Source organism: Mariniphaga anaerophila, assembly GCF_900129025.1.
GTDB lineage: Bacteria > Bacteroidota > Bacteroidia > Bacteroidales > Prolixibacteraceae > Mariniphaga > Mariniphaga anaerophila.
In genome coordinates this window covers 288,357-346,027 of the sequence record NZ_FQUM01000001.1, presented here as the reverse complement: position 1 = coordinate 346,027, position 57,671 = coordinate 288,357, and the positions used below count along the sequence as shown (strand labels likewise).

The 57,671-nt window shown below is 39.4% G+C and carries 46 protein-coding genes (2 of these 46 cut by a window edge); 37 read left to right on the top strand and 9 right to left on the bottom strand.

Annotation, left to right across the window (positions count from 1 at the left end; all coding sequences use genetic code 11):
- The 14 genes from BUB08_RS01295 to BUB08_RS01225 form a co-directional block, all read left to right on the top strand.
- On the top strand, positions 1-209 hold the 3' portion of the coding sequence (locus BUB08_RS01295) for an RNA polymerase sigma factor (RefSeq protein WP_072998202.1). Its footprint begins 370 nt before the window's first position; only the last 209 of its 579 coding nucleotides appear in the window; its start codon lies off the left edge, out of view; the stop codon is at positions 207-209.
- A 254-nt stretch (positions 210-463) separates the two neighbouring features.
- Positions 464-1,696 carry a FecR family protein gene (locus tag BUB08_RS01290; protein WP_072998201.1) on the top strand — a complete coding sequence of 411 codons (1,233 nt, stop codon included), beginning with the start codon at positions 464-466 and terminating at the stop codon, positions 1,694-1,696.
- 85 nt (positions 1,697-1,781) lie between these two features.
- Positions 1,782-5,222: a TonB-dependent receptor gene (locus BUB08_RS01285; protein WP_083570509.1), complete on the top strand. Its 3,441-nt coding sequence runs from the start codon at positions 1,782-1,784 to the stop codon at positions 5,220-5,222.
- 11 nt (positions 5,223-5,233) lie between these two features.
- A complete protein-coding gene (locus tag BUB08_RS01280; protein ID WP_072998198.1) occupies positions 5,234-7,207 on the top strand; it encodes a RagB/SusD family nutrient uptake outer membrane protein in 1,974 nt (657 codons plus the stop codon).
- Between the two features lie 20 nt (positions 7,208-7,227).
- Positions 7,228-8,121, top strand: coding sequence for a DUF5000 domain-containing lipoprotein (locus BUB08_RS01275; RefSeq protein WP_139249578.1), 894 nt, complete (start codon positions 7,228-7,230; stop codon positions 8,119-8,121).
- A gap of 249 nt (positions 8,122-8,370) precedes the next feature.
- Positions 8,371-9,525 carry a DUF4855 domain-containing protein gene (locus tag BUB08_RS01270; protein ID WP_083570552.1) on the top strand — a complete coding sequence of 385 codons (1,155 nt, stop codon included), beginning with the start codon at positions 8,371-8,373 and terminating at the stop codon, positions 9,523-9,525.
- A 45-nt stretch (positions 9,526-9,570) separates the two neighbouring features.
- Entirely contained in the window at positions 9,571-10,656 is a 1,086-nt protein-coding gene (locus BUB08_RS01265) for a DUF4855 domain-containing protein (protein ID WP_072998194.1), read from the top strand.
- 678 nt (positions 10,657-11,334) lie between these two features.
- The gene (locus BUB08_RS01260; protein WP_072998192.1) at positions 11,335-12,042 is read left to right on the top strand and encodes an RluA family pseudouridine synthase; all 708 of its coding nucleotides are present in this window, start codon (positions 11,335-11,337) and stop codon (positions 12,040-12,042) included.
- A gap of 34 nt (positions 12,043-12,076) precedes the next feature.
- Positions 12,077-13,912, top strand: a complete 1,836-nt coding sequence (locus BUB08_RS01255) for a peptidase U32 family protein (RefSeq protein WP_072998191.1) — start codon at positions 12,077-12,079, stop codon at positions 13,910-13,912.
- Between the two features lie 472 nt (positions 13,913-14,384).
- Positions 14,385-16,265: a mucoidy inhibitor MuiA family protein gene (locus BUB08_RS01250; RefSeq protein WP_072998189.1), complete on the top strand. Its 1,881-nt coding sequence runs from the start codon at positions 14,385-14,387 to the stop codon at positions 16,263-16,265.
- A gap of 873 nt (positions 16,266-17,138) precedes the next feature.
- Positions 17,139-18,332: an SPFH domain-containing protein gene (locus BUB08_RS01240; protein ID WP_072998186.1), complete on the top strand. Its 1,194-nt coding sequence runs from the start codon at positions 17,139-17,141 to the stop codon at positions 18,330-18,332.
- Positions 18,333-18,343: 11 nt separating this feature from the next.
- Positions 18,344-19,078, top strand: a complete 735-nt coding sequence (locus BUB08_RS01235) for a hypothetical protein (RefSeq protein ID WP_072998185.1) — start codon at positions 18,344-18,346, stop codon at positions 19,076-19,078.
- A 6-nt stretch (positions 19,079-19,084) separates the two neighbouring features.
- Positions 19,085-19,690 carry a tetratricopeptide repeat protein gene (locus BUB08_RS01230; protein WP_072998184.1) on the top strand — a complete coding sequence of 202 codons (606 nt, stop codon included), beginning with the start codon at positions 19,085-19,087 and terminating at the stop codon, positions 19,688-19,690.
- Between the two features lie 32 nt (positions 19,691-19,722).
- A complete protein-coding gene (locus BUB08_RS01225; RefSeq protein WP_072998183.1) occupies positions 19,723-20,475 on the top strand; it encodes an SdpI family protein in 753 nt (250 codons plus the stop codon).
- A gap of 175 nt (positions 20,476-20,650) precedes the next feature.
- On the opposite strand, the gene BUB08_RS01220 is transcribed toward BUB08_RS01225, so the two are convergent.
- On the bottom strand, positions 20,651-22,537 hold the full coding sequence (locus BUB08_RS01220) for an ABC-F family ATP-binding cassette domain-containing protein (RefSeq protein WP_072998181.1): 1,887 nt from the start codon (positions 22,535-22,537) through the stop codon (positions 20,651-20,653).
- A 211-nt stretch (positions 22,538-22,748) separates the two neighbouring features.
- Here BUB08_RS01220 and nth point away from each other — a divergent pair, with 211 nt between their 5' ends.
- The gene (gene nth / locus BUB08_RS01215; protein WP_072998180.1) at positions 22,749-23,396 is read left to right on the top strand and encodes an endonuclease III; all 648 of its coding nucleotides are present in this window, start codon (positions 22,749-22,751) and stop codon (positions 23,394-23,396) included.
- On the opposite strand, the gene zupT is transcribed toward nth, so the two are convergent.
- Positions 23,379-24,203 (bottom strand): zinc transporter ZupT, encoded by an 825-nt coding sequence (zupT, locus tag BUB08_RS01210; RefSeq protein WP_072998179.1) that lies wholly within the window; start codon positions 24,201-24,203, stop codon positions 23,379-23,381. The genes nth and zupT overlap by 18 nt on opposite strands.
- Before the next feature lie 197 nt (positions 24,204-24,400).
- Here zupT and BUB08_RS01205 point away from each other — a divergent pair, with 197 nt between their 5' ends.
- Positions 24,401-24,571 carry a 4Fe-4S binding protein gene (locus tag BUB08_RS01205; protein WP_072998177.1) on the top strand — a complete coding sequence of 57 codons (171 nt, stop codon included), beginning with the start codon at positions 24,401-24,403 and terminating at the stop codon, positions 24,569-24,571.
- Positions 24,572-24,630: 59 nt separating this feature from the next.
- Here BUB08_RS01205 and BUB08_RS01200 read toward each other — a convergent pair whose 3' ends face one another.
- Complete coding sequence (locus BUB08_RS01200; protein ID WP_217651525.1) at positions 24,631-26,226, bottom strand: YfcC family protein; 1,596 nt, start codon at positions 26,224-26,226, stop codon at positions 24,631-24,633.
- 152 nt (positions 26,227-26,378) lie between these two features.
- Here BUB08_RS01200 and hutI point away from each other — a divergent pair, with 152 nt between their 5' ends.
- A complete protein-coding gene (gene hutI, locus BUB08_RS01195; protein WP_072998176.1) occupies positions 26,379-27,632 on the top strand; it encodes an imidazolonepropionase in 1,254 nt (417 codons plus the stop codon).
- Between the two features lie 105 nt (positions 27,633-27,737).
- On the top strand, positions 27,738-29,429 hold the full coding sequence (ftcD, locus tag BUB08_RS01190; protein WP_072998175.1) for a glutamate formimidoyltransferase: 1,692 nt from the start codon (positions 27,738-27,740) through the stop codon (positions 29,427-29,429).
- Positions 29,430-29,562: 133 nt separating this feature from the next.
- Here ftcD and BUB08_RS01185 read toward each other — a convergent pair whose 3' ends face one another.
- Complete coding sequence (locus tag BUB08_RS01185; protein ID WP_072998173.1) at positions 29,563-29,982, bottom strand: nucleoside-diphosphate kinase; 420 nt, start codon at positions 29,980-29,982, stop codon at positions 29,563-29,565.
- A 112-nt stretch (positions 29,983-30,094) separates the two neighbouring features.
- Here BUB08_RS01185 and BUB08_RS01180 point away from each other — a divergent pair, with 112 nt between their 5' ends.
- The 4 genes from BUB08_RS01180 to BUB08_RS20480 are packed head-to-tail and all read left to right on the top strand — an operon-like array spanning position 30,095 to position 33,323.
- Positions 30,095-31,129, top strand: coding sequence for a DHH family phosphoesterase (locus BUB08_RS01180; RefSeq protein ID WP_175549915.1), 1,035 nt, complete (start codon positions 30,095-30,097; stop codon positions 31,127-31,129).
- Positions 31,130-31,141: 12 nt separating this feature from the next.
- Positions 31,142-31,654: an FKBP-type peptidyl-prolyl cis-trans isomerase gene (locus tag BUB08_RS01175; RefSeq protein ID WP_175549913.1), complete on the top strand. Its 513-nt coding sequence runs from the start codon at positions 31,142-31,144 to the stop codon at positions 31,652-31,654.
- A gap of 26 nt (positions 31,655-31,680) precedes the next feature.
- Positions 31,681-32,235, top strand: a complete 555-nt coding sequence (locus BUB08_RS01170) for an FKBP-type peptidyl-prolyl cis-trans isomerase (RefSeq protein ID WP_072998170.1) — start codon at positions 31,681-31,683, stop codon at positions 32,233-32,235.
- 20 nt (positions 32,236-32,255) lie between these two features.
- Entirely contained in the window at positions 32,256-33,323 is a 1,068-nt protein-coding gene (locus BUB08_RS20480) for an NUDIX domain-containing protein (RefSeq protein WP_072998168.1), read from the top strand.
- A 19-nt stretch (positions 33,324-33,342) separates the two neighbouring features.
- Here the strand turns inward: BUB08_RS20480 and BUB08_RS01160 are convergent, their stop codons facing one another.
- The gene (locus BUB08_RS01160; RefSeq protein WP_072998167.1) at positions 33,343-34,044 is read right to left on the bottom strand and encodes an SAM-dependent methyltransferase; all 702 of its coding nucleotides are present in this window, start codon (positions 34,042-34,044) and stop codon (positions 33,343-33,345) included.
- A gap of 66 nt (positions 34,045-34,110) precedes the next feature.
- On the opposite strand from BUB08_RS01160, the gene BUB08_RS01155 reads away from it, so the two are divergent.
- Positions 34,111-34,902: an MBL fold metallo-hydrolase gene (locus BUB08_RS01155; RefSeq protein WP_245820155.1), complete on the top strand. Its 792-nt coding sequence runs from the start codon at positions 34,111-34,113 to the stop codon at positions 34,900-34,902.
- Positions 34,903-35,032: 130 nt separating this feature from the next.
- Positions 35,033-36,265 carry a nucleoside recognition domain-containing protein gene (locus BUB08_RS01150; RefSeq protein WP_072998165.1) on the top strand — a complete coding sequence of 411 codons (1,233 nt, stop codon included), beginning with the start codon at positions 35,033-35,035 and terminating at the stop codon, positions 36,263-36,265.
- On the opposite strand, the gene BUB08_RS01145 is transcribed toward BUB08_RS01150, so the two are convergent.
- Together BUB08_RS01145 and kdsA are read right to left on the bottom strand one after the other, a co-directional pair.
- The gene (locus BUB08_RS01145) at positions 36,259-36,672 is read right to left on the bottom strand and encodes a Dabb family protein (RefSeq protein WP_072998164.1); all 414 of its coding nucleotides are present in this window, start codon (positions 36,670-36,672) and stop codon (positions 36,259-36,261) included. The two genes, BUB08_RS01150 and BUB08_RS01145, sit on opposite strands and share 7 nt — an antisense overlap.
- A gap of 1 nt (position 36,673) precedes the next feature.
- Positions 36,674-37,492: a 3-deoxy-8-phosphooctulonate synthase gene (gene kdsA / locus BUB08_RS01140; protein ID WP_072998853.1), complete on the bottom strand. Its 819-nt coding sequence runs from the start codon at positions 37,490-37,492 to the stop codon at positions 36,674-36,676.
- Positions 37,493-38,068: 576 nt separating this feature from the next.
- Here kdsA and BUB08_RS01135 point away from each other — a divergent pair.
- From BUB08_RS01135 to BUB08_RS01125, 3 genes are all read left to right on the top strand, one after another.
- Entirely contained in the window at positions 38,069-38,464 is a 396-nt protein-coding gene (locus tag BUB08_RS01135) for a BlaI/MecI/CopY family transcriptional regulator (RefSeq protein WP_072998162.1), read from the top strand.
- Positions 38,448-39,863, top strand: a complete 1,416-nt coding sequence (locus BUB08_RS01130) for a M56 family metallopeptidase (protein ID WP_072998160.1) — start codon at positions 38,448-38,450, stop codon at positions 39,861-39,863. Before BUB08_RS01135 ends, BUB08_RS01130 begins: the two co-directional genes overlap by 17 nt.
- A gap of 83 nt (positions 39,864-39,946) precedes the next feature.
- Positions 39,947-41,191, top strand: coding sequence for a tetratricopeptide repeat protein (locus BUB08_RS01125; RefSeq protein ID WP_072998158.1), 1,245 nt, complete (start codon positions 39,947-39,949; stop codon positions 41,189-41,191).
- A gap of 12 nt (positions 41,192-41,203) precedes the next feature.
- Here the strand turns inward: BUB08_RS01125 and BUB08_RS01120 are convergent, their stop codons facing one another.
- Complete coding sequence (locus tag BUB08_RS01120; protein ID WP_072998156.1) at positions 41,204-42,157, bottom strand: response regulator transcription factor; 954 nt, start codon at positions 42,155-42,157, stop codon at positions 41,204-41,206.
- A gap of 246 nt (positions 42,158-42,403) precedes the next feature.
- On the opposite strand from BUB08_RS01120, the gene BUB08_RS01115 reads away from it, so the two are divergent.
- The gene (locus tag BUB08_RS01115; protein ID WP_072998851.1) at positions 42,404-43,105 is read left to right on the top strand and encodes a DUF7847 domain-containing protein; all 702 of its coding nucleotides are present in this window, start codon (positions 42,404-42,406) and stop codon (positions 43,103-43,105) included.
- A 107-nt stretch (positions 43,106-43,212) separates the two neighbouring features.
- Positions 43,213-46,104, top strand: coding sequence for a TolB family protein (locus tag BUB08_RS01110; RefSeq protein ID WP_072998154.1), 2,892 nt, complete (start codon positions 43,213-43,215; stop codon positions 46,102-46,104).
- Here the strand turns inward: BUB08_RS01110 and BUB08_RS01105 are convergent.
- Complete coding sequence (locus tag BUB08_RS01105) at positions 46,081-47,277, bottom strand: metallophosphoesterase (RefSeq protein WP_072998153.1); 1,197 nt, start codon at positions 47,275-47,277, stop codon at positions 46,081-46,083. The genes BUB08_RS01110 and BUB08_RS01105 overlap by 24 nt on opposite strands.
- A gap of 793 nt (positions 47,278-48,070) precedes the next feature.
- Here BUB08_RS01105 and BUB08_RS01100 point away from each other — a divergent pair.
- The 8 genes from BUB08_RS01100 to yidC form a co-directional block, all read left to right on the top strand.
- Positions 48,071-48,475: a helix-turn-helix domain-containing protein gene (locus BUB08_RS01100; protein WP_072998152.1), complete on the top strand. Its 405-nt coding sequence runs from the start codon at positions 48,071-48,073 to the stop codon at positions 48,473-48,475.
- 270 nt (positions 48,476-48,745) lie between these two features.
- On the top strand, positions 48,746-49,528 hold the full coding sequence (locus BUB08_RS01095) for a dihydroorotate dehydrogenase electron transfer subunit (protein ID WP_072998849.1): 783 nt from the start codon (positions 48,746-48,748) through the stop codon (positions 49,526-49,528).
- Positions 49,516-50,427 carry a dihydroorotate dehydrogenase gene (locus BUB08_RS01090; protein WP_072998150.1) on the top strand — a complete coding sequence of 304 codons (912 nt, stop codon included), beginning with the start codon at positions 49,516-49,518 and terminating at the stop codon, positions 50,425-50,427. The genes BUB08_RS01095 and BUB08_RS01090 overlap by 13 nt, the downstream gene beginning before the upstream one ends.
- A gap of 206 nt (positions 50,428-50,633) precedes the next feature.
- Positions 50,634-51,920 carry a dihydrolipoamide acetyltransferase family protein gene (locus BUB08_RS01085; RefSeq protein WP_072998148.1) on the top strand — a complete coding sequence of 429 codons (1,287 nt, stop codon included), beginning with the start codon at positions 50,634-50,636 and terminating at the stop codon, positions 51,918-51,920.
- 98 nt (positions 51,921-52,018) lie between these two features.
- Entirely contained in the window at positions 52,019-54,067 is a 2,049-nt protein-coding gene (locus tag BUB08_RS01080; RefSeq protein WP_072998147.1) for an alpha-ketoacid dehydrogenase subunit alpha/beta, read from the top strand.
- Positions 54,068-54,079: 12 nt separating this feature from the next.
- On the top strand, positions 54,080-54,589 hold the full coding sequence (locus BUB08_RS01075) for a flavodoxin (RefSeq protein WP_072998145.1): 510 nt from the start codon (positions 54,080-54,082) through the stop codon (positions 54,587-54,589).
- Between the two features lie 543 nt (positions 54,590-55,132).
- Entirely contained in the window at positions 55,133-56,749 is a 1,617-nt protein-coding gene (locus BUB08_RS01070; protein ID WP_072998144.1) for a CTP synthase, read from the top strand.
- Positions 56,742-57,671, top strand: the 5' portion of a protein-coding gene (yidC, locus tag BUB08_RS01065) for a membrane protein insertase YidC (protein ID WP_072998142.1). 996 nt of this gene lie beyond the right edge of the window; the window shows 930 of its 1,926 coding nt (coding positions 1-930); it begins with the start codon at positions 56,742-56,744; its stop codon lies beyond the right edge, outside the window. Before BUB08_RS01070 ends, yidC begins: the two co-directional genes overlap by 8 nt.

Genomic DNA, 57,671 nt, shown 5'->3' with positions numbered 1-57,671 from the left:
AAAATGCATTGTTGAAACTTACTCCTAAACAGCGAGAAGTATTGTTTTACAAGTTTACCTGTAATTTCGATTACGAGCAAATTTGCGAAATTATGGAGCTGCAGTACAATTCGGCCCGGAAGCAGGTCTCGAGGGCGCTGAAAGCGTTGAAAGAGGTTCTTCCCCCATCTGAGCTTTTTTTGTTTTTTACTGGCTTTACCCAAAAATGATTCTTCTCAGAAAGCTTTTCCTGTATAAGCTTATTTAGTCATATTTACCTGTCTGACGTGAGTATATGACTCATAAGACGCGTTGTGTAAATTGTGTTTTTTATTGAAATATTTATTGATTGTCGAGTTCTGTTTAAAGAATATCGAAAATTGATTAAGAAAAAATTAAAAAGTTTTTAATTTTTGATGAGTAATTCTGTCCACAAAAATAACGGAGATGTCTTTCTGTTAATATAAAACTGTTAGAAAATTGAATGAAACAAAATTTTTTAGAATATAGCCAAGAACAGCTTATTGAGGAAAAATCTTTTAGATCATGGGCTCTGCGAGGGGAAAACAAGAGTGAATGGGAAAGGTTTTTTGCTTCGAATTCTGACTTTTATTCACGGGCACTGAAAGCAAAAGAAATAGTTCTTTTGTTACAGGATGAATATGATTCACTCGGAGACGAATCAGTTTTGGAAATTTGGAGAAGTATCGATAAATATGAGCAAGGGTACAAACAAAAAGTGCGGAAGCTGAAAAATAGAAGACGACTCAGCTGGGCTGCTTCTGTATTGATTATTGTTTCGTTGGGGACTTTTAGTTTTTTTTATTTGTCTGATAAAGATAAAAAGTACGAGTTCGTTTCATCTTCTGAATACTCAAAGAATGAAGCTCGGATGATTTTTCCTTCCGGTGAAAAAGTTTTTTTAAAAAGGAATAACTCCATTATTGCGTTTAATGACATTAATGCTCGTATTTTAGTAAATGATAGCATTATTCAAATGGATGAAACTTCAAATGTAAAAGCCAGGACAATAAAGATGAACGAGGTAGTCATTCCCTTTGGCAAAAAGTCTGAGCTTCTGCTGGCTGATGGTACTAAAGTATGGCTTAACGCAGGAAGCCGGCTGGCTTTTCCGTCGAGGTTTACCAAAAAAAACAGGGAGGTTTATCTCGAAGGTGAAGCATGTTTTCAGGTGTCGAAAAATGAAGAACATCCCTTTATTGTGAAAACGGGTGATGTTGATATCCGAGTTTTGGGAACTCATTTTAACGTTTCTGCGTACCCGGGTGATGCGAAAATTGAGACTGTTTTGTTGGAAGGAAGTGTGGTATTAAATAAGCCTAACGCTTTTGGAATTGAAAAAAATGGAATTGTATTGAAGCCCAACCAAAAAGCAAGTTTTGAAAAGGGGCAAAATGAATTTATTGTGACTGATGAACCTGACGTGGATTTATACGTTTCCTGGATCTATGGATGGCTGCAATACCGTAGGGAAAGTCTTATCTCTGTATTAAAGAAGGTGGAAAGATATTATAATGTTCAAATACAATATCCTGCCAGTTACCCTGTTGATGATAAAATTTCAGGAAAACTTGATTTGAAAAATTCTCTGGATATAGTGATGAGAGCTTTGGCTGACGCTGCAGATTTTAATTTTAGAATAGTTGAAAATAGAATTATAATAGAAAAAAAGATGGAGAAAATGCACCGGCGTTGAAGTAAAAGAAAGTAAGACCAGCAGGCCTGCCCGCCCACCGGTCTTTTGCATAAATTAAAAATTTTAATCTAAACTGTACAAAAGTATGAAGAAAAAGCAAAAATTACGCTGCTTTCCAAGGGGAAGTTTGTCTAAAATTGTGTTAAAAATGAAGCTATTAACAATCCTAATGTTTTCTGTGCTGATTGTTTCTTCAGCTGAAAGTTATTCGCAGGCTGCCAAATTTAATCTGAAATTGAAAGATGTAAAAATTCAGGAGGTATTTGAGTATATCGAAGCGAATAGCGAATTTATTCTGCTGTATAACGAAAAATGGGTTGACATAGATCGTCGGGTAAGCGTAAATGTAAAAGATGAAACCGTTGAAAAAGTTCTTGATCAGACTTTTAGAAATACCGGTAATCTCTACCATATTTACGATCGGCAGATAGTTGTTTTGGGAGAAGGAGAGAGAGGAAATAAAGGGATTGATGGTCGCGCAACAAATGGTATTCAGTTCCAGCAGGACGGTTCGTTACAGATTAGAGGTAAAGTAACGGATGTAAATGGGCAGCCCGTTCCCGGAGTTAACGTCACGGTTGAAGGAACCTTAAAAGGAACAATTACGGATTTTGACGGCTACTATATTATTCAAGCAAAAAAAGGAGATGTTTTAGTTTACTCCTTTATTGGGTTTGAAAAACAAACCGTAGAAGTAACAGAAAAATTAGCGATTGATATAATTTTGAAAGAAGCAGTTACATTGCTGGAAGAGGCCGTTGTCGTAGGGATGGGGTCTCAAAGAAAGGCCAGTGTTATTGGTTCAATCTCGTCTATAAAAACGGAAGAACTAGCAATCCCTCAGCGGTCACTTGTTTCAACACTTTCAGGTAGAATTGCAGGTGCAACTATTGTTCAAAGATCCGGGGAACCCGGTTATGACAATGCATCGTTTTGGGTTCGTGGTATTGCAACGCTGGGATCAAATAAAAGTCCATTGGTTTTGGTGGACGGAGTTGAAAGAGATATGACCAACATCTCGGTTGAAGAGGTTGAATCTATCTCTATATTAAAGGATGCTTCTGCAACAGCTGTTTATGGAGTTCGGGCAGCCAACGGCGTTGTATTGGTAACAACACGAAAAGGAGTTGCACAAAAACCGGTCGTTGAGTTTAAGTTAGAATCAGGGATTTCAGACCTGCCTAATATGCCAAAATTTGTGGGGGGAGCCGATTATGCCAGACTTTACAACGAAGCTTTTGGCCAGGAAAACTATTCTAAAGAATATATAAACTATCTTGAAAAAGATGTAAATCGTTTTTTATATCCCAATGTCAATTGGTTTGATCAGATTTTTAAAAAATGGTCTAACAATACCAATGCAAACATTACAATCAGAGGTGGTGGAGAAAGAGCTCGTTATTTTATAAGTGGTGGTTTTATGGAAGATAACGGGAATTTTAAAGATTATGACTTGAATGATTATAACACAAATATTAATCTAAAGCGATATAACTTCCGTTCAAATGTTGATATTACGATAACGAAATCTACAATAGTTAATCTGGAACTGGGCGCTAACCTTATAGATATTCATGAACCGGGAGTAGGTAACAGATCGCTTTATGGTAGGTGGTTTGGTAGTCCTTCCGACGAATTGTTTTATTGGGCGTATCTGTCAACACCTTTGTCAAGCCCTGTCCGTCTTCCTGTAGGTAAAAATTCTGATGGTTCTGTAGAGTGGGGATGGGGAGCGCCCAGTCAGGTAGGCGAATTGAACCCTGCGGAACGTTTACATGGTTCTGGTTATAACACCCGATTTAATACCCAAATAACGAGTCAGGTGGTACTGAATCAGGATTTGTCGATGTTGTTGGATGGGTTGAACTTTAAAGGATTTTTCTCTTTCGACTCCAACAACAATACCATACAGCGCAGGAATAAGCTTTCTTCATCTTATTCTGTTGATGGCATAGATGATGAAACAGGTGATTTGATTGTAAAAGAAGTGAATGTAGGGCAAGAATTTCTCGGATACTCAAGTAGTGCTGGTTCAGATAGAGCTATCGAAGCAAAAGCCCAATTGAATTACGATAAGTCGTTTGGCACGAATCACCGGGTTGGTGGAATGTTTATGTATTATCAGCGAGATTACATTAACGGATCCGCAGGTAGTTCAATTATGGCGTTGCCCTACAGAAAGCAAGGAGTAGCTTTTAGAGGAACATATTCATTTAAAGATACCTATTTCGGAGAATTTAATTTGGGATACAACGGATCTGAAAACTTTCCCAAAGAAAATCGTTTCGGCCTTTTCCCCGCAGGTGCCGTAGGATATCTTATTTCAAATGAATCGTTTTGGAATCCAGAAGTGATTAATCTATTGAAAATTAGAGCCTCTCTAGGTTTAGTGGGATCAGATGCATTGCCAAATAACTACCGTTACGGTTATTTATCCACTTGGGGCAGTGGTCTAGGTAGTTACGCCTTTGGCTTTAATCCTACTGTAGTTTCCGGTATTGGAGAAGATCAAATTGGAGTATCGAACCTTACGTGGGAAAAAGGATTAAAGAAGAATGTAGGTTTTGAACTTGGATTGTTTGAGAATGCGTTTAATATGGATGTAGACCTTTTTCATGAAAGAAGATCTGATATTTTAATTCAACGTGGTTCTATGCCTGCTATTGCAGGTCTAAATCAGACTCCGTATGCCAATATGGGGATTATGGAGAATAGAGGTGTAGAAACAACATTGGAGTTAAGCAAAACTATCAATAAGTTTTCTTATCGTTTTTATGGTAACTTTTCCTTCACTCGCAATAAGATTATAGAAATGGATGAACCTCAGATGGAGTATGAATATCGTATGAGGACAGGGCATCCGCTGGGGCAACAATTTGGTCTTATTGCAGAAGGATTATTTAAAGATCAAAAAGAAATAGACGATAGTCCTGAGCAGAAATTTGGAGTTGTTCGTCCGGGGGATGTAAAATATAAAGATATCAACAAGGACGGCGTTATTGACGCTGATGATGAAACGGCCATCGGTTACACCAATATTCCTGAAATTATTTATGGTTTTGGTACACAGCTTATGTGGAACGGAGTTGACTTCGGTATCTTTTTCCGCGGTCAGGCAAGAGTTTCATATGGATTGGGAGGAAGCACTTTCGTTCCATTCAGTGAAGGTGTGGGGAAAGGTAATGTATTCGAAAAAGCTCTGGACAGATGGACAGAGGATAATCCAGATCCGAATGCGTTTTATCCGCGACATTCTGATGGGAGATCAAGTAACAACTGGCAGCCTTCTACCCGCAATATTTATGATGGAAGTTTACTTCGATTGGCTGACGTGGAGTTAGGCTACTCATTCAATAATAAATTAGTTTCTCGTGTTGGTCTTCGGTCTGTTAGGGTGCATGTGTTAGCCAGTAATGTTGCCGTGTTTGCACCTTGGGACATGTGGGATCCTGAAACCGCATCATCAAATGGGAGCAGGTACCCAATTCCAAGAAAAATAAATTTCGGTATTAGAACAACATTTTAAGCAAAAAGAAAATGAAAAAAATTATTATAAGTTTGTTTTTAGCTCAACTGTTATTCTTTTCGGGTTGCTCAGATTTTTTAGATAAACTTCCCGATGATATGAAAACAGATGACATGGTGTGGAGTTCCAGAGTAGAAGTTGAAAAATACCTTGCTAATGTCTATGCTACCATTCCTATAGAGAGGCTAGAGCAGGAGGCACCATGGATAGGATTAGCTGATGAAATTGATTTAAGCTGGACAGTATATTCTACATACGGACTTAATTTGGGAAACTGGTCGCCCTCTTTAAATTATTATCATTCCTACTACAGACAGTTGTATCGAGCAATCCGATCTTCTTTCGTATTTGAAAGTAATGTTGATCAGTGTGGTGAATTAAGTGAAGACTTGAAGATTCAATATAAGGCTGAATCGAAGTTTCTTCGTGGGTATTACTATTGGTTACTTCTTCGTCAATGGGGACCTTTTGTCCTGATGAAAGAGCTGCAACCAAACGACGCCGACTTTGCTAATATGGGCCGAGCTCCATTTGACGAATGTGTTGACTACATTTTGGAAATGATGGATGAGGCAGAGAAAGATCTACCGCTTCACTGGCAAAACAATACCACATGGATGGGGAAACCTAATAAGATCGTTTGTAAATCGGTTAAATCAACTGTTCTGACATTTGCTGCCAGTCCGCAATGGAACGGAAATGCAGAGTATGCAAATTTTAAAAACCCTGATGGCACATTGCTGGTCAATACAACCTACGATGAATCAAAATGGAGAAGAGCAGCTGAAGCTAGCCGGGCGGTCATCAATATCTCGGAAAACAATCCGGAAGCCAACCTTCGTTTATACAAGAACAGCGAGAACGGAGATGGTGCATTTAACCCGTATAAATCATGTGTGGATGTTCACTTGAAAAAGTGGAATAGTGAGGTTATTTGGGGAAAATATGGGATAGGAAATACAGAGGCTTGGATGATACATACTACTCCCGGTCCGAAAACACTTGGCGGAGTTGGCCCAACACAGCGTCTTGTTGATGCTTTCTTAATGGAAAATGGAAAAACCATTGAGGATCCAACATCGGGGTATGTGGAAAGTGGTTTCGCAACATCGCCTAACTCTCATTGGAATCCGAATAACAGGGCTGTTGGTACCGAAGAAGGGCGTAAACAAATGATTGCAGATATTCGGGAATGTGACGCGTGGGGACATTGGGAAGGAGATTGGAACATGTATGCGAACCGCGAACCTCGTTTCTACGCATCAATACTTTACAATAAGCGCATTATCCCCCAGATTCCGGATGATATTGCTAAACGAAATTTTTACAACAGCACTGGTCAGCAGGATGGTTATGCTCGCGCAGAACTGTATTATGGGGGAGTATCGCGTCAGTCCGGATCTTATACCTTCTTTTCAAGAACAGGCTACTTAGCCCAGAAGAGAGTGGATCCGATGGCTAATTTATACGACCGCACCTATCCGCAACAGTATATGGATGTATTTATACGGTATGCTCAGATTTTGTTGGATTATGTAGAGGCACTGAATGAATATGATCCGGGCAATGCTGACATACGCAAATATTGGGATATGATTCGGGAAAGAGCAGGTGTGCCAAGTGTTTTTGAAACAAATCCTGAAATTGCTGGAAGTAAAGAGCTTCAACGCGAATTTATTTTAAGAGAGAGGCAAATTGAGTTGTGCATGGAAGGCGATCGTTACATGACCTCACGCAGAAGGTGGCTCGCTCATACGCCTGATGAGGGTTCAGAAACCGACACCCGTAAGTGGGGCGACGGCGGACGTATGTGGGGCATGGCCATCAGCGCAGGCGATGCGGCAGCAAATAGTTTTTCTTTTACTGGTTTTTACGAAAGGGTACCTTTTGAAACCCGTGTTTTCAAAAAAGAATTTTATTTGTTCCCGATACCTGAAGATGAAATAAACAAGAGTTATAAACTGGTTCAAAATCCTTGGTGGTAATAAAAAAAAAGCGAATAAATATGAAAAAGCTATTTCTATATTGGAGTATTATTCTTTGCAGTGGAATTGTTTTATTTTCATCCTGTAGTGATGATAAACTGGACGAGTCGATTCCGTTGAACCCTGTTCTGACACCTTTTAAAGCCGTCACAGCAGAAGATGGATCTGAATTTGTGAATGCAGAAATATCAGATAAGAACAAAACAATTGTTTTGGAATTATTCAATTTAAAAAGCCTGAAGGAAGTAAAAGTTAAGCTAAATGTTTCAAAAAGAGCAAAACTAATTGCCCCTACAGATACGATTCTGACACTTGATTTGACCAAGCCCTACGAGATTACTGTAAACAATCTTTATGGCGATGTAACTTATACAATAACGGCATCAATACCTGAGTTTATTTTTATCGATAAATCAAAATTTATGGCTTATAATCTGAATAATGATTCACCACAGGGAGGTGATCCTATGAGCGTATTGTGGGATGGTGGCTATATGTCTAAACCGGAAGATTATGCCTCGATTGGTTATAGAAACTATTGGACTACAAGTTCATTTACTTTTGATATTGGTACGCGTTATGATGGAAGTTATTATGACTTAAAGCAATTCAAAGTTCATTTATATTGGGCTTATACACACACGTGTCCTAAAGAGTATGAGTTGTGGGGCTATATGTTACCGGGTGAGCCGCCAGCAAGCGGTGACTGGTCGGATTGGACAAAATTGGCTGATATTGATAACTCTTCATCAACCATAACCGATTTCGCAGAAGGGGATAATGTCCATTTTGAAAAGGATGATAGCCCAAGTGTTAGGTATCTTCGTATTATTAACAGACAAAACTGGAGGACTTCTCCTCCGTTGACCAACATTTCAATTTGCGAATTGTCTTTATGGGCATGGAATAAATAAACTCTATGTTTAGCTTTTTTCAAGTAACATAAAAACATTAGTTTTTATGTTACTTGAATTTTTTTATAAAGGCATAAGAGTAGAAATTAATTTCTTCTATTTTGGTTATATATGGCTTATTTGCAGTATGTTGTTGGTCGTATCGCTTCCGCTAATCGGTTATAAGTACGAAAGGAGAATATGTCATTAAAATAAATATTCGTTTCAGAAAACATTTGATCGTTATCTAATTTTTATCTAATGCAAAAAATGAGAACTCATTCTCTGTTTTTATTTGTTATATTTTCTATGTTCGCTGCATGTTCGGAGAATGCTCCAAGTTATGTTCCTTCTCCAGAAGAAGAAAAGGAAGATAATTCATTATATGAATGGGAGAAAAACAGGACTGAACTTTTAGAGAACAAAGACATGGTTCTTCTGTATGCCGGCGGATCACACCGGGGCCATGAATGGAACGAAGAATATGTGGAACCATACGTTACCAATGTCGATGAATCGGGCAATGAACACTGGATGTTTGATTCATTCTTATTTTTGGAGATCCACAATGGCGAGGGTAAAACATTTGCCTCAGGATATACTCCTGTTCCGGCCAATCAATACGACTGGAAAAAACTGCTTGATTACTATTTTCAGTCGCGGTACTGCCTGGGGGCTTTAAACAGGTCAGTTGAGAGTGCCAAAGAGCGCTTGGGTAAACCTACAGAAAAACGAAAAGTAGTAATCGGAATTCCGGAACCTATAAAAACACAAAAAGATTGGGGAAGCGTTAGTAATGGTGCCCTATTGGATTTTTCAAAACCAGACGATCGGATAAGTGCCTGTCAGTGGTACATCGATTATGCAAGAAAGAAGTTTAAAGAGATGAACTATGAAAACATTGATTTGGCCGGTTTTTATTGGATTGCGGAAGAAGCTACCAATTCAAGGGGTATTTTGGCCGATCTATCAGCTTATCTAAATAATTTGAAATATGGTTTTGTATGGATTCCTTATCATGGTTCTGATGGCGCTTTCGACTGGGAAAGACTCACCTTTAATTATGCCTATTATCAACCCAACTATTTTTTCAATGACAGCAGGCCTGTTTCATTTCTCAACAAAGCTTGCGAAGACGCGAAAGCCAACGGAATGGATATGGAAATAGAGTTTGACGATAGAGTCATGATTGATCGTGGAAATTGGGGGTACAGGCTCGAAAATTACATGAAAGCTTTCAAAGAGTACGGAATATGGGAATCAAAAAGATTAGCATACTACCAGGGAAACAGAACCTTGTATGAGCTTTTTAAGTCGAATGAAGAGGAAGATCAACAGCTTTATCACAAGTTTTGCAAATTTGTAACAGAAAGGCAAATTAAAAACAATAATATCAGAATCGATCCCGAAGAATATCAGATGTGAACTTCTAAAATCATTACAATAATCATATAAACATAATATATCGATATGTTAAAATTTAAAATTACGTATAAACTCTTCCTGTCTTTTTTCTTACTTATGGCAGGGGCTTCTTTTTATTCATGCACTCCAAAACAAGATCAGGCTATACGCGATATGGTTCTGATATACGACGGGGGAGCACACCGAAGTATAAAATGGAACAAAGACCATTTTGCGCCATATGTTTCTCTTGAGAATGAAGATGGAAGTGTAGACTGGTTATTCGATGGATTTTTGTTTCTAGAGATTCATGATGGAAAGGGTAGAGGATTTGCATCGTATTATCAAGACTCGGCAGCAAGAAAAGTAGAATGGAAAGGATTGATAGATAATTACTTTCTTGAAGATAATGCAGTTATGGCTTTAGATAAGCAGATTTCGGAAGTTTTAGAGAGTTCTGCTGCAAAGATGCCCTTTAAACGTAAAATAGTGCTTACTGTTCCCGAACCAATTCCAAATCAAACTGATTGGGGTGAAATAAAAGGTGAACCCATGAATTTTTCGAAGAAGGAAGACCGCTTAGAAGCATGTAAATGGGTCATCGATTATGCCATTGCATCATTTAAAAAAGCAGACCCTGAAAATCTTGAGTTAGCAGGGTTCTATTGGGTTGCCGAAGAGGCTACCAACAGCCGGGATTTGGTGAAGCACGTTGCCGAATACACAAATGAACGTGGTTATAAGTTGTACTGGATACCTTATTTCAATTCAGATGGATATAACGAATGGCAAGAACTTGGCTTCGATCAGGCCTTTTATCAGCCGAATTACTTTTTTAAAGAAGACAGACCTATTTCTCAAATAGAAGAAGCATGTGAAAATGCTATGAAATATGGTATGAGCATGGAGATGGAATTTGATGATCGAGCTTTAGCTAAACATGGTTGGGGGTATCGTATGAAAGACTATATCCGTGTGTTTGACCAATACGATGTTTGGGATAAAATGGAAGTGGCCTATTACCAAGGAGGAGATTCATTTTTCAAACTGCATCACTCCAACGATCCGGAAGACAATGAGCTTTACCTTCAGTTGGCAAAAATAATTGCAAAAAGGCAAAAGATGGATTTTGCAAATACCCGGGCTGAGTAGTACTGTCACGTATTTGAAACCAATAGTGTTTTCTCATGTGTGTAAACTATTACATAGTGAGACTTTGATGTAAATGGACAAATAAAATTGGAAAAAAGCTGAAGTACTAGTTTTGTAATATGTATAAAGAAAAGGCCGTCTCATAACAAGTTTGTGAGGCGGTTTTTTTAGCACTATGTCATAAACTGCCGGAATTTTTCCGGCATTTTTTGTTATGGCTGTGTCATGTTTTTAAAAGAAAAGGGTCCAGCTAAAAATAATCCGATATAAGTGGGTAGATTACAAATCTGTAAATAATATTAAACAACTAATGCAATCATCTGGTAAATTGCATTGCGGAATTCGGGGCAGGGTGCCACCTCTGATTCCCGCAACGACAACTTGCAATTTTCCACTGGAAACCATTCTCGTAGAAACTCTTTTTATTTTTTAAGCTAGCGAAAGAAACTAAGACGATAAAATAACCGTTAATCATAATTTAAAATAATTGGTAGAATTATAAATTAGATACTAATACGAAAGATTAAGTATTTGATTGGCAGAAGTGTAATTGGTTGGCCGAACTTGGTGCTAATACTGATTTATTAGTACTAAGAGACGCTTGCTTTATAAATTATTTTCTTGAAAAAGAAAAATGTTGAAAACAGTTTATTTTTGTACAAAAATCGGTAACATTAGATGCACGAAAAAAAAACATCTTACCCCAATAAAACTGTAAAACACCAGCCAAGGGGAATGACCATTCTTTATGAAGATAAGGATATTATTGTTGTTGACAAAGCCGCTGGTTTATTAACCATGGGAACAGGCCGTGAGAAAGAGAACACCGCTTATTTCATGCTGAATGATTATGTGAGAAAAGGAAATCCCCGATCGAGAGAACGGATTTTTATAGTTCACAGACTTGACAGAGATACCTCGGGATTGTTGGTTTTTGCAAAAAACGAAAAAGCAAAACGTTATTTACAGGATAATTGGGCGAATTTCAATAAAAAATATTTCGCCGTTGTGCATGGTATTCTTCAGGAAAAGAATGGTACCATTACTTCCTATTTAGCCGAGAACAGCAGTTTTAGAATGTATTCTGTCACTAACCCGGAAATGGGAAAGTTATCAAAAACCGGCTATAAGGTCCTTAAAGAATCGGAAAAATACAGTCTGCTGGAAATAACCTTATTTACAGGACGAAAAAACCAAATTCGTGTTCATTTTTCGGAAATTGGACATCCTGTTGTGGGCGATAAAATCTATGGAGAAAAAGATAAATCGGCAAAAAGATTAGCATTGCATTCTGCATCGCTTAAAATTTTACATCCCTATACCCATAAAGAGATGATTTTTAAAGCAGAGATTCCTTCATACATTAAAACGTTGGTTAATGAATAGGGATGTAGTAAAGAATAACTCAAAAAAATTCTGATTGAAAAACAGAACAGAAATAGAACTTTTAGCTCCGGCACGGAACCTTGAATTGGGAAAGGCTGCAATAAACTATGGAGCCGATGCAGTATATATTGGAGCCAGTCGTTTTGGAGCGAGAGCAGCAGCTTCAAATTCTTTAGCTGATATTGAGTCCTTGGTTCAGTTTGCACATAAGTACAAGGCGAAAGTTTATGTTACATTAAATACTATCCTTTATAACAACGAATTAGAAGAGGCAGAGAAACTAATTCATCAGATTTACAACGCAGGAGCCGATGCCTTAATTATTCAGGATATGGGCATTTTAAAAATGAATATTCCTCCCATTCCTCTTCATGCCAGCACACAAACCAATAATTTTTCAACTGAACGCATCTGCTTTTTCGATCAGCTTGGTTTTGACCGGATAGTTCTGGCGCGTGAGTTATCACTCGCGGAGTTGCAAAAGATTAGAGCTGCGACAAAAATCGATCTGGAATATTTTGTTCATGGGGCATTATGCGTTAGCCTCAGTGGCCAGTGTTACTTTAGTGAGGTAACAACCGGAAGAAGTGCAAACAGAGGAATGTGTACTCAGGCTTGCAGACATTCATACAATTTAGTTGATGGTAATGGAAAAAGAATAATCCTTAATAGCCATCTGCTTTCGCTGAAAGACCTAAACCTAAGCAGTAATTTATCAGAATTGATTCATGCCGGGATAACAAGCCTGAAAATTGAGGGAAGGTTAAAAGATATCAACTATATCAAGAATGTGGTAAGTTATTACAGAAAAAAACTTAATGATATTTTTAAATCCGAACCGCAATATGTTAGATCATCTTCAGGAAACACGGAGATAAATTTTGAACCCGATCCTGAAAGGAGCTTCAACAGGCAAAGCACAAATTATTTTTTGTTTGGACGATCAAAAAATCTGATAAACACTTATTCACCTAAATCGATAGGCAAAAAGATTGGAACGGTTGACACAGTCGGTTCAGGTTACATTACATTGAATGCTAATGATAAAGTAAACAATGGCGATGGAATGTGTTTTATTTTGAACAATGAGCTAATTGGATTTAGAATTGAAAAAGTTGTTGATAACAAGGTTTTTATAGCCGACACTTCAAATTTTTCCTCCGGAACAGTTCTTTATCGCAATTATGATCATGACTTCATTAAATTGCTGGAATCAGATAAATCTATTCGCAAAGTAACTGCCAGCATCCGTGTGTCGGAAAAGGATAACAACCTGCACTTTGAATTAACCGATGAAGATAAACTAACTTCGAGTTACATTGTTGAGCAATTGCCTGAAACGGCCAAAGACCCTGAATTAGCTGAGAGAAATCTAATTTCACAGCTTTCTAAATCGGGTAGTTCGATGTTTAACGTCACTGAAGTGATAAACAAATGCAAAACGAGCTATTTTTTCCGTATTTCTGAATTGAATGAAATAAGGAGAATCCTGTTTGAGAAGCACATGGCTGCCAGAACAGCAGCTTTTGCGCGAAAAGATACAGATCGTCAGCCGAAAATGATTGATTTTCCCAAAAAGGAGGTTGATTTCTCTGAGAATATTTCAAATAAAAAGGCCGGGCAGTTTTATCAGGAACATGGCGTAGAAAAGCAGGAAAAGGCTGTTGAAGTAAGCTCAGCAAAAGAGAACCAGCTATTAATGACTTCGCGTTACTGTTTAAAGTACGAGTTAGGTTTTTGTGAACGATTTCAAGGAGCTAGGAACACACCTTCGGAACCGCTTTATCTCGAGGACAAAAACAGAAAATATTTACTGCAATTTGATTGTAAAAATTGTTTTATGACTATAAGGCTTGAAAATAAAAGCTGAAATTGCTAGATGTTGTTGGTTCGGTTACTTCAAATAATTCTATCAATAGTTTTAGTATGTCAGAATATTAAAAACAATAAAAAAGAATGCGCAATAATGTGTATAAGTAAAAGCGGATTATTAATCCTGTCGCTAACGTATAAGGGACAGCAGGAATGAGTCAGGGAATAACAAAATTGACTAACGAAACAGTTGTAAATCAATGACTAATTTTTATGCTAGTCGGAATTATTTAGACACTGCTGGTCAAAAAAGTACGGTGTAATACACCTAAAGAATACCTGCCCTTCGACCCAAAAAAAAGAAAGATGGGAATAGCTAAAAGAATTTAAAACAAATGGCTAAATTTGACATAAAACCTGACGAAATTGAATTAGGTAACTCGTGAACCACAATTGTATTTTCTGATGTTAGTCAGAACTTTAATAAAGATATTTATGAGATTTTTGTATCCTATGAAAATGAATATATTATGAAAGCAATAACTATTTTACTATTAAGCCTAATTTTCAGCAACTTATTTGCACAAGAAATTGTAGAAAAAGAAATCAAAACAGAAGTTAATGAAGTAACTGTTTTTATTGACAAAGCACAAGTTACACGACAAAAAACGGTTGACGTTAACTCTGGAATCACAATTTTAAAATTTATAAATCTTTCTCCTTTCATTGACGCAAAAAGTATTCAGGTTAAAGCGAGTGGAGAGGTGACTGTTTTGGCAGTAAATCATCAGCAAAACTTTATTGATAAACTCGAAAAATCTGAAGAAGTAAAAAAAATTGAAGAAAAACTTGATGACCTAAACGATCAAATCAAATTAGAAGAAACCTACCTTTCGATTTTAAAAGATGAACTGACTTTTTTAAATGACAATAGGGTTATTGGTGGTAAAAACAATGAATTAAATATTTCGACACTCAAAGACGCTTCTGAATTCTATAGCACCAAACTGACTGCATTAAAACTCAAAGAAATAGAAAGAAACAATGCTTTAGAAAAATTAAGAAAACAAAAGAACGAACTTCAAAACCAATTAAATACATTAACAAGCAAGAAAGAATTTGCTTCGGGTGAAATTTTAGTAAAGGTTCAAAGTAAAATTAAAACAAATCCGTCTTTCGAATTATCGTACATTGTTGACAACGCAGGGTGGTATCCAACATATGATATTCGTGCAAATACAATAAATGACCCCGTAGAGATTATTTATAAAGCAAATTTACGGCAAGACACTAAAGTTGATTGGAAAAATGTAAAACTTAGTTTTTCCTCTTCAAATCCAAATTCATCGGGAGTTGCTCCGGAACTTAAGACTTATTATCTCGACTACTACAGTTTGCCGCCGATTTACAATAAATCAATAAATTCTGTCAGTGGTCGGGTTTTAGATCAGGAGAATAATCCATTGCCAGGTGCTACGGTAATGGTTCCAGAAACAACAATTGGTGCCGTCACAGATATGAACGGAAATTATTCAATTACACTCCCAAACAATGCTGGTTATTTAACTTTCTCATTTATTGGTTTTAAAACTCAAACTTTACCAATCACAAGTTCTGTAATTAATGTAAAAATGTTTGAAGATGATGCAGCATTGCAAGAAACTGTTGTGGTTGGTTATGGCATTCAGAACGACGCTGAAATATCAAAACCACTTCAAAGCAGAGTAGCAGGAGTTTCAGTAAATAAAACTAGAAGCAGAGATGTAGAAAGTATTGCAATTCCTTTTGAAAAAACGGAAAATCAAACGTCTATAAATTTTAAAATTTCAACTCCATATTCAGTCAATTCAGACAATAAAAACTATTCGGTTGACATGGTAGTATATCAGGTACCTGCATTCTTCCAATATTATTCAGTACCCAAAATTGAAAAAGAAGCTTACTTAATTGCAAATATAACTGACTGGGAAAAATTTAACTTGCTGGAAGGTGAAGCCAATATTTTTTTCGAAGGAACGTTTGTTGGAAAATCACTTTTAGATGTTCGGTTTGCATCAGACACTTTGCAGCTTTCGTTAGGTAAAGACAAAAATGTAATTGTTAACCGGGAAAAAGAAAAGGATTTTGAAACCAGACAATTTATTGGTTCAAAGAAAGAAGAATCAAAATCTTGGAAAACAACCATTAGAAATAACAAAAGCCAAGAGATTAATATGGTCGTACTTGACCAAGCTCCCGTGTCAAAACTCGAAGAAATTGAAGTAACCATTCAAAATGTATCTGGCGGTAAGCTAAACAAAGAAAGTGGAGAAGTTAGGTGGGAGTTTGCGTTAAAACCAATGGAGAAAAAGGACTTTGATTTGAAATATTCAGTGAAATATCCGAAATCAAGGGACTTGACCATAGAATAGAAAACAATGTATAAAATGTGTTGTAAGGCACGTCTTGGTTTGTGCAGATTCGATACAGGTTAATCTCGTGCCTGCTTCGGTTTCGAGCGGGTAATAAGACTCTCGTTTGACCTGCTTACGCAACATTTATAATAACTGTTCCCAGCGCATTTTAAAGAGGTGCCTATTAATCAATAAAAATCTATTTCAACAAGATAAAAGCGAAGGCAGAAAAGAAAAAGTCAAAACATAAACAACGTATTTTTTGACAGTTAACCAGGTTTTGAGTGGAAAAGAAGAAAACAAAGAAAAGAGCGAAGCAGAAAATATTATTCCTCAAAAACAAATGAAATGTATTTGAGGAAGCGAAGCATTGAAAATAGTAGAAAAAACATTGATTATTGGTTCCCAGATTGTTTGAAAAATGAATAAATTTGGTCCAAAAATCGACAGACAACTAATGAATGAAAACGACCACACATCGGCTTTTCCTACAAATCAGTATGACAAGGAAAAGACAATAGTAAAAAGTGAATGACTGAGAGAAATAACCCAAAACGACCTTTTAAAACTCGACAAAATAGATAAGAAATAAAAACAAAAACGAGTTGTAACAATGTTTCATGGCGGGGTTGGCATTTTGCCAGCCGTGGATTTTCGTTTCGATTTTCTTCGTCCTTCAGACGGACAATCTTTTCGGAATTAGCTCTGTAAACATTCATTCAGCCGTTACTAAACATATTATAATGAGAATGAACCTAGAAAAAGCTAACGCACAAACACAAGAGTTGCAAATTGTCAGCGCCAAAAGCCAATACAAAATTGCGACACATTTGTTTTTCCCCTTTTCTTAGAACCACACAAACTATTATTTAATCATAAATATTAATAACTATGGGCCTATTTAACAGAAATCGAACGGATGGTCGAACATTTGACGGTACTGATAATTCCCGAAAAGGGGTAATTGACCGAATAAAATATGATGGACCAGAGGATGAATTAGTCTGGAAGTTTCCTTATGATAACCTGACTATTGGAGCTCAATTAATTGTAAACGAAAGTCAAGAAGCGATTTTTTACAAAGGTGGAAAAGCTTTGGACTCATTTGGACCTGGAACTCATACCATTTCGACTGCGAATATTCCATTACTCCAAAAACTGATTAATTTGCCCTTTGGCAGCAAGACTCCTTTTTCAGCAGAAGTCTGGTACATTAATAAAACCGTTAAAAGAGATTTAAAATGGGGAACAAAAACGCCAATGCGTTTGAGAGACCCTCTTTATGGGTTTATTATTCCTGTTCGCGCTTATGGAGAATATGGGATTCAAATAAGTGAGGCAAGAAGTTTTATGACGCAAATTGTTGGGACATTGCATACTGCTGACATCCAAACAATTCAGCAATACTTTACCTCGCTGATTATTACAAAAGTAACCGATACAATCTCGAAATATATCGTTCAACGAAAAGTTTCGGTCGTAGATATTCCAGCTCATGTTGACGATATTTCTAAAACCTGTAAAGAAAGGATAAGTGAAGAATTCGAAAAATATGGAATACTAATTACCAATTTTTACGCTGAATCAATTAATTATCCTGAAGATCATCCACAGGTTGAACAAATTAACCAAGCTCAAGCCAATAAATTACAACGAGATATCGAAGGATACACTTATCAGCAAGAACGTTCGTTTGATGTTATGGATTCTGCTGCCCAAAATGAAGGCAATTCTGGAAATCTAATGGGGGCAGGAATGGGGCTCGGAATGGGATTTGGCATTGGCGGCGCAATGGGAAATCAAATGGGGAATATGGGCAGCCAGTTAAATACTGGTCAGAATCAACTACACGCAACACCACCTCCTCCACCTGTTTCTGCAATTTTTGTTTTAGTAAATAACAAGCAAGAAGGTCCATTTAATTTGGAACAGCTAAAATCATATGTCCAAAATGGTCAAATTACTAAAGAAACTTTTGTTTGGAAAGAAGGTATGGCACAATGGGACAAAGCTGAGAATTTGCCTGAAATTAAGCACTTGTTTGGTACTTCAACTCCACCACCACCGCCATTTCCTCACCCTTAAATATTTGGCATATGAAACGGAAGATAAATATCTCATTAATACTGCTGTTATGCACAATTGCAGTTACTGTTTTCCTATTTCTATATTGGTCGAAGGCAGAAAGCAGAACGACCTTATTTGCATTTAATCTTGGCTACACAATTTTTCTTGAACTACTTTTCTACGGATTTATTTACATTACAAGATTTAGTAGTAAGAAAGTTCTTGGTTCAACCTATTCTGTATTAGGTTCAATCTTGTTCTTTTACCTGATTTTTGGAATTGCAGTCATTCTTATTTTTAACTTATTCCTGCTTTTCCTTATTTCAGTAAAGTGGTATTACTCCGTAATTGTTGTTGGTACCTTATTCGGGGTGATTGCAACTGGTTTTACATTAAAACTAAACAACAATGTAGTTGTCGAAAATGAAAAGGCCGAAAACGTTTTTGCTTCCCAGTCAACTTTAGTTCAAAAGCTTAAATATTTAGAAAGCAAGTACAAATCTGAATTATCGAAAAAAGGCATTTCTGAATCATTTGAATCTGAACATGATTCAATTATTAGTAAACTGACCAATAAAATTCAATTTGGCAATCCCAAAATTATTGAAAACAATAACTCATACTCGAAAATTAACGATTCTTTAAGTGCAATAGAGAATAATTTGGATGAGCTAAAAAAAGTTGAATCTGATGGCAAAGCAATTCAAACAGAGATAACTGAAATTGTTAACGACACCATATTTTATATTAATTCATTAAACTAATGTTATATGAAAGTAGAAATTTTACAATGTAATGGTTGTGGAGCTAATCTTTCGCCAGACAATACAACATGTATTTATTGTCAGAGTGAAAATATTATAGTTTCAAACAGCCATCCACTGAATGTTGAAGAAAAACAAGCGAAAAAGATTGCCAATTATTTTAAAGCTCAGGTTAAAGAAGATCCAAGTGATGGTGAAGCTTTATTTGCTTTGGGGATGTTTTATCTAAACTTAAAGCTTTATGATTTGGCTATCAAAAATTTTGAAGCTGCAATTACTCAACTCCCTGACGAAGCAGACGTTTACTATTACTACGCTTTATCCTTAATAAGGGGGAAACGCCCAAAGTCTATGAACCTTAAGGATATTAGGAGAATTGAAGAGTACCTGAATACTGCAATGCAGCTTGATGATAAAGAGAAGTACTTTTATTTAGCTGCAATTATAAATTATGATTATTATGCTTGCAATGGGCTTAAAGTACCACAGCCGAATTATAATGAGTTGATTTCTGATGCTCAAACTGCAGAGAAAGAGCCAGACGAACTAGATGTTCTTGTTAAAAATGTAATTATCAGAGATGATCAGTTGCTATCAATAATTCAAAATTAATTAATTTTTTATAACTATTAAATCTGTACAAAATGGATAAAAAACAACAAATTCAAGAGTATTTTGATGCACCGAAACCAAAATTTCGTGTGAAATTGTTCCTGTTAGGAATAGTTGCCATTGTTGTTGGTGCTGTAATTGAAAAATCTACAGTTACACCAGTATTGATAATTGTTGGTTTGCTAATTGCAGTGATACCTATTTTAAAGTTTTTTAAAGCTAAAAAACGTTATGAGGCTCGTCCTGCTGATTCTCAAATGGATGAATGGTTTTGGGAAGACACTAAATCAATTATTGAGAAAGATGCTCTTGATAAGGTTGGTGTAGATAAGGAAGATTTAGTTGCAGAATCTCTTGTAATTCCTGGCCCTCAATTTTGGCGGGTTAGCGGTTTCGATATTGACGATGTTAAAAGAAGAAAAGGAAACGATGGGTTTTTTAGATATTCTGTTTGGAAAATTCAAATTTTCTTATTCACTGAAAATTTTCTTGGCAGTTATGAGTGTGATTACAACTGGCTTAAAAATACATCAATTAATGAATCAACGAATGAATTCTTTTACAAGGATGTTGTTTCAGTAAAAACAGCAACAGCTTCAAGTGCTTATACATTAAAAGATGGACAGAGATTGGAAGAGGCACAACAGTTTATTCTAAAATTAGCTGGTGATGAAGTTTCTGTTATTACAAATGACTCAACCTTAAAAACAAGTTCTGAAATGTCATCTCGCGTTGATAAAGCAGTTCAATCAATTCGGACAATGCTTCGGCAAAAGAAAGCTTAATTCGACGTAATACGGTCATACACATTGGCAGGTTGCACACGGCTTTTTTCTCGGCCACAACCTGCCAATAAGCATACTTACGCCATCTTTCATTTGACTGACTAGCAATAATACAACAATAACAGGCAAAATAGTGGGGCCAATTTCTGAGTCAACTGAATACACTATTCCTTTTTCACCCCAGCTCGCTCAGCTCCAGCCACCGAAATTCTTTCTCGTCGAGCAGCGTTTTTACTTTTTCTAATTCGAGCGATTTTTCATACAATTCATCGTGCGGCAGTGTTCCTGAATTCATCGATTTTTCCAGTTCTGCAACCTGTTTTTCCAGTTCCGGAATATCTTTTTCAAGCTGTTCGAATTCCCGTTTTTCGTTAAACGAAAGTCGCTTTTTTGTTTTGGAATTCCGGCTGTTTTCTGCTTCTTCTGCCTTTTGTTTTTTGTCGGTAGTTTTTGCCGGACTTTTGGCAGATTCTAACCTAAGTTTTTCTTCCTCTTCGTTTCTGTAAATGGTGTAATTTCCAGGGAAGTCGGTAACAGTTCCATTCCCGTCAAAAACAAAAAGATGATCTACAATTTTATCCATGAAAAACCGGTCGTGCGAAACTACCACAACACATCCTTCAAAAGCCTTCAGATAATCTTCCAGAACATTTAGTGTCAGAATATCCAAATCGTTGGTAGGCTCATCCAGAATCAGAAAATTCGGATTTTGCATTAAAACGGTACACAGGTAGAGTCTGCGCTGCTCGCCACCGCTCAGCTTTTCAATATAATTGTATTGCGTGTCGGGCGGAAAAAGAAAACGGGTTAGCAGTTGGGAACTGGTCATGCGCGAACCGTCTTCGAAAATAATGAATTCTGCAATTTTATTCACCGCATCAATTACCCGTTCCTGCGGGTCGAAATTAATACCTTCCTGCCTGTAGTATCCGAATTTTATGGTTTGTCCAATTTTTATTTTACCGGCATCCGGTTGCATGGCGCCGGTAATCAGGTTCAGGAAAGTACTTTTCCCGGTTCCGTTTTTTCCAACAATGCCCACTTTTTCGTATCGCGAGAATTTATAAGAAAAGTTATTGATCAATTTAACTCCCGGAAACGATTTAGACAGATTTTCAATTTCAACAATCTTTTTTCCAAGCCGGGCAGATTTTACGCTCAGTTCAACGCTTTCTTCTCCCAGTCTCCGGCTGGCTTTCTCTTTGATTTCCTCAAAAGAGTCGACTCTGTATTTTGCCTTGTGACCACGGGCTTTGGGCATACGCCGCATCCATTCCTGTTCGGTGCGAAGCAGGTTTTTTGCTTTGGCAACCGATGCTTGCTGCATCTCTATTCGCTCGTCTCTTTTTTGCAGAAAATAGGAGTAATTCCCCTGGTAACGGTAAATCTGGTTGTCTTCCATTTCTATAATCTCGGTGCATACGCGGTCAAGAAAATAGCGGTCGTGAGTAACCATTAGTAAAGTTGACTTTGTCTTTTCCAGGTAAGTTTCCAGCCATTCAATCATTTCCAGATCGAGGTGGTTGGTTGGTTCATCAAGAATCAGCAAATCAGGTTTCTGCATCAGTACTTTTGCCAGTGCCAGCCTTTTTTGTTGCCCTCCGGACAACTGCCCTACCTGTTGCTCCAAATCTACTATTTTGAGCTGAGTGAGCACTTGCTTTATTTCAACTTCGGCATCCCACGCATTCAGTTCGTCCATTTTTACGGATATTTCGGCAATTTTTTGCTGGTTATTTTGTGCCACAGCCAGTTCGAATTGTTTTACCGCACGCAGTTTCTCGTTGTCAGTGTCAAACACCTCTTCCAAAACACTGTGCTCGGGGTTTAATTGCGGAACCTGTTCGAAATACCCTACTTTAATATCGTTGGTAATGGTAATTACTCCTTCGTCGGGGGTGTCTTTTCCGGCCAGCAAATCCAACAGTGTTGATTTTCCTGTTCCGTTTCGGGCAATAAGCGCTACTTTTTGTTCTTCGAAAACGGTAAACGAAATGTTTTCGAAAAGCATAAGCTCTCCCCAGCGTTTCGAAAGATTTTCAGCCTGAATAAATGGTCTCATGAATAAAATTTTGGCAAAAATAGCAAATGCAAATGAAAAGCCGGTGTCGGCCGGCTTTTCCAGGTCTGTTTAATTTACTAACTCGAAACTATTTAATCATGGGGAGAAAATAGACTTGTGCATCGATTCTGTTTATACGACCCATTAAATCTGGTTTTGTTACACAATTCATTAAAAAAATGAGTTATTTTGAGAAAAATATAGTGATATAATGCGCAAAAAAGAACTCTTTGAGAAAGTCATACAATATTTTGAAACAACAATGCCGGTGGCCGAAACCGAACTGGATTATGAAAATCCGTTTCAGCTTATTGTTGCCGTAATACTTTCTGCACAGTGTACCGATAAAAGGGTGAATCAGATTACTCCCGATCTATTGAAAAGATATCCGACTCCCGAAAAAATGGCATTGGCAGAACCTGCCGAAGTTTTTGAATACATAAGGAGTTGTTCGTACCCCAATAATAAAGCAAAGCACCTGGTAGGAATGGCGCAGAAGCTGGTAGAGCTTTTTAACGGCCAGGTTCCGGAAGATATTGATGACCTGCAAAAACTGCCGGGAGTAGGACGGAAAACAGCCAATGTAATTGCTTCGGTTGTATACAATAAACCTGCTATGGCGGTTGATACGCATGTATTCAGGGTGTCTGCCCGAATTGGTCTGACAACAAATGCCAAAACTCCGTTGGCTACCGAAATGCAACTGATGAAATATATTCCCGAGGAAATAGTGCCTAAAGCACATCACTGGCTGATTTTGCATGGTCGGTACACCTGTCTGGCACGCAAACCAAAATGTGAAAAGTGCGGACTGACTTCTGTTTGCAAATATTACCTGAAATCAGGTGAGCAAAAGTAAACTCACTGCCATTACTGCCATGCCTCCAACCAATCCGTAAATTGCCAGGTGGTGTTCTCCGTATTCTTCGGCAGAGGGGAGTAGTTCGTCCAGCGAAATAAATACCATAATTCCGGCAACCGCCGCCATTGTGCTGGAAACAATAACATCAGAATCGCCGGCACTTATAAATGGCATCAGTAAAAAATAGGCCAGAACTGCTCCTACAGGTTCTGCTAATCCCGACAAAAATGAGTAGAAAAAGGCTTTTTTTCGGTTTCCGGTTGCATAAAAAATGGGTACTGAAACCGCAATTCCTTCCGGAATATTGTGAATAGCAATGGCTATGGCAATGGCAATCCCAACGGCAGGATCGTTTAATGCGGTCATAAATGTGGCAATTCCTTCCGGAAAATTATGAATAGCAACCACCAACGCAGTAAATATTCCCGTGCGAAATAGATTTTTCTTGGGCTTCTTCCGGCTCTGAGTGGCCATATCTTCCAGTGGCCGCATTTCATGCGGGTTTTCGAACGATGGAATAATTTTATCAATGAGAGCAATTATCAGAATCCCGGCAAAAAATGCAGCGATGGTATATAAAGTGCCGGAGAATTCGCCAAAATCACTTATGAAACTGTGCTTGGCCTCTGCAAATATCTCAACAAAAGAAATATAAATCATAACACCGGCAGAAAATCCCAGAGAAACCGTTAGCAGCTTGGTGTTTGTTTTTCGAGCCATAAATGCAATTGCACTTCCTATTCCGGTAGAAAGTCCTGCAAATGCTGTCAGCAGTAACGCGTAGGTTATGTTAGAAACATCCATTTAATTTTTGCTTCCAAAAGTAATAAAAAGTAGATTACTTTTGTTTTTTTGTTTAATTTAATATGGTAATCGTTTGATTATTATGTTTTTATGTAAATGTTTGCGCGTCAGTTGCAAATATATTATTCATGTTCTTTGATATTTTATCAAACTTTGTACTTTTGTGCCATACTTGTTAAACTTTAAAGTTCATAGCTATGGCATATAAAATTTCTGATGAGTGTATTGCATGTGGTACTTGTATTGATGAATGCCCGGTAGATGCGATTTCTGAAGGTGATATTTACGTAATTGACCCCGACCTTTGCACCGACTGTGGTTCATGTGCAGAAGTTTGCCCGGTAGAAGCTATTTCAATAGACGAATAATCCGGACGACATAAAAAAATTAGAAGGCCTGACTCTTTTGAGTCAGGTTTTTTTATGTCTTAAAATCCGTTAAGATCGAGCAATACGGTGGGTAGCAATAGTAAAAAGCCCAAAACGCCCAGAATTACAATAAACGGAGCCACCCATTTTACCCATTTTTCGTAAGGAATGCGGGCAATTCCCAAAACACCAATTAACACCCCTGAAGTGGGAGTAATAAGGTTTGTAAAGCCGTCGCCTAACTGAAAGGCAACTACCGTGGCCTGCCTCGAAATGCCGATTAAATCTGAAAATTGAGACATCATAGGCATTGTAAGTGCCGCTTTTCCCGAGCCGGAGGGGATGAAAATATTCAGGAAGGTCTGGATCACATACATGACGCTAACAGAGCCTACTTTGCCTAAATCTTCCATGGTTTGCGAAACATAAAAAAGAATGGTGTCGATGATTCGTCCATTTTCGAGGATGACAACAATTCCGCCGGCAAGCCCAACCACCATAGCGGCGGAGAGAATATCCTTTGCGCCTTCAATAAACAACTTGGTAATTTCGTTGGCTGTTTTTCCCGATGCAATTCCTGAAAAAATACCTAAAGCCAGAAACAGAGTGGCTATTTCCATTACGTACCAGCCGTATCCCATTACGCCAATAATCAGAAACACAATGGTAAAAGTTAACAGGTTGAGAATAAAATAGTGAAATGACTTGCGTAATGTGAGGAATCCTGCACCAATAAACAACAATGTTGCAACCGGAACAGCCGGAAAAACAATCTCCTTATTTCCTATTTTTAGGCTGCTTTCGAAATAGTAAACAGAAAAAAGAATCAGAAACACCGAGAGAAGAATAAAAGCTACCCAGGCGCCCCGGGTAACCGATGGAACAAAATTCGTATTGCTGTTTTTGTTACGATTACGCCAGTATGCATCTTCTTCGTAAACCAATGATTTTTTCGGGTTTTTATGAATTTTTGCAGCATATCGTAAAATGAAGGTGAACCCGACTGCATTTATTATGAGCCACATAATGAGGCGATATTCAATGCCCGAAAACAGCGGGATATTGGAAAGCCCCTGCGCAATGCCAACGGTAAACGGATTGAGGAAGGCTCCGGCAAATCCCAGTGCGGCGGCAACAAAACATAACGAAACCCCGACTATTGAATCGTAACCCATTGAAATAGCCAGCGGTACAAAAATTATGGTGAACGCGATGGTCTCTTCACTCATGCCGAAAACAGCGCCAAAAAGACTGAAAATTGACATTATTCCGGTTAAAATGATATTGTTTACTCCCAGTTTTCTTATTAACTTTGAGCGTTTCCATTTCTCTGAGAACTTCAGAAACGAATAAATTCCAATGTCGATGGCTTTACTTTCGTTCAGAATCCAGAAAGCCCCGCCTATCATTAAAATAAATGCAATAATATTTGCCGTATTTATAAAACCGTCAAAAAAAGCTGAAAATACCTGCCAGGTTTGGTCGTGGCTCTCAATATATTTAAAAGATCCCGGCTTAATAACTTCCCGCTCCACGTTATTTACGTTAACCAGTTCACGTTCAAACTCTCCGCCCGGAATAAACCACGTGCACATTGCACAAAACACAATCAATAAAAAAATTATGACATAGGTGTGAGGTACTTTTTTCAACATGTTTTTCTATTTTAAAGCCGAAAATAATAAAACCTTTTTCTTGTAGTTATTAAAAAAGACTGGGTTATGAAAAAAGTTTTCTCGTTTTCAAAGTATGACAACCATATTTTTTCACAACTAATTTGTATCTTAAAGACGCTAAAATCATAAAAATGAAATTACTTCTCGAAAATATAAAAGAGCTGGTTCAGGTGGAGGACGATCCGGTTTTATTCAGATCCGGAAAGCAAATGGCAAAGTTGAATACCATTAAAGATGCTTTTTTGATAATCAGGGACGAGGTTATCCAGGATTTCGGCACAATGAGCCATCTGAAAGACGTATACAGAGATGATGATTTTTTGATTGAAATAGATTGTAGAGACCGATTGGTTTATCCATCGTATTGTGATTCACACACACATTTGGTCTTTCCGGCGCCACGCGAAAAAGAGTTTGTCGACCGTGTTCGCGGGCTGTCGTACGAAGAAATTGCGCGGCGGGGAGGCGGAATACTTAATTCGTCGAAAATTTTGCAGAAAACTTCTGATGAAGAGTTGTATTACGATGCAATGAGCCGGGTTATGGAGATCATAAAAACCGGTACCGGAGCAGTAGAAATTAAAAGCGGATACGGACTAAGCACCAAGGAAGAAATCCGCATGCTCAAAATAATAAGGTGGATTAAAGAAACTGCACCGGTGTGCATTCGTTCTACTTTTTTGGGCGCTCACGCCATTCCTGCCGAATATAAAAACAACCCTTCCGGTTATGTAGATGTAATTATCAATGAAATGATTCCGCAGGTTGCAGCAGAAGAATTGGCCGATTTTATTGATGTTTTTTGCGATAAAGGCTTCTTTTCGGTAGAAGATACCGAGCGCATTTTGATGGCCGGAATTAAATACGGGTTGCGTCCGAAAATTCATGCCAATGAGCTGGGGTTAACCGGTGGTGTTCAGGTTGGCGTAAAATACCATGCGCTGTCTGTTGATCATCTCGAACACATGGGCGTGAATGAAATTGAATGCCTGAAGGATACGGAAACCATGCCTACTGTTTTGCCCGGAGCTGCTTTCTTCCTGGGAATGAGGTTGTCTCCGGTGCGCGAAATGATTGAAGCAGGGCTTCCGGTGGCCTTGGCATCCGATTATAATCCAGGCTCGTCGCCCAGTGGGAACATGAATTTTATTTCTTCGCTGGGATGTATTAATTACAAAATGATGCCTGAAGAGGTGATCAATGCTACCACCATAAATTCGGCTTATGCCATGGGGATTAGTGACAGGCTGGGAAGTATTGCCCGCGGTAAAATTGCCAACCTTTTTATTACATCCGAAGTGCCGGGAATAGAATATCTGCCTTATTCTTTCGGTTCCAACCTGGTAGAAACAGTTATTCTTAACGGCGAAGTGCAGGAGCATTAATTCTGTGAATTAAATCATGTGCTTTTTGGCAACAGATTTTTAATTTTGACTGCGAAAAATGGCAGCGCAATGTTTGCGTTGCCGTATTTATAAATGTAGTCTGAAATGAAAAGAATACTAGAATGCGTGCCGAATTTTTCGGAAGGTCAGAATCCTGAAGTTATAAAAGAGATAACAGACGCTATTGAAAGTGTTGATGGAATAAAGCTTTTGGATGTCGATCCGGGAAAAGCAACCAACAGGACTGTTGTTACTTTCGTGGGAGAGCCCGAAGCTGTTGTTGAAGCTGCTTTCAGGGGAATAGAAAAAGCTGCGCAGGTAATTGACATGAGCAAGCACCACGGAGAACATCCGCGTTATGGCGCTACAGATGTTTGTCCTCTTGTGCCGGTATCTGATATTTCGATGGAAGAAGCTACTGAATTTGCGCGCAAACTGGCAAAACGGGTGGGAGATGAGTTGTCCATTCCGGTATATTGTTACGAAAATGCTGCTTTTGTTGAAGAACGAAGAAGCTTGGCTAACTGCCGCTCGGGTGAATATGAAGGACTGAAAGAAAAAATAACATCAGAAAGATGGAAGCCCGATTTTGGCCCGGCAGTCTGGTCGGAAAGCATTGCAAAAACAGGGGCAACGACAATTGGCGCCCGCAATTTCCTGGTGGCGTACAATGTAAATCTGAATACCACTTCCACGCGCAGAGCAAATGCCATTGCTTTTGACGTGCGCGAAGCCGGCCGGGTAAAAAGAGAAGGAGACCCGGTAACCGGAAAAATAGTGACCGACGAAAATGGCCATCCGGTGCGTATTCCGGGAACATTGAAAAAAACTCGTGCCATTGGCTGGTACATTGAAGAATACGGAATTGCACAAATTTCAATGAACCTTACCGATATTTCGGTAACTCCTGTGTATGTGGCGTTCGACGAAGTGCGAAACAAGGCTCGCGAGCGGGGACTCAGAGTTACCGGTTCTGAATTAGTGGGGCTAATTCCGTTACAAGCGATGCTCGAAGCAGGAAAATATTTTTTGCGTAAACAGAAGCGATCAACCGGCATTTCCGACGAAGAAATTATAAAAATAGCAGTTAAATCAATGGGATTGGATGAGTTGCGCCCGTTTAACCCGAAGAAAAAAATTATTGAGTACCTTATTGCTGAAGGAAGCGAAAAGAAATTGGTAAATAATACTTTAGAGGAATTTGTGCAAAATACTGCATCTGAATCTCCGGCACCCGGGGGAGGTTCTGTGTCGGCGGCAGTGGGAGCGTTTGGTGCTGCGTTGGGAACAATGGTTGCCAATCTTTCTGCACACAAACGCGGTTGGGACCACCGCTGGGATGAGTTTTCCGTTTGGGCGGGAAAAGGCAAAAAGTATCACCAGGCACTGTTGAAATGTGTGGACGAAGACACTGAAGCATTTAACAAAATTATGGCAGCATTCGGGTTGCCAAAATCAACCGAAAAGGAAAAAGCAGAACGCCGAGAGGCAATTCAGCAGGCAACAAAAAATGCCATTGAAGTACCGTTGGAAGTTATGCAGCTGGCTCACGATTCGCTGGAGGTAATGCACACGATGGCAGAAATTGGAAATCCGAACTCTGTTTCAGATGCCGGTGTTGGTGCACTTTGTGCCCGCACGGCAGTTGAAGGAGCTTATCTGAATGTTAAAATAAATGCTTCGGGTTGTGACGATAAAAAGTTTCTTGAACTGGTATTGCAAAAGGCTGAAAAACTTGCTTCTTCTGCCCGGAAAAAAGAGTCGGAGATTCTGAAAATTGTTGAAGGCAAAATTTAGGAAAGAATCGGCTTTCTAATCCATTCTAATCGGATTGAAAAAGCTTTTGCAAAAAAAGAACTGCGTTTTAAAAAACTCAGAATTCGAGCTCTTTAAAACGCAGTTTTAGTATCGAAATATAAATTCTTCGGAATTAAAATCTTTCCTGTTTAGAGAAGAAAAAGTCTGCTTCAATAATAGCATTTTCATCACTGTCTGAGCCATGTACCGCATTTTCCTGCAAGCTGGTTGCATACAGTTTTCTAACGGTTCCTTCTGCAGCGTTTTCAGGATTGGTTGCCCCAATAAAATTTCTGAAATCCTGTACTGCGTTTTCTTTTTCGAGAATAATTGCCACGATTGGCCCCGAACTCATAAAATCCACCAGCGACTGATAAAACGGTTTCCCTTTATGCACTGCGTAAAAAGCACCTGCCTGTTCGGTTGTCAGCCGGGTCAATTTCATCGCTTTAACCTGAAAACCGGCTTCGGTTATCATTTTTAAAATTGCACCTGCATAATTCTTTTTGAAAGCCGTTGGCTTAATCATTGTGAAAGTCTGGTTTCCTGCCATTTTTCCAATTTTTAAAATGTTTTTAGTGCCGCAATATTAACAAAAATTGAGGAAAGATGCCTTTGCCCACGAGGCAGATTTCTTATCTTTGTCAATTCAAATTTTTGTAGTTTTGAAAAATACTGTAAATGAGATTTTTACGTCTTTAGAAGCGTTGGTTAGTCACCCCAAACAAAAAATTGTGGTGGTAACGCACGAAAATCCCGACGGCGACGCCATTGGTTCGGCTATTGGGTTAGGTGAAGTGCTTAAAAACGTTGGGCACGACGTAAAAATTATTGTTCCGAACGATTACCCTGCTTTTTTGCAGTGGTTCTCTTCCGAACTGGAAATATTGATTTACGAGCGAAAGAAAAACAGGTGCAAAACTATTTTGCAGGACGCCCAGGTTTTGTTTTGTCTCGATTTTAATGAGCCCAAGCGCACCGCGCGAATGGAGAGAGCGATTTTGGAATTCTCCAACCAAAAAGTGTTAATCGATCATCATCCGTATCCATCTGATTTTTGTAATCTGATGATTTCTGAACCGGGATACAGTTCAACTGCCGAGTTGGTTTTTGATGTGGTGAGCCGCATAAATCTGTCTGGTTATGTGAATCACGATGCTGCAGAAGGACTTTTTACGGGAATTATGACAGATACGGGATGTTTCAGCCACAATATTTCGAGGCCAAATACATTTCAGGTTGTTGCTAAACTAATGGAAGCCGGAATTGATTCCGAAAAGATTCATGCAGCGGTTTACCATAATTTCTCGGCTCAACGCATGCAATTGCTGGGGCATTGCCTGGCAGAAAAAATGCAGGTGTTTCCAGAATACCGGGCAGCAGTTATCTGGCTTTCTCAAAAAGAACTTCAGGAATACAAATTTCAACCCGGCGATACCGAAGGTTTCGTTAATTATCCGTTGTCGATTAATAATATTGTATTTAGCGCGTTATTCATTGAGAAGAAAGACTATGTAAAAGCGTCTTTCCGGTCCAAAGGAAGTTTCCCGGTTAATGAGTTTTCAAGGGAACATTTTTCAGGAGGAGGACACCGGAACGCGGCCGGAGGCGAAACAAAAATTTCACTTGACGAATCAGTTGAAAAGTTCAAGCAACTTTTAAGCGACTATAAGCATCAATTATTGGAAACAACAATTTAAATGATAGAAAGAATGAAGATGAGATTATTGATTAACCTGGTTTTTGCAACAGTGGTTGCATTGGCTGTCTCTTCGTGTTTGAAGGACGGTGACGAAAAAGTGTACACCGCAGCGGAGGAAATTTTGCTGAGAGAAGCCTATTTGGACAGCCTGGTGGCAAAAGGACATGACATTGATACCACGGCTAACCAAGTTTATTATGTGATAAGGGAAGAAGGCGAAGGCGATTTTGCAAAATCAGGTGACACGCTGATTGTAGGGTATGCCGGTTATTTTATTGATGGTGTATTGTTCGATTCTTCTGAACTGCACTATTCAGACGGTAAAATGGAATTTGTTTTGGAAGGCGAAAAATCGAGGATGATTCTCGGCTGGGAAGAAGGGTTGAAGAAAATGAATAAAGGAGCAGAATTTCAGTTTGTAATTCCTTCCGGGCAGGCCTATGGAAGCACGGGGTGGGGGTCAATACCTCCGTATCAGACGCTTATTTTCGTAACAAAACTATACGACATAAAACCTTCGTAGTTTTTTAATTTTAATATAGAAAACAGATGAAACGCATAATTACAGGATTATTTTTTGTGGCAGTTGCCGTTGCTTTTTTTTCGTGTAAAGAAAACAGTCTGGAAAAACAACGCCAGAACGAGTTAAAAAAGCTGGACGAGTTTATTCGCGCACATTATTCAAAAACTCCGGAGTTGGAAGAAAAACCATCCGGATTATATTTTTTACCTGAGGAAGAAGGGATCGGAGATTCCATAAAAATGGGTGATCGGGTACAGGTATTTCATACAACTTACACACTCGACAGTGGATATGTAGCTTCTACCGGTGCATACGAACCTCTTGATTTGATTGTTCTTCCTCCTACTCAATTATCAACGTCTCCTTCCTCAGTGAGTGAGTTGAAAGCGTTGCACGAGGCGCTTACCTACATGAAAAAAGGATCGAAAGCGCTCCTTATTTTCGACTCAAATCTGGGTTTTGGACAGTATGGAACCTACGGTGCCGGAGGTTTCACCTCTTTAATGATGGAAGTGGAGGTTTACAAAGTTTACCCAACACAGTCTCCTGAACAAGAGAAGGAAGAAGAAACAACTGAATAACAACTGAACGAAATTTTCTGATGTCAGGGACTGAACTCCTGAAAAAATTATTGCCCGGTTTTATTCCCCTTTTTGTTTTTATTGCTGCTGACGAAATATGGGGAACCAAAACCGGTTTATTTGTGGCCGTTGGTGTTGGTCTGCTCGAAATGGTTTGGGTAGCTGTTAAGGAAAAACGGCTCGACAAATTTATCCTTTTCGACACTTTGCTTTTGGTCGTACTTGGCGCTGTGTCCATTCTTTTGGATAACGACCTGTTCTTCAAACTGAAGCCGGGATTGATCGAACTTATTTTGGTAACTGTTTTGGCAATCTCCGCTTTTTCGAAAGTGAATATTATCGGGTTGATGAGCAGACGCTACCTGAAAGATATTCAGTTGAATGAAGCGCAGGTTGCCCAAATGCGAAAAAGCCTGAAAAGCCTGTTTTTTATATTTTTGGGGCACACACTCCTGGTTTTCTATTCCACGTTTTTTATGAGTAAAGAAGCGTGGGCATTTGTGAGTGGCGGCTTGTTTTACTTATTGTTTGGTGCATATTTTTTGTATGAGTTTGTCAAACAAAAAAAGAAACAAAAAGAATTGTCAAAAGAAGAGTGGGTTCCTCTGGTAGATGAAACCGGAAAAGTTACCGGGCAGGCACCGCGCAGCCAGGTGCACAACGGAAGTAAATTGCTGCATCCGGTGGTTCATTTACAGGTTTTAAACAGGAATAAAGCTATTCTGTTGCAGAAACGACCCGATTCAAAACTCATTCAACCCGGGAAATGGGATACTGCTGTTGGAGGACATATTTCTGCCGGAGAAAATCTGGAACAGGCACTTCAGCGAGAGGCCTATGAGGAAATAGGACTGGCCGGTTTTTCTGCTCGACTGCTTCATGTGTACAAGTGGGAATCGGAGGTGGAAAGTGAGTTGGTCTATCTGTTTGTAACACACGATCACAAAAATTTCAATGTGCATTCAGATGAAGTTGTTGAAGCCAGATTCTGGACCAAAAAGCAAATTGAAGCCCGGTTGGGAGACGGTTTTTTTACTCCCAATTTCGAACAGGAATTCCTGTTGCTTAAAAACAAGGGGTTGATTTAGGATATTCTGGCTACCGTTTTTAGCTTCCTATTAAAAATATTGCAGGCTGTTTGTGTAAGTCGGGCACTTTGCCTTTCCATTGCGAAATTGTTTTTGTGGCAATAAACTCGTTTTCTCCGGTAATATTAGCGGCGATGCAAAGCAGAGTGGCAGGTGCGCAGGCTTTTAAAAGGTCAGTAACCAACTGGTTATTCCGGTATGGTGTTTCAATAAAAATTTGGGTCTGTCCGTTGTTTTTGGTCAGCTTCTCCAAACTCGAAATTGCTTTGGTGCGTTCGTGCGGTTTTACCGGAAGGTATCCGTTAAAAGCAAAGTTTTGGCCATTTAATCCTGATGCCATTAGTGCCAACACAATAGACGATGGCCCCACCAGCGGAACTATTTTATATCCTTTTTGGTGGGCGATTTGTACTACGCTTGCTCCCGGGTCTGCCACCCCCGGACAACCGGCTTCCGAAATTACTGCTACATTGTTGCCCTGCTCCAGTGGTGCCAAAAAATCAGGCAAATCCTGTTGCCGGGTGTGTTTATTCAGCTCGAAAAATACCAATTGATTGATATCTATTTCATGATTTACCTGCTTTAAAAATCTACGGGTAGTACGAATGTTTTCGACTATAAAAAACCGGGTGTTGGTCAGCACAGAAAAAATACGTGCCGGCAAAACATTTTGCCAGTCGCCATCGCTCAAAATATTGGGTACCAAAAAGAGTTCTGCCATCAGAAAAATTTTTTGGTAAAATTACAGATAATCATGGTTTCGGCAACCTTTTGTTAATTTTGCAGCATGTTAAATAACAATACATTTGAAATTGAAGCCACTTTTCTAGGAACCGGGACATCGCAGGGAGTGCCTGTAATTGCTTGTAATTGTCATGTTTGTCAATCTGCTGACCCCCGCGATAATCGACTTCGTTCATCCCTGTTGCTGAAAATAAACGGACAAAATTTTGTAATTGATGCAGGCCCCGATTTCAGGCAGCAAATGCTGAGGGAGAACGTCAATCACCTACGGGCAATTCTGTTAACGCACGAACATGCTGATCATATTTTCGGGCTTGATGATATTCGTTCATTTAACTGGGTTCAAAAGCGCCCCACCGATATTTTTGCAGAAAAAAGGGTTCAAAATTCCATCAAGCGTATTTTCGACTATGTATTTGCAGAAAACAAATACCCGGGAGTTCCGATGATGGAGTTGCATCAGGTGGAAAACCGCCCGTTCGACATTGACGGGATTGAGTTTGTACCGATCAGATGCTTTCATTATAAATTGCCTGTTTATGGTTACCGGGTGGGGAAGCTTAGTTACATTACCGATACCAATTTTATACCCGACGAGGAGCTGGAAAAGCTAAAAGGAACACAGATTTTAATACTAAACGCCCTCCGGAAAGAGAAACACATTTCTCATTTCAATTTGCAGCAGGCTTTGGAAGTTATTGCCAGGGTAAATCCCGGCGTTGCATATTTAACCCATGTAAGTCACGCTTTTGGTACTCACGAGGAAATTCAGGCGATGTTGCCCGATAATGTGTTTATTGCATATGACGGGCAAAAAATACATCTGAATGGGTGAAGATAACTGATTGTTAGCAGAAAGTATTTTGAAATTTTTTCGTTCAAAATATAATTTTTTAAGAATGACGGATTTATGTAAAAAGCGGGTTCCTCTTTTTTGTTATCTTGGAACCACCATTTGAAAAATTATGGCACTAAACTACATCTGGATATTTTTTTTCCTGGCGGCTTTCGTGATTGGCTTAATCCGACTGCTTTTTTTTGGCGATGCAGAAGTTTTCCCGAATATGGTAAACGAAACATTTTCCATGGCTAAAACGGGTTTCGAAATTTCACTCGGGTTAACCGGGGTGCTAACCCTGTGGATGGGCATCATGAAAATAGGAGAGAAGGGCGGAATCGTAAATGTTTTTTCAAGGGTAATTGGTCCGTTTTTTAACAAGCTGTTTCCCGAGTTGGGGAAATCGCATCCGGCTTACGGTTCTATTATGATGAACATTGCTGCCAATATGCTGAATCTTGACAACGCAGCTACCCCAACCGGACTGCAAGCAATGAAAGAGATGCAGGCAACCAATCCGGACAAAAAAACGGCTTCCAACGCACAAATAATGTTTCTGGTTTTAAATACCTCGGGGTTAACACTTTTACCAATAAGCATTATGGTTTACCGCGCCCAATTGGGGGCAGTAAATCCGTCCGATATTTTTATCCCGATTTTATTAGCGACCTATTTTTCTACCCTGGCCGGCTTAATTTCCGTTGCAATCTACCAGAAAATCAATCTTCTCGACAAAGTTGTTTTAAGTTATTTGGGCGTTTTAACAGCAGTAATCGCGGCCATTATCTGGTATTTTTCGGCACTGGATAAAGATGAAATAACCCGGGTTTCCAACCTGGCAAGCAATTTTATTCTGTTTTCGGTTATCATTGTTTTTATTTTGATGGCTCTTCGCAAAAGGGTAAATGTTTACGAAGCTTTTATTGACGGTGCAAAAGACGGGTTTAAAACCGCTGTGAAGATTATCCCTTATCTTGTGGCAATTCTTGTGGCCATCGGTGTTTTCAGGGCATCGGGGGCGATGGAGTGGTTGATTGCCGGATTCTCCTGGGGATTTGAGCAGTTGGGAATAAACACTGATTTTACGCCTGCCCTGCCAACTGCTTTAATGAAACCGTTAAGCGGCAGTGGCGCTCGCGGAATGATGGTAGATGCCATGACAACTTACGGCGCCGATTCGTTTGTGGGGCGCGTGGCCAGCACGGTTCAGGGAGCTACCGACACTACATTCTATATTCTTGCAGTTTACTTTGGCTCGGTTGGAATTAAAAACACCCGCTACGCTGTAGTTTGTGGTTTGATAGCAGATTTCACAGGAATTATCGCCTCAATTCTAATGGCTTACCTGTTTTTCTATTGATCAATCGAATCGTAAACCACTACTTTTTTCCACAGATACGAGTTCTCTTCCACAAATTTTAAATGTAGCGGATGAACCTGGTATTTGTCCTGGCCTGCCTGGTTGTCGAACATTACCATGTACGAAACCGAATAAGAATGATCAACCACATCGCGGCTTTCGGTGCCTGCCGGAATCCCGATGTGGCTCATTTTTATGGTTTCAACCTTTAGCAAATCGTTCAGCGCATCAATCAATTTTTTCTTGTGCGATTGGTTAGCAGGTTCTTTTAGCCAGAAAAACACGTGGTGAATCAACGCTCCGGTAAGTTTAACTTCCCCGGCAGATGCTTGTTTTGAGAAAGGAAAAAATCCGGCTGCAAAAGTTCCTGCAGCCACTTTTTTAAGAAATGAACGTCTGTTTTTCATTTTAGAATTGAATTATAGTTTGTCGTAATTTAACCAGCCTTTCCAACAACGACTCCAGCAAATCGAGTTTTAACATATTTGCTCCGTCTGATTTTGCTACTGCCGGTTCGGGATGCGTTTCAATAAAAATCCCGTCAACTCCCACTGCAATTCCGGCCCTGGCAATGGTCTCAATCAGCTCGGGTTTTCCTCCGGTAACGCCGCTTGCCTGATTGGGCTGTTGCAACGAGTGGGTAATATCCAGAACAACCGGTACTTCCATTTTTTGCATTTCGGGTATGCCGCGGTAATCCACAACCAAATCGGTGTACCCAAATGTTGTTCCCCGTTCGGTAAGAACGATATTTGGATTTCCGCTTTCTCTGACTTTATTGACTGCAAACTGCATGGCGCCTGCCGAAAGAAACTGGCCTTTTTTAATATTGACGACTTTGCCGGTTTGGGCGGCAGCAACCAGTATGTCGGTTTGCCGGCATAAAAATGCCGGAATCTGGAGCACATCAACGTATTCCGCCGCCATCAAGGCTTCGTCTGCCGAGTGGATATCTGTAACCACAGGAACATCAAAAGTTTCACGCACCTTCTTTAAAATAGAAAGGGCTTTTTGGTCACCAATACCAGTAAACGAGTCCAACCGCGAACGATTGGCTTTTCGGTACGAACCTTTAAAAACAAATGGAATTTTTAACCGATTAGTTATTTCAACAATTCGTTCAGCTATCTGAAGTGCCATTGTTTCGCCTTCAATGGCGCAGGGGCCGGCCATCAGGAAAAAATTTCCGGACGCGGTATTTTTAAGTTTTTCAATTTCTGGAATCATGCTTTTTTTTGGATAATGTAAAACAAAAATAGTCAGCCGTTGCAATACAGCAAAATACTTCATGGTATAAAATGCTTACTAACTCTCCAAAGAGGAGCTATTTCGCTTTTTTGTTTTTCAGGGACAAGTAATAACTAAATTGTTAGTTGTTGTAATATATTGAAAAAGATTTTGTTATGTTTTGTGTACTTAAATAAACTAACGATTTAGTTTGTAAACTAAAAGATTAGTTGTATGTTTGAAATGGATATCCGAAATAGTAATAAAACTAGTGTCCAATTTTAAAAAGTGTGTTTATGAGAATAATGCGATAGATGTTGAAAGTTTGTTTTCCTGTTTGCATCAGATTATTGCATGCAACAATAGTTTAGATGCATTGGGAATCGAACAATAATTCATATAAAATGGTTTCTGTAAATGCAGGTTAGGAGAGTAGAACTGCCGAAAAGAAACTGCAATTCAACATGTACTTACAGGTAACCATTTAGCGAGAAACTAAGGAAATAGTTTATAAACTATGGATTTAATTTTTGCTGCCTCAACAGTCAATTAAAATGAAAACAAAAAGAGTTTGAAATGAAAGAACTAACAAAAGCGGAAGAGCAAGTGATGCAACTCCTTTGGAAAAATGAAAAAGCATTTGTGAAAGATTTGATAGACGAGATGCCGGAGCCAAAACCGGCTTACAATACCGTTTCTACCATTGTTCGCATTTTGGAGAAGAAAGGATTTGTGGGGCACAACGCTTACGGAAAAACCCACGAATATTTTCCGCTTGTGGGCAGGGAAGAGTACACCCGTTCTTTCATGAAAAACTTTATGCGCAACTATTTTAGCGGTTCGTTTAAAGAAATGGTGTCGTTTTTTGCAAAAGAAGACAACATGAGTCTTACAGATTTTGACGAGCTGATGGAAGATGTAAAGCGCGATTTGGAAAACGAAAATCAGGAAGAAAATGAACAGCACGGTTAACTTTATCGTTGAGTCCGGCATCAGTCTGGCATTACTGTCGGTAGTGTACGTACTGTTTTTGCGTAAAGAAACTTTCTTCAGGCTAAACAGGCTGTTTTTGCTCGGGTCTGTGTTGTTTTCGGTTGTGTTGCCGTTTTTTAGGTTCAGGGTTTACGAACCGCAATCGGTAATGCTTTCTGAAATTACGGTTACGCCCTACAGCAATTTAATGGAAACGGTTACGGTTTATGGCCACGATTTTACAATAACGGTTGAACAGGCTGTGCTTTCAGCGTCTTTGCTGATTTGGATTTACCTTGTAGGACTGGCATTGTTTATGGGCATGTTTTTAGTTCGGCTGATTCGGATTGGTAAAATTGTACGAACTCACGAAGTTCAAAAACTTGGACGAATCAAGCTGGTTCTTCTTAAAAATGAAGGTAGTCCGTATTCTTTTCTGAATTATGTATTTGTGAACCGCTCACTGCAAAACGAAGATGGCTACGACCGAATGCTTGCTCACGAAATGGAGCACGTAAAACAGGGGCACTCTTTCGATGTGCTTATTCTGGAAATACTTACAGTTTTTCAGTGGTTCAACCCATTTATGTGGATGTTGCGGCACGCCATTCGCGAGAACCACGAGTACTTGGCCGACAGGGCAGTTTTGGGCTCGGGCGTAAATCGCGGATACTACAAAAAGCTTTTGCTTAACCAGTTTGCCGGAGGGCAGCTGGTATTAACCAACAATTTCAATTACTCATTAATTAAAAATCGAATTAAGATGATGTCAAAAATAAAATCTTCGAAAATTGCCAATCTAAAAATTGTGCTGGGTTTTTTAACTGCAGTTTTATTGATTATTGTATTTGCCTGCGAGCAGAAAGAAACAGCAGAGGTTGTTGCTCCGCTGGCAGAGCCCGATGAGCTGAAAATTACTTTTCTGGACGATAAACTGAAAATAGCCGGAGAAGCAGAAGGCCTCGACAAGCTAAAAAGTATTATGGCCGGAAGTGAAGAATTCAGTTTGGAAAGCGACAGCATGGGGAATTTGCTTCTGGTGAAAAAGGAAGTTGTTGCCCCAAAACAACTCAGTGCCGACGAGCAGATTTTCTTTATTGTTGAAGATATGCCCGAATTTCCGGGAGGAGAACTGGAACTCCGAAAATACATTGCCAACAATATTAAATACCCTGTAACAGCGCAGGAAAAAGGCATTCAGGGGAGAGTTTACGTAACCTTTGTGGTAGATACAAAAGGGAATACTGCAAATGCAAGAATCGCCCGGGGAGTTGATCCTGCTCTTGACCAGGAAGCTTTGCGGGTTGTAAACACTTTGCCAGCCTGGAAACCGGGAATGCAAAAGGGAATACCGGTTAATGTAAGTTACACGGTTCCCATAAATTTTGTGCTTCAGTAACAAAATCATCTTTTTAAGCCATTTTTGGAAATGCAGGTTTATTTCCGCTTTTTCAGGAATGGCTTAAAGTTAAGCTGCATAATATGAAATTTGTGTGTGTGTTGTTGGGGTTGACTTTTGCTTGTTTCTACGCTTTTCCCCAGGAAAGTATTGATTTGCTCATTATCAACAAGAAATTCGAAAAAGCCATTGGTGAGATCGATCGTTTGGTGACGGAAAAGCCCGAGGCTTCGTTGTATTTCAAAAAAGGGTTGGTATTATGCAGTACTCAAAAGTTCCGCGAGGCTGTTCAGGCTTTTTCGGTAGCGCTTAAAACGGAGTCTGAAAATCCGGATTTTTTGGTCGAAATGGCAGATGCGCTAACGGCACTTGGAAATTATCACGATGCAACTCCGCATTTGGAAAAAGCAGTCCGGTTGGCGCCGAACAATCAGCTTATTGGTGGCAAGTTGGGGAAAAATTATATTCAACTGGAAAAATTTCAAAAAGCTTACATTTTATTTGAAAACATATGCGCGAAGGATTCGGGTAATACATACTGGAATAAGCAGTTCGCATACTGTGCTCATCAAATAGGAAAAACAAACCTGGCCATATCTCTTTATGAGAAATCGATAGCGCTAAATCCGCGCGACTATGCTTCTTATTTTAATCTGATAACCCTTTTTCAGCAAAAAGAACAGTTTGGCAAAGCAATGCAAACAGTGAATCTTGGATTAGAAAGTTTTCCCGGAGATGTGAGGCTTTTCCTGCAAAAAGCCAATCAGTTTTTTCGAAATAAACAATACGACGACGCTCGCAAGTATTACGAAAATTACTTTTTTGCCGATGGAGACTCTTTATACAAGGTACTGTTGAATTACGGAATCAGCTTGTATTTTTCGGGCAACGAGCAAAATGCAATTAAAATGCTCGATTTGTGTACAGGCCAGGTTGCCAACGATCCGTTTGCTCTTTTTTACCTTAGTCTTTGCTATAAAAAACAAGCCCGGTATCACGAGGCGGAGTCCTATATGAATGCATCCATCGAATCGGCAACGCCTTCTTTTTTGCCCGACATGTACCATCATTTGGGGCAAATTTACGGGCAGCAACGCAAATTTGAAGAATCAATTGGTGCGCTGAAAAAGGCGAACGAACTGGACAGCGAAAATCACGAGGTTTTATTTGAAATTGCAACTACTTACGAAGAGTTTAATTCCAACAAAACGCTGGCGTTAAACTACTACAATTTGTATTTGAAAGAAGCCGGCGAGTCTGCAAAAAATGTGAACTATGCGCTCGACCGGATGAAGAAAATCAAAGAAGATTTGTTTTTTGAAGAATAGTGGAGTGCCGGTTTATTTGATGCCCGTTTTTTCTCGTACCAGGTTAGCCAGTTGTATCCGGCTTTTTACGCCGGTTTTGGTGTAAATGCGGTGGTTGTGGTCTTTCACTGTTTGCAAGGTAATGAAAAGCTTTTCGGCAATGGCCTTGTTGGTTTTCCCGGAACAGATTTCAAGTACGATTTGTGATTCGCGTTTTGATATTTCGTAAGCAGCACAAAAGGAACTAAAATCAAGTTTTTGTACTGTGTTTTCGTTCGGGAATTTCACAAATTTCCTGACGCACGCAGGTAACAGTAGGCTAATTCCAAACAAAAGAATAAACGACAGGTTGGTGCCAATAAACCCGAATTTTTTCAGAAACCACAGTACTGCCGAATAAATAACCACACCAAAAAAATAACCGTAAGCGCATTTTTGTATCTCTTTTTTTAGCGTGTCATTTGCGTTCGTCCTGTTTTTTAAAATAAAAGGGAATATGAAAACCAGATGAAAAAAGAAGTTCAAAACCAGAAATAGCCTGATGATAAAAACGTCAGGTTTTACCGGTATCTGTAAGTAGTTATTCTGAAACAAAAAGGAAAAAAAAGCCAGTGCAAACAAAAAGCCGGAAAAGTAGCTGAATGTCCAGATTTTAGAAAAGCGAAAGCCATTTAGCTCCCATGCAAATTTTACCAGCATAAACCAGCTTACCAACAGAAACGGCAACCCAATAAGCGGAACAAAAAGCGCCAGCTTGCCAAATAATTCCTGGCTTAGTGATGCGTCCGCAACCACCTCCCGAAGTGCAATATTTCCCCATATTCCGTAAATAAAAAAGGAAAAAAGAAAAATTTGCTGGTAAAACAATAGCTGCAGAAAAGGTTGCTTGTTTTCGCGAAATAACTGAAACGAAAGCAATGAACCAATTACTGCCATTCCTGCGGTTGCAACAAAAGTTGCCAGATACGAGATGTTTTCAACGAGCATTTTTTTCTATCAATCTTTGGTAGTGGTTTATTCAAAATCAAAAATTTAATCGCGTCCCGATTAAAAAAAACTGCAATCCGTGTTGTCTGTTTTCTATATGGTTTTGGTGAGCTTTGCCCTAAGCAGCAAAGGCATACCAAAGTAGTGATTATTTAATATCCTACCAAGGTAGCTAGGATTTATTTTTGGGAAGTTCTATTTTCGATTCAACAATTAATGAAAACAGAAATTAAAAACTCAAAAAAAATGGAAAGCGAAAAACATTACAACCTGATTCCCTCAATTGGAGGAAGTTTTGGTTACGCCTGGCGAACAATGACAAAAAATGCGTTTTTGCCGTTGTTGTTGGCTGTAATTATTGTTGGTTTATTAAATGGTCCGGTGGGAGCAAACTGGAAAGCCGATAGCGGAGATTGGTTTAATTTGGTCTGGTTTTTTCCACTTGCAATTTTTAGTATGGCGTACGGATTTTTATTTCTCCCGATTATTAAGTATGGAGAAAAATACCTGTTTTTAAAAGCGATGCGCAACGAAGAAGCAGAACTGAGGTTCCTGTTTGACGGGTTCAAAACCAAATACCTGAAAATTGTTCTGGCCAACCTCATTGTGGTTGCACTGGTAATAATTGGTTTTGTAATGCTTATTGTTCCCGGAATAATTATTTGGTGCCGCCTGACTTTTGTTCCGTACCTGGTAATGGACAAAGATTTAGAACCCATGCAGGCAGTGGAAAAAAGCTGGGCGATGACACGTGGCCACGGATGGAAAATTTTTGGAATGGCCGTTGTTTCTTTCTTCCTGTATATTGGCGGGCTGATTGCTTTCTTTGTGGGAATAATTATTTCAATTATGTGGGTACATGCTTCTTTTGCTACGTTGTATCAATCAGTTTTAAATAAAAATGACGATGAAAATCCGATTCCGATTTTGGGAGTTAACGAAGTTTAGCGTCAAAAATATCTTACTGAAAAAAGGTCGTTTTGAATGAAAATCAGAACGGCCTTTTTCTTTTGCTCGACTGGTTGTTTCTTTGAGGGAATGTTTATTTTTGAGTTATGAAGAGACCGTTAGCTTTTACCTTTTTTATTTTGGTCGCAGTAAATGCGTTAGGCCAGTATTTTCAGACCGGGCAAGATCCTGCTTCAATCCGGTGGCGGCAGATTAACACTCAAAATTTTCAGTTGATTTACCCTGATTATTTTGAACAGCAGGCTCAAAAACTTGCCGGAACTCTCGAAACAGTGTATCCGTACGGAAGTTATTCGCTGAAGTACAGTCCGGAAAAAATGCCGGTTATTCTGCATACTCAAACCGTGAAGTCTAACGGACTGGTTGCCTGGGCGCCCCGGCGTTCGGAGTTTTATACCACGCCACATCAGGATATATATCCGCAAGACTGGTTGGAACAACTGGCTTTGCACGAATTCAGGCATGTGGTGCAGCTTACTAAAGTAAACAGCAACTTGCCTTCGTGGACTAAGTTTCTTCTTGGCGAGCAGATAACTGCGCTTGTTTTTGGGGCGTACCTGCCCTGGTGGCTTATTGAAGGCGATGCCGTTGTTACCGAGACAGCTTTGGGCAACTACGGAAGAGGACGATTCCCCTCTTTTTTAATGGAGCAAAAAGCTCAGGTTATCGAGAAAGGTGTTTTTTCATACGATAAAGCGTACCTGGGGTCGTACCGAGAGTTTGTTCCGGATCATTATTCCATGGGATACTATCTGACCGGAAACCTGAGGGCTCGTTACGGAAGTTCCATTGTTGAGGAAATATTTACGCGGGCAGGGAGCCATCCGTTTTCGGGTGCCCCTGTGCGAAAAGTTCTAAAAAACCACACGGGATTGAATACCGCTGAAAATTACCGGTCAGTGTTCGACAGCCTGCGCATTGAGTGGCAAAAAGAAGACCAGCATTATTCTGATGGTTACGACAGGGTAGTTTCCAAACCCGAAAAATATTTTACCAGTTACAGGTACAACCATTGGTTAAATGATTCTACACTAGTTTCTTATAAAACTGCTTTTGATCGCATTGCTTCTTTTGTAGAAATAAAGGCAGACGGCACAGAAAAACGGATAGCGCTACCCGGAACAATTTTCAGAGAGTCGGTTAGCGGAAGAGACGACTGGATTGTCTGGTCGGAACAGGTTCCTGACTTGCGGTGGCAACACAGCGGGCGTTCAGTAATACGAATGTTCAATGCGAGCTCAAAAAAGCAACTGAAAATTATTCCTGAATTTAAGGCATTTAGTCCGTCACTTTCACCTGACAAAACGAAAATAGCAGTAGTGGAAGCCGATTTTTCAAACAACTATTATTTGTCGGTTTACCGGGTTTCTGACGGTGAGCTGGTGCATCGTTTTCAGTCTGCGAATAATAATTACTTTTTTAGTCCGGAATGGCTGGATAACGAGAATGTTGCAACGATTATTCTTTCGGGAAACGGAAAGCGTATTGCATCGGTAGATTTTACAACGAATGAACTGCGCCGGTTGACACAAACAGACTTAGGAGATGTGAAGCAACTTCGTTTGGCTGGAGACTGGCTCTACTTTGTTAGTTCATATTCAGGGAAAAATGATTTGTGCCGGATGAATTTGCTCGGTAAAAACATTGAAAAGGTTTACGACTCTAGGTTTGGCGTAGAGTCACCTGCTATTTCGGCCGATGGCAAATCTGTTGTTTTAAGTGATTACACGTCTGACGGATTCAGGTTGATTAAAACTACGGCTGATAACGATAAAGTGGTTCAGCTTCAGAATGTAAAAAAAGGAGCTTATCTGCTTGCAGAAAAGTTGGCCGGGCAGGAAAACGGAGTTCCGGTGTTTCCGGATACAATTTCCGGTGGATTCGTTTCAAAAAAATATCCGAAAGGAAAACAGCTTTTTAATTTTCATAGCTGGGCGCCGGTGTATGTGGATACCCAAGAATACGAGTTCTACCCCGGAGTTAGCCTGATGTCGCAGGATAAACTGGGAATTTCGGAAACGGTTCTGGGATACAAATGGGATTTAGCGGAAGGTACCGGTAAGTTTGTGGCCGATTTTTCGTTCAAGGGCTGGTTCCCGATTATCGATGTAATTTTTTCGTATGGAAAAAGGGCCTCGGAATATTGGCAGATTATGCAAAAGGTGAATAGCCAGGGAACGGTTGTAAGCCGCGACACCACACTTCAGCGCTACACCTGGGGACAGACAAATTCGGGGCTGAATATTCGATTGCCTTTAAATTTGGAAAGGGGGCCGTTTAACCGGTTACTTCAGCCGGAAATTCAGTACGCATTTAACTATTATAAAGCCGGAAACTCGGCACCGGAGCAATTTCAGGGAGGAAGTTTCCATTCGTTGGGATACCGCCTCTATTTTCATCAGTTGCTGAAACAGAGTTACCTCGATATGTACCCTGATTTTGGGTTCGTAGTCGACGGCTCATTTCGTCATTCGCCTGCAGGCACACTGCGGGCCGGACAAATGAAAGCTCTTCAGTCTGTTGTTTATTTGCCCGGTTTTATGAAAAACCACGGTGTTAGATTATATGGCGGAGTTCAAAAGAAGGAGGACAGCGGGGCAATTGGCTTTTCAGACATTGTGCGATATGCCCGTGGATGGGGAAGAATTAATACCACTTCTATTTTTACAGGGGGAATTGATTATAAAATGCCGTTGTTTTACCCCGACTGGAACCTTGGCGGAATTGTTTATGTGAAGCGGGTAAAGGCATCGTTGTTTGCAGATTACAGCAGGCTGAAAGGAAATCTTTACGAGCAGGGGAAAATTGCAGGAACTTATACCAGCAATATTTCATCATTGGGAACAGAAGTTACGGCAGATGTTAATCTGATTCGGTTTTATGCACCTTCGAGTATCGGCTTTAGAGCGTCCTATCTTCCTGAAATGAAAGATGTTTATTTCAACTTTTTGTTCTCAATCGACTTTACCTCGTTTTAGTGTAAAGAGGGTTATTTCTCCGGGCATGTCGAGCCGCCAGGGCATTCCAACGGTCCCAAGTCCGGTATTTACATAAAGTGCAGAACTTCCGTTTTTGTATAAACCGCCCCAATTTTCACGCGCAAGCCAAGCGAGGCTGAAAGGAATTCCGGCAAGTTTTATTCCCCACTGCATGCCATGTGTGTGGCCGGATAGCGTGAGCTCAATGTCTTCTTTCCCGGCAATTTTGCTGCTCCAGTGGGCAGGATCATGCGTCATTAAAATGGTGAATGCGTCCGAAGGAATTCCTCTAATGGCTGCATTCAGGTCTGCGTATTGCGGAAAAGGCGGGTGTCCCCAGTTTTCAACTCCAGCCAGAAAAATAGAATCGGCACCTTTTTTTATAACCACATGTTCGTTCTTCAGCAGTTGTAGTCCTGAATCCTTTAATATGTCAAGTATATCTTCAAAATTCTGCCGTTTCTTTTCAGCACTGTCCCAATTGCTGTAATTCCCATAATCGTGGTTTCCTAAAATTGCGTAGCTATCAAAACCTTTTGTTGTATTTTTCAATGCGGGCTCTTTGCCGGCCATTTCCTTGGCAAAGTTGTTTACTATATCTCCGGTAAACAATACCAAATCTGGTTTTAATCGTTCCAGCTTTTGCGCTGTTCTTGCCAGTAACTTTTCAGGTTTTAGCATTCCTCCCAAATGAAGATCAGAAAGCTGAGCAACCGTATAGTTATCAAATTCATCCGGCAAATTGGGAAACGTAAGGTCAATTTTCGTTACTTTTATTTGCCTGCTTCCTACAACAGCTCCAAAAATCATTACGAGAGTAATTGCCGCTGATAATACTAAACCAGCGGAAGATATAATTGGTTGTTTTACCTTTTTTTTGAAAATGGATTGGAAAAGCCATGCAATTGCCAGAGGAACGTTAAATACAAAAACAAGGAACAATAATGTATTAAACGAAAAGTATAGCGGATAATTGGTTGCCTCCCTGGCTTGAAAAGGGAAGATGTATAAAACAAACAGTCCAAGCAGGACTAAAATGTTCAACAACGAAAATAATATATCCCTTACTTTATTTTTCCCAAATATGCTTTTGATATTTAACCGAGCACCGATGGCAGCTAAAAGAAAAAGCGTCAGAAAAATAACTAATGAGACAATTTGAAATGAGCGCATGAGCAAAATTGTTTATTATAATCTACTTCATTGAAGAGAATAACATTATATTTAATTTCTACTGTATTTGTTATTAGTGTTTTAACTTCAAATTCCGCGCTTTTTGAGCGCGTGAGAATTGAATATTTCTTTTTCTTCGGGCAAATGTACAGAATCATTCCAAAGTAATAATGCAAAACAGGGAAGTGTATGTTGCATCTTCACTATTTGTGCAGATTGTTACAAATCAACCAAACTGAAAAATAACATTTGTGTTTGTTGAATACTGAAAAGTAGTTACACAAAAGTAAAATATGCGCGATTTTATTTGCGTTTACTTTTGTATCGTCTGAATTCCGGGTTAGTTTTATTGTATCGCAAAAAATTCAACGCATAACGATAACGAAACATTTGTAGTTCACATAAAGAACAGATTTACAACTAAGGAATAGAAGTAGGAGAGTTGGAGTATTCATTGTTTTGAATTAATTGAATTAGAATTATATAGTTCACTGTTTCAGTGTTTTAATACATACTTATTAATGTTAATTATAGTAATTGTTAAAATCATTGATTGTTTTAGATTGTTTTGTCAACTTATTAGTTATATAACAATGAAAACCAGTTGTTTATATGTTACGATCTATGATGTATTATAAATATTAATAATTCAGTTAATCAATTGGTTATTAGTTGTTTTAGTACATTTGGATAGAACAGGGATGTTTCCTCTTGATTTTGACAAAATTAACGGGTTGTATAGGAATTCTTAATTGAATGTATTACATTTGTATCTATAAAATGTTTCGACAAGATGAAGGAGCGTATTCAGAAATTTATAGATTACAAAGGTATTTCTCCCGGGGAATTATCTGAAATACTGGAAGTTCAACGTTCCAATATATCTCATATTCTCAATGGTAGAAATAAACCAGGAGCTGTTTTTATAGAAAAGTTCCTTCTTGCTTTTCCATCCGTAAATGCCAGATGGCTATTTACCGGAGAAGGTTCTATGTTAATAGGGGAAGATTCAGCCAGTGAGCCTAAACCTATTGTTAAAGAGGTAAAAAGAGAACCTGAAATTCCTTTTGCTACAGAAAAAAAAGAGGCTCCAGTTTCCCCAAAAAAGAATGTTGCTGTTCTGGAAAAAGTGGTGCTTCTGTATTCTGATGGTACATTTGTTTCCTACAATGCCGGGGGAAAAGACAATTCTTTTTAAATATGTTGTACAGCATTAAAAATAAATGTACATTTGTGAATGACATTTAAAAATATGTTTTACATTTGTATCAACAAGTTTAACGAGATAAGATGGTGGTGATTAAATAAAAATTGACAGATTTACAAACCCGATTTACAACCAACATTCACATAAAACAGAACCAAAAATACAGAGGGCCGTCGGTTGATTTAGCTGACGGTTTTTTCTTTTTATATGCCACCTGTTCTGATGGAAATATATTTATCTTTGTCGCCAAATCAGTTGAGAATGGGAAAAAAATCAGTTTCCGACTTTGAAGTGACGGATAATATCCGGTTAAATGCAACCAATTTTTTGATAAAATTGAAAGCGCCCGGTTCATTACCAGTTGTAAAGCCAGGACAATTTGTAAATATCGACATAAAAAATTCTACCGAAATTTTCCTTCGGAGGCCTTTTTCTATTTTTGAAGTTGACTATAATAGAAACACGCTATCTATTATTGTTAAAGTTTTGGGGCGGGGTTCCAAAAAGTTAACCGAAATAGTACCCGGAGAAAAGCTGAGCATTGTTTTTCCTTTGGGAAGACATTTTTCCTATCCCGATAAGAATGATAGAATTCTTGCTGTTGGAGGGGGAAGCGGGTTGGCTCCAATGCTTTTCCTTGCAAAGGAATCCGGGCTTCCGGCCGATAATGTAGACATTATTGTTGGCGCACGCAGCGCAGCAGATCATGTTGAAATCAGCGCGTATAATAAATACGGAAAAATACACTTGACCACCGAAGATGGTTCTCTTGGAACAAAAGGATTTGTTACCGATCATCCTTTATTAAGGAACGAGTTGAAAAATTATGATAAAGTGTATGCCTGCGGACCGGAAGGCATGATGAAAGCGGTTGCAGGGAAAGCAAAAAAAGCCGGGGTTTTTTGTGAAGTCTCTTTAGAAAACCTGATGGCATGCGGTTTTGGAGTATGCTTGTGTTGCATTGAGCCTACCGTAAAAGGGAATTCATGTGTATGCACCGAAGGCCCCGTCTTCAATATAAACGATTTGAAATGGCAGATTTAAGAACAAAAATACATCAGCTTCAATTAAAGAATCCGGTAATGCTGGCTTCAGGTACGTGTGGTTTTGCTGAGGAAATTAACGATTTTTATGATGTTTCGCAATTAGGCGGCATATTTTTAAAAGGAACTACTCCGCGTAACCGGGACGGGAATCTCTACCCGAGAATGGCTGAAACGCCTTCGGGAATGCTAAATGCTGTGGGGTTACAAAACAAGGGTATCGACTATTTTATAGAAAATATTTACCCGAGGATAAAAGATTACGGAACTTCTTTAATTGTAAATGTAAATGGCTCTACCATTGAAGAGTACGTTGAAGTTACTGAAAAAGTAAACGAACTGGATAATATTCATGCTATTGAATTAAATATTTCGTGTCCGAATGTTAAAGAGGGCGGAATGGCTTTTGGTGTTACCTGTCCGGGGGCAGAAGCTGTTACGCGTGAGGTACGAAAAGCATACGATAAAACGCTGATTGTAAAGCTTTCACCTAATGTTACAGATGTATCAGAGATTGCCAGGGCAGTTGAAGGACAAGGAGCCGACGGTGTTTCTCTGGTTAACACATTTTTGGGGATGGCCATCGATTCGGAAACGCGGAAACCTTTGCTTTCTACAGTTACCGGCGGGTTATCCGGGCCCGCTATTAAACCGATTGCCCTAAGGATGGTCTGGCAGGTTTCTAAAGCTGTTAAAATTCCGGTAATCGGAATTGGCGGGATTATGAATGCCGCTGATGCCATTGAATTTATGCTGGCAGGAGCTTCGGCTGTTCAGGTAGGCACTGCACTTTTTAAAAATCCACATATCCCTTTGCGTATTATTGAAGGTGTTGATGACTATTTGCAAAGACACAACATTCAGTCAGTGAGCGAATTAGTCGGTAGATTACAAATGTAAATAATGCGTTTTACATATATATCACCATCTGTTTTTCGATCCGTCCACTAAATCAAATTTCTTTTTTTTAGCTATCGCTTTTTATTAAACTTTCATTTCAGAATGTGAATGAATTATTAATAAAAAATTGCAATGTGAACATTTCAATTTTATTAGTGTTTAATAAACTGAAAATAGCAAAAAAACCATATTTAAAGCATTAAAATATGTCGAAATTTGAAATCGTAATGCCAAAACTGGGAGAGAGTATCCAGGAAGGCACAATAACCAAATGGTTTGTGAAAGAGGGCGATACAATCGAAGAAGATGATATGCTCTTTGAAGTTGCAACCGATAAGGTAGATTCTGAAATACCTTCTCCAGTAGAAGGGGTTGTTTCAAAAATTCTGCACAAAGAAGGCAGCCTGGTACCTGTGGGCGAGGTTGTTGCAGTAGTGAGTATCGAAGGCGAAGATGACGGTGAATCTGGAGAAGAAGAAAAGCAGACTCAGTCGGACGCTGCATCTTTAGATATTGAAAATGAAGAAGAAAAGCAGGGCGTTTCAAGGGAAATGTCAAATCGTTTTTACTCTCCGCTTGTACGCACCATTGCCAAAGAAGAAAATATTTCGGCTGAAGAGCTGGAGAACATTGAAGGTTCCGGGGCAAATGGACGCGTTCAGAAAAAAGATATTCTGGATTATATTGAAACCCGAAAAACGGGAAATAAGGAACCAGAACGCACTGTTGTTAAGCCTGCTGCGACTCCCGAAAGAAAGGCAGCTCCGACAGTAACCGCTAATGAAGGCGACGAAGTGATTGAAATGGATCGCGTTCGAAAACTGATCGCCGAGCACATGGTGATGTCTAAACAAGTTTCGCCGCACGTTACTTCGGTAGTTGAAGCCGACGTAACTGATATAGTTTTCTGGAGGAAAAAGAACAAAGACGCTTTTATTAAAAAATATGGCGACAAAATTACGTTCATGCCATTCTTTATTGAAGCCACAGCTGCCGCACTTGCTGAGTTCCCGCTGGTTAATTCATCGGTTGATGGCGACAAAATTATTCTGCGGAAAAACATTAACGTGGGCGTTGCAGTTGCCAAACCCGACGGAAATTTAATTGTACCGGTTATAAAAAATGCTGAACAAAGAAATCTGGTTGGCCTTACCAAAGAAATGAATAGGTTGGCTGATTTGGCTCGGGGTAACAAATTGTCGGCTGACGAAATTCAGGGCGGAACATTTACCATCACTAATTTCGGCTCATTCAGAAATATTATTGGTACACCTATTATTAACCAGCCACAGGTTGGGATACTTGCAACCGGAAACATTGAAAAGAAACCTGCAGTAATTGAAACTCCTACCGGAGATGCAATTGCAATCAGGCATAAAATGTTCCTGTCTCTGTCTTATGATCACCGGGTGATTGATGGTGCACTGGGAGGTGCTTTCCTGAGAAGAATTGCTGATATCCTTGAAGATTTCGATACCACCCGTTCGATTTAATCTCGGCTTTGATTGAATAAGCATGACGCAAAAACTATTGTGTTATTGAGACATGCAAAAAGCGTTTGATACCGTTGAAAACAAACAATTTGAGTTATATGAAAGATTTAGAAGTACCCAAGATTCATACTATAAAAAAGACCGATAAAGAGACATTGGAAAAATGGTTCCGGTTGATGTCTATCGGAAGGGCAATTGACGATAAAGCGCCCAATTACCTGAAACAAGCCATCGGATGGTCGTATCATGCTCCTTACGCCGGGCACGACGGAATTCAGCTGGCTGTGGGGCAGGTTTTCGAAAAGAAAAAGGACCACATGTTTATGTACTACCGTGATATGTTAACTGCGTTATCAGCCGGTTTAACCGCGGAAGAATTAATTCTGAACGGAATTTCCAAAGCAACTGATTTGTCGAGTGGTGGAAGGCACATGTCGAACCATTTTGCAAAACCGGAATGGAACATTCACAATTTTTCGTCGCTTACCGGAAACCACACGCTGCATGCAGTGGGTGCTGCCCGTGCGATTAAATATTATGGAGAAAAGGCCGTTTCCTTCAGTAATCAGGGCGAATCATCTGTAAGTGAGGGTTTTGTTTACGAAGCATACAACGGGGCCGACAAGGAAGAGCTTCCGGTTGTGTTTGTCATTCAGGATAATGGTTATGGAATTTCGGTTCCCAAAAAAGATCAGACTGCCCAGCGTAAAGTGGCTAATAATTTTACCGGCTTCAAAAATACCCGAATCATCCATTGCAACGGAAAAGACGTGTTTGACTCGATGAATGCAATGATTGAGGCCAAACGTTTTGCCATGGAAGAGAGCAAGCCGGTTATTGTTCAGGCCAATTGCGTGAGAATTCATTCGCATTCAAACTCCGACGACCATTTGTTGTACAGAAGTGAATCGGAACGGAATTACGTTGAAAAATACGATCCTCTGGCTAAGTTTAAACGTTTGTTGCTGCGTTACGAAAGGTTTACAGAGGAAGAGCTTCAGGGAATTGAAGAAGAGGTAAAACTGGTAATTAAAACAGCACACAGGGCGGCATTGAAAGCGCCAAATCCTGATCCGGAGTCGATTTACGATTTTGTTTTGCCAGAGCCTTATCCGGCTGAAAAATACCCGGAGGGAGTTCACAACGAAGAGGGAGAAAAGATAAAGCTGATTACAGCGCTTAACGAAACATTGAAGGCTGAGTTCCGCCGCAATCCTGATACTTTTATGTGGGGACAGGATATGGCCAATAAAGATAAAGGTGGAATTTTTAATGTATCCAAAGGCTTGCAGCAGGAATTTGGTCCAAAACGAATTTTTAATGCACCGATTGCCGAAGATTTTATAGTGGGAACGGCCAATGGAATGTCGCGTTATGATGAGAAAATCAGGATTGTAATTGAAGGAGCGGAGTTTGCCGATTACTTTTGGCCGGCCATGGAACAGTATGTGGAATGTAGTCACGACTACTGGCGATCGAACGGTCAGTTTACTCCAAATGTGACCATTCGCCTGGCCTCGGGAGGATATATCGGAGGTGGTTTGTATCACTCTCAAACCATTGAAGGTTCTCTTGTTTCAATACCGGGTGTCCGAATTGTTTACCCTTCTTTTGCTGACGATGCAGCAGGATTATTGAGAACAGCTATTCGCTCCAAAGGGCCAACAATGTTTATGGAACCAAAATCGCTGTATCAAAGTCCGAAAGCAGCAACTGTTGTACCCGATGACTTTGAAGTGCCATTTGGCAAAGCGCGCATCAGAAAGGAAGGAAAAGACCTTACTGTGCTTACCTACGGGAATGCAACTCACCTGAGCCTCGAAGCAGCAGAAAAGCTGGAGCAAGAGGGTTACAGTGTAGAAGTTATTGATTTACGCTCGCTTGTGCCGCTTGACGAAGAAACCATTCTTAAATCGGTAAAAAAGACGAACAAAGTACTTGTTGCACACGAAGACAAAGTGTTTGGCGGGTATGGCGGAGAATTGAGTGCCTTAATCACCGAAAAAGCTTTTGAATACCTCGATGCCCCTGTTAAACGTGTGGGGTCAACGTATACGCCAGTCGGGTTTAATGTTATTCTGGAACGCGCAATTTTACCTGATATGAAGCGTATTTACGATGCTGCAAAAGATTTAATGTCGTACTAAAAATTATCGGAGATGAGTAAGAAAACAGCAATTATATACAGTTTTCACACCCAGAAATCAAAAAAGGTTTCTGAGAAAATTATTGATGCCTGGGGAAAAGAAGGTATCGAGGCAGTTAATGCAGAAGAGCTTTCAAAGGAGGTTCTCGAAAAATATGATTATTTTATTTTGAGCGCGCCTACCTGGTTCGACGGCGAATTGCCTAATTACTGGGATGAATTTGTTCCTGATTTGGAAGAAATGGATTTAAAAGGAAAAAAGTTCGCGATTTTTGGGCTGGGAGATCAGAAAGGGTATTCCGAGAATTTTTGCGATGCAATTGGTATTCTGGCCGAAATTATTGAAGAATGTGGAGGTAGTTTAGTAGGAAGCACTTCTGTTGAAGGATACACTTTTGAATCATCGAAAGCTCAGCGGGGTAATGTATTTGTGGGACTTCTGGTTGATCAGGAAAACCAGGCTCGAATGACCGCAGGACGTGTTAAAAACTGGGTGGAGCAGTTGAAACAAGAGTTTAGTTGAAATGTATTGTTTGAATTTTTGATATAGCAAGTCTCAAAAAAGCTGTTTGCAGAAATGCAGGCAGCTTTTTTTGTGGTATTAAAGGGATGTGTTAAAGGGAATATTTAGTATAAGTTGACTTTAAGTTGCTGGTCACCAAGCGAGTGTACTTTTGTAAATTCCGTGTATTTCACAAAAGTTAACAATATTGTTTATTTGTAAACAGAAAAGAAGTTCCACTGGTAAATATTATTCGCAATTTATTTCATGAATCTCTTTGACGGCTATTTCTTATCCAATATAACTTGTTTTTTACTGTCCAACTGCACCTTATGAGTTTCGATATAGAAATAGAATGCTTTAAATGCTCTCCATAAATGGAAATTTCTTGCTATAGATGCGAACATTTTTCATTTATTTCAAAGAAAACGAGTTGATTATTGTTAAATAGAGATATGGTTCTGTATTATTTTATTTCGGAAAAGGTCAATTTCAGGTTGGTTTAGTTTTCAGATAAGTTTTATTAATTAATTTTGTGGCTTTTAAAAACTTAAAATTTCAGGCGTGTCTGACACTAGGTATATATTTGTTACAGGTGGAGTTACTTCGTCATTAGGCAAAGGAATAGTAGCATCTTCGTTGGCTAAATTGTTGCAATCAAGAGGCTATTCGGTTACAATTCAAAAGTTGGATCCATACATAAATGTGGATCCGGGAACGCTTAATCCTTACGAACATGGTGAATGCTTCGTAACCGAAGACGGAGCAGAAACAGATCTTGATTTGGGGCATTATGAACGTTTTTTGAATGAACCCACATCGCAGGCAAACAATGTTACAACCGGTCGTATTTATCAGTCGGTTATCAGCAAAGAGCGCCGTGGCGATTATCTGGGAAAAACGGTTCAGATTATTCCCCACATTACCGATGAGATAAAACGGCGTATCAAAATTCTTGGGTCGAAAAAAAAGTATGACATCGTAATCACGGAAATTGGTGGTACGGTGGGCGATATTGAGTCGCTGCCATATGTTGAATCTGTTCGTCAGTTAAAACGCGAACTGGGTTCTAAAGCTGTTGTTATCCATCTTACCCTGGTGCCGTATCTGGCAGCTACCGGAGAACTGAAAACCAAACCTACCCAGCACTCTGTAAAATTATTGTTGGAAGCCGGGGTTCAGCCCGATATTTTGGTTTTGCGTACTGAGCACGAAATTGACGCTTCTGTTCGGGGTAAAGTTGCATTGTTTTGCAACGTTGATTTGGACGCAGTTGTACAGTCGGTAAACGTGCCAACCATATACGAAGTGCCGTTGAAAATGCACGCTGAAAACCTGGACACTACGGTATTAAAAAAACTGGGACTGGAAATCAATGAAGAAATTGATTTGAGTTCCTGGAATAAGTTTCTCGAACGGCTTAAAAATCCGAAACAGACTGTAACCATTGGGCTTGTTGGTAAATATGTTGAATTGCACGACGCATACAAATCAATTGCAGAGGCGTTGGTGCATGCCGGCGCGGAAAACCATTGTACTGTAAAAATTGAGTGGATACATTCGGAAACGATCAAAACTGAAAATGTACAGGAAAAGCTCTCTAATCTTGACGGTATTATTGTTGCTCCCGGATTTGGGCACCGCGGCATGAATGGAAAAATTCTTGCAGCTCAATTTGCCCGAGAAAATAACATACCATATTTGGGAATTTGTTTGGGAATGCAGGTTGCTGTAATAGAGTTTGCACGCAACGTTTTGCATCTGGAAGATGCCGATTCTTCAGAAATGAATCCTAAAACACCATTCCCGGTAATCGATTTGATGGAACATCAAAAAGGCATTACCGATTACGGTGGCACCATGAGACTAGGTGCTTACGAATGTCGTATTATTGAAAAAGATTCGCATGTTTGTAAGGCTTACAATAAACTTACCGTGCACGAAAGGCATCGTCACCGGTACGAATTTAATGATTCTTTCAGGGAACAATTTATCAATGCCGGAATGATTCCCACAGGGATAAATCCTGATACAGACTTAGTCGAAATCGTAGAAATCCCATCTCATAAATGGTTTGTAGGCGTGCAATTTCATCCTGAATACCGTAGCACAGTTCTCAATCCTCACCCGCTTTTTGTTGACTTCATTAAAAACTCGCTAGTAAAAGAAAAAAATGGATAGAAATTCAATTGTAGGTATCGTTCTTATTTTTGCAATTCTTGTTGTATTTTCTCTGATTAACCAACCCTCTGAGGAAGAAATACAGGCCGCAAAGCAACGTCGTGATTCTATTGTGCAGGTTGAGGCCGAAAAGGCTGCTATGCAGGAGAAACAGCAAGCTTCCATTCGGGAAAATACGGCGGAAGTTGCCGTTCCTGATTCAATAGCAGACAATAATAAATTACAGGAAAAGATTGATCAGTTTGGTATTTTTGGCTCGGCAGCCGTGGGCGAACAAGAGTTTTATACGCTCGAAAACAACCTCATGAAAATTACATTCTCCAATAAAGGAGGAAGAATTTATTCAGTTGAATTGAAAAACTACCAGACCCACGATTCACTACCTCTTATTTTGTTTGATGGTGACAACACGTTGTTCGGGCTTAACTTTTTTGCACAAAACCGAAGCATACAGACCGACCAGTTGTTTTTCACCCCTACTTTTTCAGGAAAAGAAATTGAAGTTACTGGTCCAGAGGTAAAAATAGGAAGCGAAGGCCGCATTAAATTTAACGAAGAAAACCCCGGAGGAAAAGAGTCTGTTGGTTTTAAACTGGAAGTGGCTCCCGGTAAATTTTTGGAATACTCGTACACGTTAGCACATAACTCATTCCTGGTTGATTTCGACATGGATATCCAGGGACTCGAAAAATACATTGCGGCCAACCAGTCGTATTTAAATTTCACATGGTCGTTTGATGTGCCGCGGCAGGAACGCGCCTCTCAATACGGAGAAGATCGCTACACAAACATCATGTACAAATTTTTTGAAGATGACGTGGACAACCTGTCTCAGAACAAATCGGATGAAGAGAATTTGAGCACCCGCGTAAAATGGATAGGTTTTAAACAGTTGTTTTTTAATTCTACAATTATCGCAAAA

Coding starts and splice junctions, on each gene's coding strand:
- BUB08_RS01290 (WP_072998201.1), top strand. CDS start 464: ATGAAACAAAATTTTTTAGAATATAGCCAAGAACAGCTTATTGAGGAA.
- BUB08_RS01285 (WP_083570509.1), top strand. CDS start 1,782: ATGAAGAAAAAGCAAAAATTACGCTGCTTTCCAAGGGGAAGTTTGTCT.
- BUB08_RS01280 (WP_072998198.1), top strand. CDS start 5,234: ATGAAAAAAATTATTATAAGTTTGTTTTTAGCTCAACTGTTATTCTTT.
- BUB08_RS01275 (WP_139249578.1), top strand. CDS start 7,228: ATGAAAAAGCTATTTCTATATTGGAGTATTATTCTTTGCAGTGGAATT.
- BUB08_RS01270 (WP_083570552.1), top strand. CDS start 8,371: ATGAGAACTCATTCTCTGTTTTTATTTGTTATATTTTCTATGTTCGCT.
- BUB08_RS01265 (WP_072998194.1), top strand. CDS start 9,571: ATGTTAAAATTTAAAATTACGTATAAACTCTTCCTGTCTTTTTTCTTA.
- BUB08_RS01260 (WP_072998192.1), top strand. CDS start 11,335: ATGCACGAAAAAAAAACATCTTACCCCAATAAAACTGTAAAACACCAG.
- BUB08_RS01250 (WP_072998189.1), top strand. CDS start 14,385: ATGAAAGCAATAACTATTTTACTATTAAGCCTAATTTTCAGCAACTTA.
- BUB08_RS01240 (WP_072998186.1), top strand. CDS start 17,139: ATGGGCCTATTTAACAGAAATCGAACGGATGGTCGAACATTTGACGGT.
- BUB08_RS01235 (WP_072998185.1), top strand. CDS start 18,344: ATGAAACGGAAGATAAATATCTCATTAATACTGCTGTTATGCACAATT.
- BUB08_RS01230 (WP_072998184.1), top strand. CDS start 19,085: ATGAAAGTAGAAATTTTACAATGTAATGGTTGTGGAGCTAATCTTTCG.
- BUB08_RS01225 (WP_072998183.1), top strand. CDS start 19,723: ATGGATAAAAAACAACAAATTCAAGAGTATTTTGATGCACCGAAACCA.
- BUB08_RS01220 (WP_072998181.1), bottom strand. CDS start 22,537: ATGAGACCATTTATTCAGGCTGAAAATCTTTCGAAACGCTGGGGAGAG.
- nth (WP_072998180.1), top strand. CDS start 22,749: ATGCGCAAAAAAGAACTCTTTGAGAAAGTCATACAATATTTTGAAACA.
- zupT (WP_072998179.1), bottom strand. CDS start 24,203: ATGGATGTTTCTAACATAACCTACGCGTTACTGCTGACAGCATTTGCA.
- BUB08_RS01205 (WP_072998177.1), top strand. CDS start 24,401: ATGGCATATAAAATTTCTGATGAGTGTATTGCATGTGGTACTTGTATT.
- BUB08_RS01200 (WP_217651525.1), bottom strand. CDS start 26,226: ATGTTGAAAAAAGTACCTCACACCTATGTCATAATTTTTTTATTGATT.
- hutI (WP_072998176.1), top strand. CDS start 26,379: ATGAAATTACTTCTCGAAAATATAAAAGAGCTGGTTCAGGTGGAGGAC.
- ftcD (WP_072998175.1), top strand. CDS start 27,738: ATGAAAAGAATACTAGAATGCGTGCCGAATTTTTCGGAAGGTCAGAAT.
- BUB08_RS01185 (WP_072998173.1), bottom strand. CDS start 29,982: ATGGCAGGAAACCAGACTTTCACAATGATTAAGCCAACGGCTTTCAAA.
- BUB08_RS01175 (WP_175549913.1), top strand. CDS start 31,142: ATGAAGATGAGATTATTGATTAACCTGGTTTTTGCAACAGTGGTTGCA.
- BUB08_RS01170 (WP_072998170.1), top strand. CDS start 31,681: ATGAAACGCATAATTACAGGATTATTTTTTGTGGCAGTTGCCGTTGCT.
- BUB08_RS20480 (WP_072998168.1), top strand. CDS start 32,256: ATGTCAGGGACTGAACTCCTGAAAAAATTATTGCCCGGTTTTATTCCC.
- BUB08_RS01160 (WP_072998167.1), bottom strand. CDS start 34,044: ATGGCAGAACTCTTTTTGGTACCCAATATTTTGAGCGATGGCGACTGG.
- BUB08_RS01155 (WP_245820155.1), top strand. CDS start 34,111: ATGTTAAATAACAATACATTTGAAATTGAAGCCACTTTTCTAGGAACC.
- BUB08_RS01150 (WP_072998165.1), top strand. CDS start 35,033: ATGGCACTAAACTACATCTGGATATTTTTTTTCCTGGCGGCTTTCGTG.
- BUB08_RS01145 (WP_072998164.1), bottom strand. CDS start 36,672: ATGAAAAACAGACGTTCATTTCTTAAAAAAGTGGCTGCAGGAACTTTT.
- kdsA (WP_072998853.1), bottom strand. CDS start 37,492: ATGATTCCAGAAATTGAAAAACTTAAAAATACCGCGTCCGGAAATTTT.
- BUB08_RS01135 (WP_072998162.1), top strand. CDS start 38,069: ATGAAAGAACTAACAAAAGCGGAAGAGCAAGTGATGCAACTCCTTTGG.
- BUB08_RS01130 (WP_072998160.1), top strand. CDS start 38,448: ATGAACAGCACGGTTAACTTTATCGTTGAGTCCGGCATCAGTCTGGCA.
- BUB08_RS01125 (WP_072998158.1), top strand. CDS start 39,947: ATGAAATTTGTGTGTGTGTTGTTGGGGTTGACTTTTGCTTGTTTCTAC.
- BUB08_RS01120 (WP_072998156.1), bottom strand. CDS start 42,157: ATGCTCGTTGAAAACATCTCGTATCTGGCAACTTTTGTTGCAACCGCA.
- BUB08_RS01115 (WP_072998851.1), top strand. CDS start 42,404: ATGGAAAGCGAAAAACATTACAACCTGATTCCCTCAATTGGAGGAAGT.
- BUB08_RS01110 (WP_072998154.1), top strand. CDS start 43,213: ATGAAGAGACCGTTAGCTTTTACCTTTTTTATTTTGGTCGCAGTAAAT.
- BUB08_RS01105 (WP_072998153.1), bottom strand. CDS start 47,277: ATGCGCTCATTTCAAATTGTCTCATTAGTTATTTTTCTGACGCTTTTT.
- BUB08_RS01100 (WP_072998152.1), top strand. CDS start 48,071: ATGAAGGAGCGTATTCAGAAATTTATAGATTACAAAGGTATTTCTCCC.
- BUB08_RS01095 (WP_072998849.1), top strand. CDS start 48,746: ATGGGAAAAAAATCAGTTTCCGACTTTGAAGTGACGGATAATATCCGG.
- BUB08_RS01090 (WP_072998150.1), top strand. CDS start 49,516: ATGGCAGATTTAAGAACAAAAATACATCAGCTTCAATTAAAGAATCCG.
- BUB08_RS01085 (WP_072998148.1), top strand. CDS start 50,634: ATGTCGAAATTTGAAATCGTAATGCCAAAACTGGGAGAGAGTATCCAG.
- BUB08_RS01080 (WP_072998147.1), top strand. CDS start 52,019: ATGAAAGATTTAGAAGTACCCAAGATTCATACTATAAAAAAGACCGAT.
- BUB08_RS01075 (WP_072998145.1), top strand. CDS start 54,080: ATGAGTAAGAAAACAGCAATTATATACAGTTTTCACACCCAGAAATCA.